The following is a 56,667-nucleotide window of genomic DNA, read 5'->3' as shown; positions in this document are numbered from 1 at the left end:
CAAGACTGTATCTTTTATCCCCGCTGTGAAATGCCCGGCACCCGTGCCTTGCAGCCATCCCACATAGGCAAGCGCTGGGATCAGCAGGATGAGAACCTCAAGCATGAACCCTTGGTTCGGTCCAATCGGCAGCTTTTTCTTGGCCAGCGCATACAGTCCCCAAGACAGGATCAATCCCACAGCCACCCAAGGCACCGAACCCGCCTGCCAAATCAGCACCGCCACAGCAATGGCCGCCAACCCAATCGCGACACCTTGCATGCGCGTCAAACGTTCGCCCAGAACCAAGGCCCCCAAAGCAACCGAAAACAACGGATTGATGTAATAACCAAGGGCGGCATCCACCGTATGCCCAGCCCCGATGGCCCAGACGTAGATCCCCCAGTTGATCGACACCAGTGCGGCTGTGATGCACCCCATTGCCAACATGCGCGGGCTGCGCAGCGCAGTCATCAGATCACCAGTGCGGCCCAAAGCGATCAACACAATAGCAGCAAGCGGCACCGACCAGATGACACGGTGCGCCACCACTTCGGCCGGGCCAATGTGACTAAGTAGTTTCATGTAAAGCGGCAGGAACCCCCACAGGATATAAGCCCCAAGCGCAAAGCCAAGGCCCGCAGGCGTATCACCAGAATCTTGCGTCATTTGGGGGATCCTCTCGGACCACCCCTAGCATTGGATCAGCGGGTCGTCACGCCTTTGTGCGTTCTGATTTAGGATCGTACATTGGGCGCAACGACACGTCGGCCTTGACCCGCGTGCCCGCCACATCGATCTCGTAAGTTGAGGCCAAGACATCCGCCGCAGCCTCGCCTTTACACGGCACATAACCAAGGCCCATCGCAGCGCCCAAATGGTGACCATAAGCGCCCGAACTTAGGTAGCCGACAATCTGCCCATCCCGCACAATCGGTTCGTTGTGATACAAAAGCGGCTCGGGGTCCGTCAGTTTGAACTGCACCATGCGCATGCTCAAACCTTCGTCCTGTTTGCGCAGCACCGCATCGCGCCCGATAAAGGATGGCTTGTCCTTTTTGACGGCAAAGCCAAGGCCCGCCTCTAGCACGTGATCTTCGCAGGTGATGTCGTGACCAAAGTGGCGAAAGCCCTTTTCGATACGGCACGTGTCCATCATGTGCATACCACACAGCTTAAGGGCCATGTCTTGCCCTGCATCGTGTAAGGTTTCAAACACATGGCCCGCCATATCGGCACTGATATAAACCTCCCACCCCAGTTCGCCCACGTAGGTGACGCGGTGAATGCGGGCGAGGCCCATACCAATCTCGATCTCTTGGGCAGTGCCGAACGGGTTGGTGTCGTTGGACAGGTCAGCCGGGCTGACAGCTTGCAGCAATTTGCGCGCATTGGGGCCCATGACAGCCAGCACGCCTTCACCGCTTGTGACGTCTGTGATCACCACGTTGAAATCACCAACATGGCGTTGCAACCAAGTCTGATCCGCCAATCGTGTGGCCGCAGGCGTCACGACAAGATAGGCGATTTCAGACAAGCGCGTGACGGTCACGTCTGCCTCGATCCCGCCACGGGTGTTCAGAAACTGAGTATAGACGATTTTACCAATGGGCACCGAATAGTTGCCGCCACCGACATGGTTCAAAAACGCTTCGGCATCGCGCCCTTCGACGCGGATCTTCCCAAAAGAAGACATGTCGTACATGCCGACATTGGTGCGCACGGCACGGTGTTCTTCAGCGACATTTTCAAAGAAGTTTTGCCGTTTCCACGAATATTCATAAGCCGGATCTTGCCCCGGGCGCGCAAACCAATTGGCGCGTTCCCAGCCGGCCATTTCACCCATCACCGCGCCATTTTGCATCAAATGGTTATGAAACGGTGTGCGCCGCACCCCACGTGCAGTGGCCTTTTGGCGATAAGGGAAATGGTCGGCATACAGCAGGCCCAGCGTTTCGGTTGAACGATCAGCAAGGTAAGTTTTGTTGCCCATAAAGGGCTGCATGCGACTGACGTCCACATCGCCCAAATCAAACGGCTTTGCGCCATCATCCATCCATTGCGCCAGCGCCATACCCGCGCCGCCTGCCGACTGAATGCCCACGGAATTAAAGCCGCACGCCACCCAAACATTGTCCATCTCAGGCGCAAGGCCAAGGTGATAGGCATCGTCGGGCGTAAAACTCTCGGGGCCGTTGAAGAATGTATGAATGCCGGCTTCGGCCAGCATCGGCATGCGGTTCACCGCCGCCTCAAGGATCGGTTCAAAGTGGTCGAAATCCTCGGGCAGTTGATCAAATTCAAAGTCGCGCGGAATGCCGTCAACGGCCCACGGCTTGGAAATCGGTTCAAATGCGCCCAGTAGAATTTTGCCTGCGTCTTCTTTGTAATACGCACATTCATCCGGCACGCGCAGCACGGGCAGTTGGGTCAGTCCGGGGATGGCTTCGGTCACGATATAGAAATGTTCGCAGGCTTGCAGCGGCACATTCACGCCTGCCATGCGCCCAACTTCATGCCCCCACATACCGGCGCAATTCACCACGTGATCGCACGCGATATGCCCGTTGGTTCCGTCTTCGCCTTGCCAATTCACGCCCGTGACGTTGCGCCCTTCGCGCAAGATATCTGTCACGGCAACACGTTCCTGCACCGTCGCGCCGCGTTGCCGCGCGCCTTTGGCCAGTGCCAACGCGATGTTGGCCGGATCACCTTGCCCATCAAGCGGCAGATAGACACCGCCTGTGACATCCTCGATGTTGAGGTGATCGTATTTTGCCTTAACCTCAGCAGGCGAAATTTCTTCTACATCCACCCCAAAGGCACGGGCCATCGCCGCTTGACGGTGCAGTTCTTCGAGCCGTTCACCTGTCAGAGCAGCCGTGATGGACCCGACGCGTTTAAACCCCGTGGCGACGCCGGTTTCAGCCTCAAGGTTGCCGTAAAGCTCTTGAGAATACTTGGCCAATTTCGTCATGTTTGCCGTCGCGCGCAGCTGTGCGATCAACCCGGCGGCATGCCACGTTGTGCCCGAGGTCAGTTGTTTGCGTTCCAACAGAACGACATCTTTCCAACCCAATTTGGTCAGGTGATAAGCAACAGAACAGCCGATAACACCGCCGCCAATGATAACAACGCGGGCTTGTGTTGGAAGGTCGGGCATGGGCGTGATCCTTAGACGATAGTGTGGCCGGCATCGCGCAGGCGGCGGGCAATTTCAGCGATATGGGCGGGGCCTACTTCGCAGCAGCCCCCGACGATGGTGGCCCCTGCGGCGACCCAACCCATCACGTGTTCCGCGTAGTGTTCCGGGGTAAAATCGTTGCGCATGGTCAGGGCATCGACGGTGGGTTTGTCGCTTAAAAAGCCGTCTGTGATCTGTTCGAACCCATTGGCATAAGCGCCAGTTGGCAACGACGTCGCTTGCAGGCAGGAAAGGGCGGGCGCGATGACTTCGGGTGTAGAACAGTTAATAAGAATAGCACCGGCCCCGCCCTGTTCGGCAATTGGCACGGCGTCTGCGACAGGTTCGCCCGAACGCAGTTTGGTTCCATCGGTATCATCCACCGTCAACGCCAGCCAAACTGGTATGCCTGTCGGCGTACTGGCGGCCAAAATATCGCGCGCATGGGCAAGCGATGCGACAGTTTCGCAGATCAGCAGATCACAAGCGGTGGCAAGTAGTTCGGCCACCTCTGCAAAAAGCGGTACAGCGATGTCCGAAGTTGGGTGCAAATCCGGGCGGTAACTGGCGATGAGAGGGCCGATCGCCCCCGCGACGCGGCCAGAACCATGAGCCCGCCGGGCCGCGCGTGCCTCAAACATCGCGCTTTGATGAAGGGCCGAAAAGGCCCCCTCGACCGGAGTGTCGACCAACCTGTCGTGGTGGATCGCATAGCTATTTGTGGTCGCGATCGTCGCACCAGCGGAAAAGAAATCCGCATGCACTTGCGTGACCATGCCGGGATGATCCAGCATGATTTGCGTTGACCACAGCGGCGTTGGTTTGTCCCCAGCGCGGTGCACCAGTTCCTGCCCCATTCCGCCATCCAGAAGAGTGATATCAGTCATGACTTTGAACCTTTCGATGCCGGAAACCGATACGGTTTCCGGGCCGTTTTCCGGACCGGAAAACGCTCACGCCCGCAACCGATCATTTGCGGGATCCCAAAGCGGTTGGTCTTCTTGCACCGTCGCGGGATAACGTTTTCCATAAATTTCGACCTCAAGCTGTGTTCCGGGTACAGACACAGATGTACGCACCACGCCAAGCGCAATGGATGCATCAATGCGGTATCCCCATGCGCCGGATGTCGTTTCACCGACAACCTCATCACCGTTCCAAATCGTCGACATATAAGGCGCGTCCTGATCCCCTGCATCGACAATCAATGTCACAAAACGTTTCTTAGACCCCTGCTGTTTTTCGTTCTGCAACGCTGCTTTGCCCGGGAAATCCTGTGGTTTGTCCAACTTGATGAACCGGTCCAAGCCACCCTCAAACATCGAATAGTCGGTGCTCAAATCACCTTTCCAAGCGCGATAGCCTTTTTCGATGCGCATGGAATTCAACGCATACATCCCAAACGGCATGGCACCGGCACCCGTAATGGCATCAAAAAGCGCAGGCACATCCGCCATTGGCGCGTGCACTTCCCAGCCCAGTTCGCCTGCAAAAGACACACGGACCAACCGACACGCGATACCCGCCACAACCGCGTCTTGGTGTGTCAACCAGCCCAGCGAAAGGTCGGCTTGCGCGTTCAATTCTTTGAACAGGTCACGCGATTTCGGACCGCTCACGATCAACGTCGAAAATTCATCGGTATGGTCCGTCAGATGTAGCCCCTTTGGCAGCGCGTTGTTCAGCACATCCCAATCATGCCATTGCGCGGTCGCGGCTGTAATCAGCGTAAAGTGATCCTCGCCGTGGCGGATCAACGACATCTCGGTCAGGATCCGCCCACGGCTGTCCGGGAAATAACCCAATGTCATGCGCCCAGCTTTGGGCAGCGCGCCAGCGATACGCCCACGCAACCATTCAGCGGCCCCATTCCCGCTTAATTCGAACCGCGAAAAACCGGGCAAGTCCAGCACGCCCACACCGTCGCGCACCGTTTCCACCTCGGCTTTGATCCGCGGCGCCCATGGTCCGCTACGATCCCACGTATGGGTCGCTGCATCAGAAGTATCGTCGCCGTCTTTGGCGAACCAATTCGCGCGTTCCCACCCATTGTAAGCGCCCATTTGGCCGCCAACCGCGCGAAGGTTCGCGTCAATCGGCGACAGCTTTTTGTTGCGCCCCGCAGGCCATTCGTGATGAGGGAAATGCATCGCATATTCATGACCATAGGTTTCCAGCGCCTTGGCCAAGGAATAATCGTGATCTGCATACCCGGTATAGCGACGCGGGTCGGTCGCCCACATGTCCCACTCGGTTTCACCGTGCATAATCCATTCTGACAGCACTTTCCCTGCCCCGCCCCCTTGGGCGATGCCGAACGTAAAGCAATGCCCCTCAAACGCGTTTTTGACGCCCGGCATGGGCCCAAGCAACGGCAGTCCGTCCGGCGCATATGGGATTGGGCCGTTAATATTGCGCCCTACGCCAGCTGTGCCCAATGCGGGAACCCGCGCCATGGCATCTTCGATATAGAACTCCAGCCGCTCCAGATCGTCGGGGTACAGTTGAAACGAAAAGTCTTCGGGCATTGGGTCTTCGGGTGTGATCCAATGGGCCTTACAATTACGTTCATACGGGCCAAGGTTCAGCCCGTTTTTGTCTTGGCGCAGGTAATAGCTGATGTCGACATCGCGGATGATCGGCAGCTTGTGACCTTTTTCCTTGGTCCATGCCGCCACTTCGGGAATTTCATCCGTCAGGAAATATTGGTGCGACATGGTCACCATCGGCACAGTGCGCCCGCCAAAGGGTTTAAACCATTCGCCCACGCGCTGCGCATAATATCCTGCGCAGTTGGCGACGTATTGGCAACGAATGTCACCCTTGTCGGTTTTGACGATCCACTCGTCACCGTCCCGCTCTACCCCATTTGCTGGGCAGAAACGTTCGATCCTTGCACCCAGATCGCGCGCGCCCTTGGCCATGGCTTGGGTCAATTGTGCAGGATCGATATCGCCGTCCAGCGGATCCCACATGCCGCCCGCAAGATCGTGTGTTTCCATGAAGGGATGATGTTCTTTCATCTCTTCGGGCGTCAGGATAGGCATCTCTAGCCCCTGATAACGCCCCATGCCCGACACGCGTTCAAATTCCTGCATCCGTTCTTTGGAATGGGCCAGCCGCAGAGATCCGGTGACATGGTAGTTCATCGGATAATCAACATCATCCGCCAACGTACGATACATTTCCAATCCGTAACGCTGCATGTTCATCACGGCCCACGAGCCCGAAAAGTTGGGGCAGTTGCCCGCGGCATGCCAAGTTGATCCAGCTGTCAGTTCGTTCTTTTCCAACAGCACACAATCGGTCCAGCCTGCTTTGGCCAAGTGATACAACGTTGATGTACCGACGACGCCACCACCGATGATCACCACGCGAGCAGTTGTTGGGAAGTCAGACATGGATGGCTCCTTGGGAAAAAAATCTTGGTTGACGTGCGTACGTGAAGCGGCACAATTCCCGCATTGCGAGTTAACTTGGGGATTTTGATGCAATGACATCTTCGATTTATTTGATCGGTACGCCGAATGAACCGGCGCAAGACATTGTCGATCAGCTTGCTGCCAGTTCGCTGAACACTCTGATCTTGGAAGCCGGAAACCTGACGGAAACGAGCGTTGACCTGAATGGAAATGGCGAAACGGACGATTTTGTAGTTGGCGACGCGCGCTATACAACCACACAGGTTGACGATTTGGTTAGTGGCCCTAACGGGGCAGATGAGCGCACTGTGCTGGCCTATGTCAACGCGGCTGTCACCGATCATAACAGGTTTTATTGGGACAATGCCTGGGTGCCGAACCCTGACGATGCGGGCAATCCCGATGCTGGCCCCGTGGACGTCAGCGTTGCTCCGCCGTGGTTGGCCATGCCATTGGGCACCGCAGGTGGCCCAGTGTTCGACGCGCAAGGTCAGGTCAGCGACGGGACTTTTGGCTATATCGTGGATTACAGAGACGACGCTTGGCAAAGGATCGTAATTAACCAGTCCATTGCCTATATAGAACATGGTTTTAACGGTATTTTTCTGGACGATGTGGGCCGCTATGACGAAACCACACTGGGCCAATCCGAGGCCGCTGAGGAAATGATGCGCTTGGTCGTTCGTGTGCAGAACGATGTTATGGCCGCAACGGGTCTGAGCCAAGACGACCTGCACATCACGATCAACTCGGATTCTTTCATCGTGAGTAACTACTTCTTCGGCGAAGATGCGCCTGACAGCTTTGATCTTGACCTGGTAAGGAGTTTTATAACCGCTGTGGATGGGCTGGTTATGGAAGGTATAACGGCAGATAATACGGATTTTTGGGGCACGGCGAACACGTTTTTCAATGGCACCGTAACCGACCCAAATGGCGCATTTATCGGCATTGATGAAACCGCCTTGACCGCCATCGAAACACCGACTGACTGGACCACAATGATGGCGATCATTGACGAGTTGCTCGCTCAAAATGTGACTTTGTTTTTGGCCCCCGATCAAGCTTATGACACTGTGTTGGATGCACCTATTTTTGGGAACGTTTCTGATGACACTCTTGTGGGGACTTCTCGGTCCGACGCAATCTTTGGGCGCGGAGGAGCAGACATCATTGACGGCGGCGACGGGGACGACATTATCTATGGTGGCGAAAGCGGCAGTACGATCCACGGCGGCGACGGGGACGACCTGATTTATGGCGGACCCGGTGATGATTTGATTTTTGCCGGAAACGGAAACGACACCATTTATGGCGGCGGAGGCAACGACACGATTATCGGCGGGTCGGGCAGCGACATGATCTACGGCGAAGCGGGGGACGATCTGATTTCGGGCGGCGCGAGCGGCGACCTTCTTTCGGGTGGCAACGGCAACGACATTATCTATGGCGGAGATTTGCCCGACACCTTTGTCTTTGACTTTTAGGTGCGCGCCCACCGCCACGGCTCAGAGCTCTTTCAACTGCGGCACGCCCGCTTCGATGTCGTAATAATCGCCTTTGAAGGCCGTAAAGATGTGTTTGCCGGTGCTTAACCCGGTATCGCCATCTAATGTTCCTGACATCACGGATGTCGCCCCGTTGTCGGCCTCGCACCGCCAAAACAGGGACGATCCACATTTGTTGCAAAACCCGCGTTCTGCTTCTGGAGACGAGCGATACCAAACGAGTGTGTCGTCTTTGGTTATGTTCAGATCCTCTGCGCTGACTTGCGTCGCTGACACATAATGCCCGCTGGTTTTGCGACACTGAAGACAGTGACACGCAACAGAAGGGCGCAAGGTCCCAGACAGTTCATAGGTGACGCCTCCGCACAGGCAGCTTCCTTTTTGCATTACGGCCTTCCCGGTGTTGCGACGGCGCCCAAAAGCACGCCGTAAATGATGAAACAGATCGCCATTGCGCGGCGCACCCAAGTGTTGAAAACCGCCCCAAGTGCCGCGCGCCCGATGCCCGCCCCAAGCGCGCTAAATCCCGTGTAACTCAGGGCCGTGATGGTCAGAGCGGTTGGCACAATCAGCCACATTTGATCCCAGACAGGCACATCGGGCTGCACGAACTGTGAAAAGGCAGCAAGGTATCCTGCAACGCTTTTGGGGTTGATCGTGGCAATGGCAAGTGCGCGCAAATAGACCGATTTTCCCGAATGCACAGTCACTTTGGGTGGCGTCGCCGCATTCAACCAGCCCCGCACGCCAAGAAAGATCAGAAAGCCTGCGCCGATCAGTTTGGCCACCCAAAAGGCCGTCGCGGACGCGGCAATCAGTGCGGTAATGCCCAAGGCCGACAACAACAGAAACAGGCTTGCTTGCGTCAAGATGGCCAGCACGCCCACCAAAGACCGCCTAAACCCGATCGTCATTCCATTGGTGATGCAATTGACCGCATTCGGTCCCGGCGTGGTCACGAATACTGCCCAGAACAGCGCGAATATGATCCACCCCTCAAACGACATCAGTAGACCGGGGGCGCGATGACCCAAATCGCGATCGCTGGGGTGTCATAGGGGTTCATCCAACGAAAGGCTTCGCCACGAATGCGGAAGCTGTCGCCGGGGGCGAGGGTAAAGGTGCGTCCGCCGATTTCTAGGTCAAGCCGTCCCGAGATCAGATAACCGACCTCTTGCGTGGGTCGCATCACGGGCGTGACGATTTCACTTTGGGCTTCAAACGTGGAATGCACCATTTCAAAGTCATCGGTGAGGTCGGGGGACAGCAATTCTTCGACCAAACCGGCTGTGCGCGACCCGATGGGCCGCCGCGCGCCTGCACGCACCACATACCCTTCTTCTTCGGCCGGCGCTGCACCGCGCCGGAACAGCGACGAAACGGCGATATCAAGCACCTTTGCGATCTCGCGCAGATCGGTGACCGAAGGCTCCGACAGGTCGCGTTCAACCTGACTAAGCCACCCGACAGAACGCCCAAGCGCATCCCCCATGTCCTGCAACGTCATGCCGCGCGCTTTGCGCAAGGCGCGTAGATCGGCACCAAGGCTAGGGCTGTTGTAGGGGTTGGTTTGCAGCATGACTCGTGAAATTCCTTCTTAGAATTTCACGTAAAGACAGTTCTTGTGAAAAATCAATCCAAAATTTCACGCCCGCCAAAAATAGCCCCAAGAACTGCCGTCAGTTGGTCTGCGTCTTCTTGAGTGAAGGCATCGGGCTGATCACTGTCGATATCAAACACGCCGATCAATGCACCCGCTTTGCCGTAGACGGGAATAACCAGCTCGGATTTGGTAGAGGACGCACAGGCAATGTGCCCCGGAAAGGCGTCCACATCCGCCACCAGCTGCACTGTGCCAGTGCGCGCCGCCGCGCCGCACACTCCGCGCGTAAAGGGGATTTGCAAGCAACCATGACCGCCCTGATATGGCCCGATCTTTAACATCTCAGGCCCTGTGACGCGATAAAAACCGGTCCAGTCAAAACGGTCATCGCAATGGTGCACTTCGCAGGCGACCGTGGCCATCAAAGCCACAGTATCGGTTTCGCCTTGGGTCAAGCTTTGCAGCGTTTTTGCCAACATGGTGTAGTCAGGCATCTGTCATTCCTTTTGGCGCATGTTTGATCAAGGTTTGGCCCCTGTCCCATTGATCGTTTGGATCAAGGACGTTCGATCGCAATGGCCGTACCTTCGCCGCCGCCAATGCAGATCGCAGCGATACCACGTTTGAGACTTCTGTGTTCGAGCGCGTGCAACAAGGTGACAATGATCCGCGCGCCGGATGCCCCAATCGGGTGTCCCAAAGCGCAGGCGCCGCCATTCACGTTGACGATGTCGTGGTCCAGCCCCATTTCGCGCATAAAGGCCAGCGGAACGACGGCAAAGGCTTCGTTTACCTCCCACAGATCGACGTCTTCTTTTTGCCAGCCGATGCGCGCCAATAGCTTTTCGGCAGCGGGAACGGGCGCCGTTGTGAACAAGCCGGGGGCTTGGGCGTGGCTGGCATGACCAAGAATGCGGGCACGGATTGGTAAATTTTGACTTTGGGCGGTATCTTCGGATGCCAGCACAAGGGCGGCCGCCCCGTCCGAGATCGACGACGCATTGGCCGCCGTCACTGTCCCACCTTCGCGAAACGCCGGTTTGAGGTTTGGAATTTTATCAGGGCGCGCGGTGCCGGGTTGCTCGTCTGCCGTTACCGACACAGTGCCTTTGCGCGTTTTAATTTCTACGGGCGTCACTTCGGCATCGAATGCGCCATTCGCAATTGCATCCTGCGCACGGGCAAGCGAGGCTAGCGCATATTCGTCCTGCACAGCGCGGGTGAACTGAAAAGTTTCCGCGCAATCTTCGGCAAATGTGCCCATCAAGCGCCCTTTGTCATAGGCGTCTTCCAGACCATCAAGAAACATATGGTCAACCACCTGAGAATGCCCCAAGCGCGCACCATCTCGCATTTTGGGCAGCATGTAGGGCGCATTTGACATGCTTTCCATACCGCCAGCGATCATCGTATCGGTCTGACCTAGTGCAATTTGGTCAAAGGCCATCATCACCGCTTTCATCCCCGATCCGCACATCTTGTTAAGCGTGGTGGCTGGGACGTTCTCGGCAAGGCCTGCGGCGAACCCTGCTTGACGCGCCGGCGCTTGACCTTGGCCTGCGGGCAAGACACACCCCATCAGCACTTCATCCACTGTGGGCAGTTTGGCACCCGCCAAAGCGGTTTTGATCGCGACGCCGCCCAATTCTGCCGCGGACATGTCAGACAGCGCACCCTGAAATCCACCCATGGGCGTGCGTGACGCCCCCGCAATGACGACTGATTTCATGAGGGTCGGTCCTTTTGGGTTGGTGGCAATACAATAGTAATGATTGCGATTTAGACACGCAATGCAACCAAAACAGAACATGAGGAACCATGATGGAACTTCGCAGCCGATCAGAAGACAACCTGCAAGTTGTCTCTGTTCTCGACAACAGAATTGATGCCGCTGTCGCCATCGAATTCAAAGATGCCATGCGTGCCTCCACTGATGAAGGCAACGATATCGTCATCTTAGACCTTAGCGAAGTACATTTCATTGATTCCAGTGGGTTAGGTGCAATTGTCGCCGCCATGAAAAACATGGGGAAATCGCGTAAATTAGCCTTGGCAGGCCTAACCCCGACCGTCGAAAAAGTATTCCGCCTTACGCGAATGGACAGTGTTTTCAGCGTTTTTCCAACGCTAGACGGTGCTCTTGAACAATTGAAGTCCTGATCAGTCCTTGCCTTTGAAAGACGACATCATGCCAACCGCCACCTTTCTCCCAGTTTTTCGGGTTTCCGTGCAAAGCAGCGAACTCGCCGTGCGGGAGGCGTTGAAAAGCTTGTTGAGTGGTTTGATGCCATTGTCGTTGGACCTAGAAGAGGCTGGCACCGTCGAAATCGTCATGGCCGAAGCGCTCAACAACATTGTCGAACATGCCTATCCCGACGGTGACCCTAAGGGATCGATCGACATCACTTGCGAGCATCAAACAGATGGCTTGCATTTGACAGTTATCGATCAAGGTCGCTGCATGCCCGACGGACGTATGCCGTTGGGAACAGCCGCCAATGTGGATGTAGCCTTAAACGACATGCCCGAAGGCGGCTTTGGCTGGTTCTTGATCAAAGATCTGGCCAAAGACGTAAGTTACGAACGCATTGGTTCAGAAAACTGGCTGACCCTGCGTCTGGCCGTAGCAGCAATCTAGAGCACAAAAAACCCGCGCCCTAACGGCGTGACCCGCAATCTAGCGACGGTGAAAAAACCACGATAGTGTTTTTGATGGTCATCCTACGTACATGGTCTGAACCTCAATCCTGCCATCAAGATGCCTGCACTTTAGCGGACCGCAGCATATGCCTTGTGGCGACCCTCACTGCGCAGCTCGTCTTCTTTGAAACGCATGTTCCTGCAAAAAGTGCTCTTAGCCCGTATTATCGCAAAACCGCCCCCCCTTGACCACATTCCCGCCTTGATCCGACGGCATACCTGTTCTTGTAGCTGCATATAGCTTCCCTCGATGCCGCGTTTTCTTGCCCCCACCCAGTGCGCGGCATCGAGGAATTTAAAAACCCCAACATTAAAGTGGACAACACCCGCAACGCAGTTACGTTGCGAGGAACATTGAATACTCAGGGGGCTTTCCATCATGCGTGACTTTCATCTTCCGGGCCGTTCGCCTGTTCTGGCGACCTCTGGCATGTGTGCGACCTCTCATCCGCTCGCCGCACAAACCGCTATCGAAATTTTGAAAGCGGGCGGCAACGCGATGGATGCCGCGATCGCCGGGGCGGTTCTGTTGGGCATTTGCGAACCCCAAATGACCGGCATCGGCGGGGATTGTTTCGTTCTGTGGTCCGACGCCAATGGTAAGATGAACGCGATGAATGGCTCTGGCCGCGCGCCATCTGCGCTGGATGCCGCTGATCTTCGCGCAAATGGCGACAGCGTGGTCCCGATCCACAGCCCGCATGCTGTCACAATCCCCGGCGCTGTTGATGCGTTTTGCACCCTGTCCGAACGCGTTGGCAAACTGGGCTTGGACCGCATCCTTGCCCCTGCAATCCACTATGCAGAAACGGGTGTGCCGGTGGCACCCCGCGTTGCGTTTGACTGGTCCAAGGATGCAGGGACGCTCCAAGGTAAAGCGCGTGACCATTTCCTGATCAATGGCGACGTGCCGCACACCGGTCAGATGTTTGCGGCACCCGGACAGGCAAAGGTCTTGCGCAAGATTGCTGAACATGGGCGCGACGGGTTCTATTCCGGTGAAGTGGCCGAAGATATCCTTGCGACGCTCACCGCTTTAGGCGGCAAACACACAGAACAAGATTTCGCCTCGACGGCTTGCACCGACACCACCCCAATCAGCAGCACATACAAGGGCGTCGATCTGTTTGAGCACCCGCCCAACGGTCACGGCGCAACTGCCAACCTTATGCTCAACATGTTGGCGCATTTTGACATTGCCGGCATGGACCCCCTCGGCGCCCAACGCGCGCATATCGAAGCCGAAGTCGCGAAGCTCGCTTATGATGCGCGCAACCGATTCTTGGCTGATTTCGATTTCACCACCCGCCTGGAACACATGTTGGCGCCGGAAACAGCGGCGCAGCTGGCCGCGTTGGTCGACCCGAACCGTGCTTCGGCGGACCCAAAAGCGTTGTCCGAACAAGTCCACAAAGACACGATTTATATCACCGTGGTCGATCGCGACGGCATGGCCGTTTCGTTGATATATTCGGTTTTCCATGGCTTCGGGTCGGGCATCGCGTCGGAAAAATACGGCGTTCTTTTGCAGAACCGAGGCGCAGGCTTTACACTCGAGGAAGGTCATCCCAACGAGTTAAAAGGCAGTAAACGCCCGATGCACACGATCATTCCCGGTTTGTTGGCAAAGGACGGCAAACCTTACATGCCTTTTGGGGTGATGGGGGGTGCTTATCAGCCTAACGGCCATGCGCGGTTTGTCAGCAACATGGTTGATTTTGGAATGGATCCGCAAAGCGCCATCGATGCGCCCCGCGCCTTTAGCGACAGTGGTGATATGAAGGTCGAGCGTGGATATAGCGATGCGGTGCGCGCAGAACTGTCAGAAATGGGGCACAAGGTTAGCATCCCAGATGTCGCAATTGGCGGCGCGCAGGCGATTGCGATGCGGGACGATGGCGTGTTGGAAGGCGCGAGTGATCCGCGCAAAGACGGTTGTGCCCTTGGGTACTGATGGACCGACGGGTGCGCAATCACTGCGCACCTTTTCTATCAATTCAACTGGAAGTGCAGCGGATACGTGCCATCCTGAAACGGGCCAAACAGGTCGGGAATGTCGGGGTGGTCCACTGGTTCGCCAGAATAATCGGCAACCAAGTTTTGTTCAGACACATAAGCCACGTAATAGCTTTGGTCGTTTTCAGCCAGCAGATGGTAAAACGGCTGTGCTTTTCTGGGGCGGCTGTCCTCAGGGATGGCTTCGTACCATTCATCCGTATTGGAAAACTCGGGATCCACATCAAAAACAACACCCCGAAAGGGGTGCTTTTTGTGCCGGACAACTTGGCCCAAGTGATATTTCGCGCGAGTTCTGAGCATTACATTGCGCCCCCTATCGACCGTGACTACACGGAGCAAGGGACATTTGTCCAACAATTGAACGCATTTTACCGGAAACAGTCTGTGAACCTGACAGTAACAGTCCTTCAAGTCGTTGCCCCAGTGTTTATTTTAGCCAGTATCGGCTTTGTCTGGGTGAAGATCGGGCTGGAATATCGCATCGAATTTGTCACCAAATTGGCGATGACTTTGTCGTTGCCGTGCCTCATTCTTGTGTCGCTGATGCAAACCCGAATCGATCCAGAGGCGTTGACGGCCTTATCGCTTGCCGCCGTAACAGCCTATGCCATCATCACCGCGGCATTTTTGATTTTGGTCAAACTGCTCCGCCTTGAGACCCGCACCTATACCGCGCCGCTGATCTTTGGGAACACTGGAAATTTAGGTTTGCCCTTGGCGCTTTTTGCATTTGGCGACATCGGTTTAAGCTATGCGATCATCGTTTTTGCCGTCATGGCGTTGTGGTCCTACACCTTTGGCATCTGGTTGGTGGCCGGGGCCGGATCACTGGGCAAAGTACTGCGCGAACCTTTGGTTTGGGGCACCGTATTGGGTGCCGTGTTTCTGTGGCGGGGTTGGGAAACGCCCGAATTTCTAACCAACACCCTTAGCTTGATTGGTCAAATTGCGATCCCAGTCATGTTGATCACTTTGGGCGTTGCTGTCGCACGGCTATCGGCACGTGGATTGGTGCAGGCGGCGCTGTTGTCTGCTGTCAAACTGGCGCTGTGTGTTGGTGTTGCGTGGGGCGTTGGGCAGATCTTTGAACTGAATCCAACAGCCTTTGGCGTGCTGGTTTTACAGGTCGCCACCCCAGTGGCCGTGACTTCGTATTTGCTGGCTGAAAAATATGGCGCCGATGCCCCGTCGGTCGCTGGTTTGGTTGTTGCATCCACTTTGATGTCGGTGGCCGCCTTGCCTTTGATCCTTGCCGCAGTCCTATAAGATTTCGTGATTTCCAACGCCGTCTTTTTTCGCTATGATGTGACAAAATAAAAAACAAAAAGCGAGTGAGGCAAATGAGCAGACTCTTTCGCGCGATGGCATTGGTTCTTTTGGCTGCCAGCTGTGGTGGCGGGTCGGGTACGGCCCCCCGTCAGCTGGATAACGCCTGTTCGATCCTGTCCGAGCGCCCGACATACCTATCGGCCTTTAAGGCCACTGAACGCAAATACGGCGTGCCTGTGCACGTGCAGATGGCGACGATCTATCAAGAAAGTAAATTTGTGTCCGACGCGCGCACGCCGTTCCGCTATGCGGCGGGTGTGGTGCCGCTGGGGCGGCAATCAAGCGCTTATGGCTACAGCCAAGCGTTGGATGGCACGTGGGACGAATACGTTGACGCCACAGGCAAACGCACTGCGCGGCGCGATCGTATCAGGGATGCCACAGACTTTATGGGCTGGTACATGGCGCAAACACAGTCGCGCCTAGGTGTGCCGCTGTCAGACGCGCGCAATCAATATCTTGCCTATCACGAGGGTCGCACGGGCTTTGCCCGCGGGTCCTACAACAGCAAGCCATGGTTGGTGCGTGTCGCTGGTGAAGTTGGTCAACGATCCAACTTGTATGCGTCGCAATTGCGGTCTTGCAGCTAAAATAACGGGCAAGGCGGCTTGTCCGCCCTGCCCCGCATTTCGAATCGCACCTTAGGGTCGATTAAACAAACGATTGGGCAGATTGCCCCCAACTTTGACTTCGCCCAGCACCACTGTAGTTTGACCACCTCCGTCATCGTTGATGACCCATTGGCGCAGCTGCACTGGATTTTCCGTGAATTTCATCTGGATATTGCCGTATTCTGGGTGCTCTGGATCTTGCGCCGTCACCACAGTCGCAGTGCCATCAAAATCATGCCCCACAACCATGTTCGCCGCCCCAAGGTTCACGTTGCGTGCCAAGATCAGCGACAGCGGTGTGCGCCGCAGCGGATAGGTTTCCGGCGGCTGGTTCGATTTGGAATCCGCAATATAAACCGCATTGGCAGACACCACGACAAGCGCGGTGTTGGGCGCATTGTACTCAAAACGCATCTTACCCGGCCGCTTGATATAGATGTTGCCTGTGTCGACAGACCCATCGTCGTTGATCTGGGTAAAGGTGCCATCGACCGTCTTTAGGTCATTCAGATAGTTCGAAATCGCGCCCAAAGGCAGCTTGTCCGCCCACGCGCCTTGTGCGGTCGTAACGGCCAGTGCAACTGCTGCGATACGTGAAACCAAAGTCATTTTTACAGTCCGTCCTTTCGGATCATTGTCGTTGATCCAAATATAGGACGGACCGCATTGATATGCGATAGCAAGCGGCGATCATGCGCCTATTGCGCGGGTTAACCCTGTTCTGGAACCAAAATTTCACGTTTGCCAACGTGGTTGGCCCCAGAAACAACGCCCTGATCTTCCATTTGTTCGACCAGACGCGCCGCCTTGTTATACCCAATGGCCAGTTTGCGCTGGATGTAAGAGGTCGAACACTTGCGATCCTTCAGAACGATGGCCACGGCGGTGTCATAAAGCGCGTCTTCGCCATCGGTGTTTCCACCCAAACCAAGCACCGCATCAATGCTGCTTTCTTTGTCTTCGTCCGGGCCGTCCAGCACGCCGCTGACATAATCCGGCACACCAAAGGCCTTGAGGTGATTGACCACCTCTTCGACTTCCTCATCCGACACAAACGGCCCGTGGCAACGGGTAATCTTGGCACCACCCGCCATATAAAGCATGTCACCCATGCCCAGCAGTTGTTCGGCCCCCATTTCACCCAAGATCGTGCGGCTGTCGATTTTAGACGTCACTTGGAAGGAAATCCGCGTGGGGAAGTTCGCCTTGATCGTACCAGTGATAACGTCAACCGATGGCCGCTGTGTCGCCATGATCAAGTGAATGCCAGAGGCACGCGCCATCTGCGCCAGACGCTGAATACAGGCCTCGATTTCTTTGCCCGCAACCATCATCAGGTCGGCCATTTCGTCGACGATAACAACGATATAGGGCAACGCCTCGGGTGCGAACTCTTCTGTTTCAAAGATCGGTTCGCCCGTGTCGTCGTCAAATCCGGTTTGCACAGTGCGGCTGAACATCTCGTCCTTGGCCAAGGCTTCGCGAACGCGTCCGTTATAGCCCTCGATGTTGCGCACGCCCATTTTGGACATCTTGCGATAGCGTTCTTCCATCTCGCCCACGGTCCATTTCAGGGCCACAACCGCCTTTTTCGGGTCCGTCACAACAGGCGACAAAAGATGCGGGATGCCATCATAAACCGACAGTTCCAGCATCTTGGGATCAATCATGATCAAACGGCATTCCTGCGGCGTTAGCTTGTAAAGCAGGCTTAGGATCATGGTGTTGATCGCCACCGATTTACCGGAACCCGTCGTACCCGCAATCAGCAAGTGCGGCATCTTAGCCAAGTTCGCGACCATGCTTTCGCCGCCGATATCCTTACCCAAAGCCAGCGGCAGACGCATATTGCTGTCACCAAAGTCGCGCGACGCAAGGATTTCACGCAGCACTACTTTTTCACGGTTTTCATTTGGCAGTTCGATACCAATGACCGAACGGCCAGGAACAGTCGACACACGCGCCGAAAGTGCGGCCATGGAACGCGCGATATCATCGGCAAGCCCGATCACGCGAGAGGCCTTAAGGCCCGGCGCCGGTTCGAGTTCGTACATTGTAACGACGGGACCGGGGCGCACAGCAACGATTTCGCCTTTGACGCCATAGTCGTCCAGAACCGTTTCCAACATGCGCGCATTTTCTTCGAGCGCTTCGTCGCTGAGATGACTGCGCGCCACGACAGTGGGCGTTTCGAGCAGGCTCAATGGCGGTAATTCAAAGCCGGGATGTGAATCTTCGAACGCCAGCTTGGGTTGCGCTTCGGCCTGTGCACGGACGCTGGGTTGGACGGGCTTACGCACCGGTTGTTGCACCACTTTACGCGGTTCCGCGACCGGGATCACCGGGGCGGGGGCAACCGGAGCGGGTGCCACAGGTTCGGGCACATCCAAGGTGACCATAGGTTCGATGACTTCGTCCATCACCTCTTCGGGTGCGGCATAGGTCGGGGTGGCAATACTTGCCGCAGCGAGGGCCGTCATCGGCGGTTCAGGCGGCAAACCATGTTGCGGCGTCGTGTTCAACACCAACGGAGAAGGGCCACGCCCGCGCCCTTTGGTCAATGGTGTGGTTGAGTTGGAACCACCAACCGGCCCACCACGCACACGCGATTTGATGACATCAGAAATCTTGTTCTTGATCCGCTCATCGCCCGGACCTTCGCCCACATCAGCAACGCTATGGCTTTCGACCAGTTCCATTTCCGGCATCTCTTGCGGTTCTGGATCAGCGCGTTTGATCAGTCCCGGCATGCGGGCCAACAGGCCTGGTTTGGGCGCGTCTTCTGCCACGTCATCTTGTTCGGACCAAGCAGAGACCGGTGGAACCGTTGCGGCATAAGCTTCCGCCTCGGCGGCTTCAACTTCGCGCTGCGTGCGCCGTTCGGCCTGTTTTTCTTGCATCACACGCGCGGCTTGGACAGCGCCACTTGCGCCCCGGCCCAGCAACGTCATCAATCCGGCATAGGCCACAACCAGCCCGACCAGAAAAAATCGCGAAAGGCGTGTCACTTCAGCGCGCGTAAAGCCCAAAACAAACGCGCCAAAGACAAGGATGCCAAGGCCCATCAGCAAAGACATCAACTTGACCGTAAAGGTCGACCCAATGGGCAGCGCCGTCAGTAAAAAGGCCATGACCGTATCGCCAAACAGACCGCCAAGGCCAAAACCATGGGTCGCGCTCCACTCTGCACCGGGTTGCAACGTTGCGGCATATACCGACCCCAAGGCCACGGCAATCGGCGCGAAAATCAAACGCCCCAAGGCCCGATCACGCCCCCAATGCAGCATAAACCGCACGCCCCAAACAATAAGAACGACAGCGATACCAAAAACGCCCCACCCGGCGATCATAAACATAGGTGCGGCCAAAGACGCGCCAGTGCGCCCCATCCAGTTTTGAACAGGCGCATCTGTCGAGGCCAGCCAATTCGGATCATGAGGCGTATAGCTTAGCATCATCGTTGCTGCCATCATGCCGACGACCAACAAGGCGATCCCGACAAGCTCGCGGCCGCGTTTTTCGATCGCCGCCTGCACATTCTGATCAAAAAGTGGATCACGCTGTGTTTGAAATGCCATGCCTCGTTCCTCGTTTTTTATGTGGCGAAAAGAGTGTCACGGATGGCATGAAGCCCCCGCTCGGTCTCTGCCATTGGGGCGACCATGGCCACCCGGATATATGTGTCACCGGGGTTGAACCCGTCGATTTCGCGCGCAAGATAGGCCCCGGGCAATACCCGCACGCCAGTTTCTTGCCAAAGTTTAAGCGACGCGGCCTCGCCATCCGGCACGGGAAGCCACAAAAAGAATCCCGCTTCGGGTGCCGCATAGCCTGGAACGTCGCCAAAGACGGCGTCGGCCAGCGCGTATTTCTCGTGATATTGACGACGATTGTCGATCACGTGTTCTTCGTCCGCCCAAACGGCGGCGGCAGCGTGCTGCAAAGGTGCAGGCAAAGGCGTGCCCGCATAGGTGCGCAACTGACGCACTTCGCGCATGGTTTCAGGCCCACCAACGATAAACCCCGAACGCAAGCCCGGAAGGTTCGACCGCTTAGACAGCGAATGAAAGGCCACAACCCGCTCGGGGTTCGCCCCTTCAAGGCATTCCAACACGCCCACCGGGGGCACATCGCGATAAATTTCAGAATAACATTCGTCGGCGAACAACTGGAAATCATACTGCTCGGCCAATGCAATCAAGTCACGCCAGTACCCCTTGTCGGCAACTGCACCTTGCGGATTGGCGGGCGAGCACATGTAGCAGGCCACCGCGCGGTTTAAAATCGCAGGATCAACAGCAGCAAAGTCAGGCAAATGCCCAGTTTCCGCCGTGGCAGGCACCAAATAAGGCTCCGCCCCCGCCGAAATCGCGGCCAACATATAGACCTGATAAAACGGGTTCGGCATCAACACGACAGGGCGCTGACCATTTTTGACCTCGGGACACAACGCCATCCCCGCATTATAAAGCCCTTCACGCGTGCCATTCAGCGGCATCACGTGCACATCCGGGTCCTTGGTCACACCATAGCGACGACCCAACCAATCACAGAACGCACCGCGCAATTCGGGAATACCTTCATTGGGCGGATAGCTGTTAAAGCCTATGGCATGCTCAGCGATGACATCCGTCACCCACGCAGGAAATGCATGCTTGGGGTCGCCAATGGTCATATGCACAACATCGCCGCCCGCCGGATGATGATCCAAAAGGGCGCGCAAACGTGGGAACGCATACGCCGGAAGGTTCGAAAACCGCTCGGGAAACTTCATAAAACTGCCTCAGACACGGGATCATGATCGCCCCGTTTGTCCTAAACTAACCCAACCAAGACTCCTTCGTCCAGAAAAACCACGCCAAAACTCGCAACACGTGGCAATTCGGCCAAAGAACCCTCCTTCATTGTTCTAAAAATATGCTTGGGGGAGTCCGCAGGACGGGGGCAAAGCCCCCTAAAAATGTCGTCGCGCAAGCGTCCTTTGGATCAGCCCAAGGCCGCCTCAGCCGCTGCACCAACGCGCAATAATGCCGCTTCACAGTCCCGCGCACCCATCATCATAATCCCACAGCTCGGTACACCGGTCGGTAAAGTCAGCGCACAGATCCCCAACAAATTGCCGATGCGTGTGTTGCGCAGCGCCAAAAGGTTCTCCGTTTTGTAATAGTCGCTGTCCGTATTCAAGCGTTCCAAATTAGGCGGCAAGTTCGGGGTCGTTGGCGCCAACACCGCATCAAAAGACACAGTCGCCGCATCCCACGCCCCGCGCGCAGCCTCAAGCTGCGCCCACGCGGCACTATAATCAGGCGCAGTGAAAGACGCACCAAGACGGAAACGTTCCAAAATCTCAGAATACATCGCATCCGGATTGGCCTCGATAATGTCACGCCACAACCCATAGACTTCGCCCGGCAGCAATGGCCCTGTAACCGCAAGTGCTTCGCTCACGGCAGGCACCTCCAACGGTTCGATGACCGCCCCCGCAGCGCGTAACTTGCCAAGTGACGCTTCATAAGCCGCCAAGGGGGCTTCGCGAATATCGTCCAGCACAGCGGTTTGCAGCGCCGCAAAGCGTCGTCCCTTTAACGATGCGCCGCGCAAATCAGGGGCCGGTGCCCCCTCCATGACAGCCATCAAAAGCGCCGCATCCTCGACGCTCCGGGTCAATGGCCCGACTGTGTCGAATTTCAAACTCAGTGGCACGCACCCTTCCAAAGACAACCGACCATGCGTCGTCTTCAACCCCACAAGATCGTTCCATGCCGAAGGCACGCGCACCGACCCGCCAGTATCTGACCCGATGGCCGCAGGGGCCAACCCAAACGCAACTGACGCCGCCGCGCCAGAAGATGATCCCCCCGGCACGGCATCCGCGTCATTCACACAAGGCGGGGTGTCGGTAGAAGGATTGTAGCCCAATCCTGAAAAGGCCAGCTCGCTCATGTGCGTTTTGCCCAGACACACCAATCCCATGGCCGTCGCATTGGCCAGCACCCTCGCGTCTGCGTCCGGAACACGCCCGGCCAGCAGCTTCGATCCGGCTTCGGTGCCCTCCCCTGCCGTGTCAAATAGGTCTTTCCAACTGATGGGCACACCGTCCAACGGCGATAAGCGTTGACCAGCCTTGGCGCGCTCAGACGCGGCGCGCGCCTCGGACATGGCCCGATCTTCGGTCAGGCGGGCATAGATCCGGTCCTTGAGTGGATGCGCATGGATACGCTCGAAAAACGCATGGGCCAGATTGACGGGATCAACCTTGCCTTCACCAATAGCACGCCCCAAATCGCTTGCGCTTTTGCTTAACCAGTCTTGCATCGTCCATCTCCTGCCGCGTTTGATTTGACGGTAGCGACGTCCGGGCGCATGGACAATCCCAACTGCGCCGCCATAGTGCGGGACATGAAAAACGACAGCGATATCCTGATCACCGGCGGCGGATTGTCTGGCCCGATCCTTGCCCTTGCTCTTGCCCAAAGCGGGCACCGGGTCATTGTAATCGATGCCTTGTCCGAAAAGGTGCGCAAGAATGCAGCCTTTGATGGGCGCAGCTATGCAGTGGCGTTGACATCGCGACGACTTCTTGCGGGCATTGGTGTGTGGGATGCCGTCGCGGATCACAGCCAACCTATGCTTGAGATCAAAGTATCAGACGGGCGCGCGGGGGAAGGGCCATCGCCGTTTTTCATGCATTTCGACCATGCTGAAATCGAAGAAGGCCCGATGGGTCACATGGTACAAGATCGCCATCTGCGCCGCGCACTTTTGGACGCAATGGCAGCCACGGATGGGGTCACACATCTGGCGGGGGAAACCGTTGTCGCGCAAAACGTGGCACCTAGCGGCGTGTCGGTCACATTGGCCTCAGGCAAAGTGTTAAATGGGTCGGTGCTGGTCGGCGCAGATGGGCGCAGCAGCGGCACGGCCCAGCGCGCAGGCATCAAACGCAACGGTTGGACCTATGACCAGACGGCTTTGGTCTGCGCGATCGCCCACGAAAAGCCGCACAACGGCATCGCGCACCAGTTCTTTATGCCTGCAGGTCCGTTGGCGATCTTACCCTTGCCGGGCAATGTCAGTTCCATCGTCTGGAGCGAAGCCGAGCAAGTGGCGTCGGCCTTCAACGCCCTGCCGGACGAAGAGTATTTGGAAATGCTGCGCCCTCGCTTTGGAAATTTCTTGGGCGAAATCACCCTTACGGGTGCGCGCTATACCTATCCACTGTCTTTGTCGCTTGCGGCGCATTTGGTGGCAGAACGAACAGCACTTATTGGGGATGCGGCCCACGGGGTGCACCCGATTGCAGGTCAGGGTTTGAACGCTGGGATGCGCGATATTGCAGCATTGGCCGAAGTCATTACGGATGCAACGCGGCGCGGTGAAGACCCCGGCAGCGTGGCTGTTCTTGCCCGTTATGAAGAATGGCGTCGCTTTGACAACACAGCGCTTGCATTGGCGACCGACAGCTTTAACCGGCTGTTTTCAAATGATAATGCGCTAATTCGTGGCTTGCGGGATATCGGCATGGGGTTGGTGGGCAACATGCCCACCTTACGGCGCGGATTTATCCGCGAGGCCGCAGGGCTGACGGGCGACTTGCCGCGACTGATGCGCGGCGCGCCGCTTTAGTCCAGCTTGCGCGCTTCATCCACCAACATCACGGGAATGCCGTTGCGGATCGGGTAAGCAAGGTTTGCATTGACCGAAACCAATTCCTGCGCGTCCGCATCATAGCGCAATGTGGCGTGCGTTTGGGGGCAAATCAGGGCCTCCAACATGCGGCGGTCCGCGTTTATGCTCATTGGATCATGTCCCCTTCTCCACTGCGTAGATCAAATTCGATCAAGGTCACCAATGTCTCGCGCCGCGTGCTAAGCGATGGCGCTTCGAGCAGGGCCTGTTTGTCTTCAGGATCGAAATCCAACATCATCGACAACGAATTAACCAACAGTTCATCTTCGGCGTCTTTCAGCGTATCCCAATCCGCCGACAAGTCGCGCGCATCAAAGTAGCGCCCCAAAAGGTCTAGAAAAGCCGGGCGATTGAAATGAACGTCTTCTTCGGTGTCGCCTTGGTCGCGGTCGAACCCTTCCCAACTCACGTCGCAACGGCGATAGGGCGTGAACCCTTCAACCTCAGACATCACGCGAAACCGTGACACACCAGCAAGCGTGATCATGTATCGGTTGTCTTCGGTTTCCGAAAATTGCGAGATGCGTCCCGCGCACCCGATCGTGTGCAACCCAATTCCGTCGCGCCCGGCGACTTCGTTTGGTTGCACCATGCCGATCAGTCGCCCGGGTGTTTTCAGCGTGTCATCAAACATTTGCAGATAGCGCGGTTCAAACAGATGTAACGGCAAACGGGCGCGCGGCAACAGCAACGCACCCGGCAGCGGAAACACGGGAATTGTATTTGGAAGGTCGGTAATTTTGATCATACCAAATCAACTAGCCCGCCAACGCCATCAAGCAAATATCATTGAGCTCAAACGGCGGCGTCCGTTCAAAACAATTGGGTCATCGGCTTTGAGTGCGTCGAAAATTGTGAACAGCTGCGCCTTGGCGGCACCGTCGTTCCACTCACGGTCGCGCCCGAACAGGGTTAGCAATTCATCCACGGCTGCTTCGGTGTCATCGTTTGCATGCAACGCCTTGGCCAATTCCAGACGGGCCTCGTTGTTGTTTGCGTCAGCATCGACGGCAGCGCGCAATTCGGCGACAGGGCCAGCATCGGCGGCTTGTTTGGCCAATTCCAATTGCGCATGTGCTGCGTCAAGCTCTGGACTGTTTGAGATTTCAGCGGGCGCGCCGTTTAGGATCGCCTCCGCCTGTTCAAGATCATCAAGTGCGATGTGGGACCGCACAAGACCACCATAGGCAGGCGCATTTTCTGGGTCTTCTTCGAGGATGGCGGCAAAAGTTTGCGCGGCGTCTTCTACCGCACCTTCGGTGAGCATTTCTTCGGCAGCTGCGACGGCTTCATTCAGGCCATCCTCGGGGGATTCCCCGCCGGATGCCTTGATGACCCGCTCAACAAAAGCGATGATTTCAGAGCCGGGTTGAGCGCCTTGAAAGCCGTCCACGGGCTGGCCCTGCCAGAACGCATAGACGGTCGGGATCGACTGGATTTGCAACTGACCGGCCAACATTTGGGCCTCGTCCACGTTGATTTTGACCATTTTGACAGCGCCCTTGGCGGCTGTCACGGCGTCTTCAAGCATTGGGCCGAGGGTCTTGCAAGGGCCACACCACGGGGCCCAAAAATCGACGATCACGGGCGTCGTTTGGCTGGTTTCGATCACATCGACCATAAAGGTCGCTTCGGTGCTGTCTTTGATCAAATCGGCGGGAGCCGGGGTGGCGGGCGAGAGTCCGAGATCCATTGTCATGATCCTTCCATCAAATGTCCCGCGTTATATGGAGCGGAATGGGCGGGCTGCCAAGGGGGTCTGGATATGCCGCAGGCCGGAACAGGGCGTGGGGTGTGGGGAAACAATGGGTTACAGAGGTCGATTTGGGGGCCTTAGGGAATTCGAGTGGTGGGTCAAAAGCTCCCGAAAGGTAGGTGATCGATGGATATCCAAAGTTTGCTAAAAATCTGGATGAACTTTCCTCACGCGAAACATCAATGCGCTGCGCAGCAAAGGGCGGGAACGAATCCGTAACGTCCTATTTTTTACTGCAGTGGAGATCAGCGTTGGCGCGGTTTAAGTTTAGTATATTTCAGTGTCGAGTAATGTTCTGCATCCGGAATCTCATGCAAAACAGCATTTGAACCTAACAAATCCTTCAGTCGCTGCGACATCTCAGGTGGAGACCACGTGTCCTTCGAGCCATGCCAAAGATCGACCGGACATTGCACCAATGGCAATACATTGCTCCAATCAGCAACATATGAAGATACATAAGTGAGGTAGGTGCCGGGTTCACTAGCAAAACTTCTGTAAAGCGCCCGCGCCATATCTTCTTTGAAACTTGGATCCTTCAAAAGCTGTCTTTCGAGAGGACCACTCTTTGCAAACAAGGCATTAATCAAGATGCTAGGTGCAAGCCTTGCGGTAAGCCCCTGAACCCACGTGATGGCTCTCAGCATTTTTGGGCGTTTCATCGCCAAATCAAAAACAATCTTCCCAGCCATATCAGGCAGAAAATCCCCCGTCGAAAGTGGCGCAGCCGGCGAAACCAATGTTAGGTTTGACACCAATTCAGGGCATGAAGCAGCTATCTTGATGGCGACCATCGCGCCAATCGAAAAACCGACTAAATGAATTTTTTGACCATCGCTCAATTTTCGGATGGATTTGAGTAGATTGACCTCTTCAGGGCCTAGGCGCAACAAATCTAGCGCAATTACGTTGACCTCTGGGTTCGCGCCTTGCAACAGACTCGCATCTCGAACACTCCCCGGCATTCCGTGGCAGAAAACGACTGTTGGCATTGGCGACTCCTGTGCGCGTACTAGCGTTCGAGTACACTAATATAGGCTAACCAAAGCAGTACGGAAATTTGGATTGTCGTCATCCAGTTTGCGATGGTGAAGGTCAGTTTTGTCCCGCAAAACGGACCTGTGAACATTGATAACTCAGGTGCTGAGTCCAGTCTTCGTCGACGTATTCTCCGCCCCGCCGTTGGGCGGTGGTGGGCAGATTGCCCACCCCATAGTTACACGTCGAACGTCGCAAAGACCGGCGCGTGGTCGCTGGGTTTTTCCCAGCCGCGCGCGTCGCGCAGCACGCGGCTGCCGGATGCCGATCCGGATATGTCAGAGGTGGCCCAGATGTGGTCAAGGCGGCGGCCTTTGTCGGCGGCGTCCCAATCCTTGGCGCGGTAGGACCACCATGAATACAGCAAGCCATCAGGGATATCTTGGCGTGTGACGTCCACCCAGTCGCCAGAGGCTTGGACAGCGGCCAAGTGATCCACCTCAATCGGTGTGTGGCTTACGATTTTTAGCAGTTTCTTGTGATCCCATACGTCATCTTCACGCGGGGCGATGTTGAGGTCGCCCACGAGGATCGATTTTTGAGGAGGGTTGGCCGCGAAATGGTCGCGCATGTCGGTCAGGTAGTCGAGTTTCTGGCCGAACTTTTCGTTTTTATCGCGGTCGGGGGTGTCGCCGCCTGCGGGCACATAGAAGTTGTGGATGGTCACGCCGTTTTCCAGCGTGCCCGCAATGTGGCGGGCGTGGCCGAGGTCTGCAAAATCAAACGCACCCGCTTCGACAATCGGGGTTTTGGACAGAATGGCGACGCCATTATATCCTTTGTCACCCCGCGCCACCATGTGCGGATACCCAAGGGCCGTGAACTGTTCGCGTGGGATTTTGTCGACCGGGCTTTTGCATTCTTGCAGGCACAGCACATCGGGCCCCTGTTCTTGCAGCAATTTACACACGATCGGTTCGCGCAGGCGGACTGAGTTGATGTTCCAAGTGGCGAGAGTAAAAGGCATGAGCGTTGCTTTCGATAAGGGGTGCGCGGACCCTATCTTTGTGCTGCACGCGCGGCCAGCCCCAATAGGCGAGAGACCGCTGTATCGCGGCAAACCCCTTGCAATTTAAACGAGTCGCTCTTAGATGGTCGGTGCGACGTTACCACTATCGGCCCACTGCTCCTCACGGCACAGTCTCTCGATCTTGCAATGACTTAGCCGACCTGCCGCATCCCGTGGGCAGATTATTAGGAGAAAATGACATGGCCACTGGTACAGTCAAATGGTTCAACACTACTAAAGGTTTCGGTTTTATCGCCCCCGATGGCGGCAGCAAAGACGTGTTCGTACACATCTCTGCCGTTGAGCGCGCAGGCCTTACAGGTCTGGCCGACAACCAAAAAGTGACTTTCGACATCGAAGCAGGTCGCGACGGCCGCGAAAGCGCCGCCAACATCGCACTGGCGTAAGCGCCTGCGCCCTTTTTAGGGTGTGCTTTGAGATTGATTTGAAAGGCCCATCGGTGACGATGGGCCTTTTGCTTGCAAAGAGCTTGACCAAGCTAAGGTCAACATTCAGGTCGTCCGGGGTTATCCGCCGCCTCGTCGCAGGCCACGCACATTCCCCCCACGCTTTACCCCGTTTTACGTGTTTCGTTGGCTGTGTGCTTTGATTGCCTTTCATGCGAAATGGCGTTCAGCGGTGTTGAAATCGATTTAGGCACCGGTTCGTCACTGTTTGCGTCTAGACCGTTTGGCGTGCCTTGCATCTGAACTGTCGACGGATTGATATCATCCGAGAATGCGATGATTTCATCCGCCACGAGGCTAAGCTGCGATGCGTCGTGGCTCGCGGTGATCGGTAAAAGGCTGCACGGTTTGGAAGGGATAGGGCCATCAAGCAAAAACGCTGTACGCCCCCAATGCCCACCAGAATTCAGGCCATTTGATAGGCTGATGCCCGGCGAAAGTTCCATTTCAAAGAAGACAAAAACGGCATGGATGGTGCCCGTGACAGAGCAGATAAGATGCTGCCTTGTTTGTGCAGCTCGTATATCCGGGCGCATAAAATTGAACTGAAACAGCTTCTTAGCGGGACCTAATGGCCGCAACTGGCAAGCCGACAGGTCATTTGGTGTCATTTGCGCGACTCTCGCCAGGCTATGAAATGCATCCAGATCGAACCCTTCGGCTTTCTGCGGGCGCCATTGGTTCAAAAGCTGGTCGCTTTCCACCAACTGTGCCTTGAGCGCGCCCCGTTCTGGAATGGCACGGGCGCCGGGTTTGGCAAGTCGATGCATCGCATGGGCAAGCGTCGCAAGCGCACCTTCCCCCAGCAAGACTGTATCGACGATCTCGGAAATGACGATATCTGCCGGTTCGGGGATATCCACACCAACAACAAGGTTGTGCGACATTTTTGGAATAACCGTGATGCGATCTGCAAAGCCATTTTGCTCGATAACCCGCTCTGCGGCTTGGGCAACCAGGGGTTGTTGTTCGCAGGTGTATACATGTTTCGCACCTGCACGCGCGGCCAGCATCGCGGTCAGACCAGCACCACAACCGATGTCGAGAACAACGTCACCGGGTTTGACCTTTGCGGCAATGGCCTTTGCATAGGCGCAATTACGGACCTCATCCGCAAGCATTGGGAAATGCCAACGAGGGACAAACGTCTGATTAAGCCGCTCAAGCAAAATCTGCGCTTCGTGATGGTAAGGATCTTTGACCAAAGCCTGTGAAAGGAGCTGTGACGTTCGCAATCCGCCGTCTGTCAGAGGTTCAACCTTCGCGAGATCGACAAGGTGCGCGACCTCTTGTGGAGACTGGCATTCGTGATTTTGCCAATCTTGATGTTTGTTCCCAAAGGCGACCGCCTGGTCATTTGGCATTATTCATTCGTCCTCATTCTAAGGCATTACAACGGACGAACTTATGGGCGCGCGTGGATAACATATGGTGAATGCGTGTTCAGTTTGGGCAAGAATTTTGACCTCATCCCGCATTGTCTGCCGCCTGTTTACTTCTGATATCTGGGCGGCAGCAAAGTTTGTAGAATTGCGCGCTAAATTGCGTCACCAAAAAAACGGCCAAAAAAAAACCCGGGCACGAAGCCCGGGCAAGTCCAACAGGGAGGTGCATGTTTTGCCGCTGCGCGACCCCGACATGCGCGGGTGTATGACTAACTTATGTGCGGTTAGAATTTAACCAACCCCAGCCGCGAAAAAACTTATGAAACCAGCCGATATCCGCCGGATTCAGTCACCAACAAACGTGCGTTCGAAGGATCAGGTTCGATTTTCTGACGCAAACGATAGATATGTGTTTCCAGCGTGTGCGTGGTCACACCCGCGTTATAGCCCCAGACCTCGTGCAACAGCACATCGCGCGGCACAACGCCTTCGGTCGAGCGATAAAGAAACTTGAGGATGTTTGTTTCTTTTTCGGTCAGGCGGATTTTCTTGTCTTCTTCGGTGATCAACATCTTGACGCTGGGCTTGAACGTATATGGCCCAAGGGTAAAGACGGCGTCCTCGGACTGCTCGTGTTGACGCAATTGCGCGCGGATACGGGCCAAAAGAACAGGGAATTTGAAGGGCTTACTGACGTAGTCATTCGCGCCTGCATCTAGCCCAAGGATAGTGTCTGCGTCCGTGTCGTGGCCCGTCAACATCAGAATCGGGGATTTCACGCCTTGCTTACGCATCACACGGCATAGTTCGCGCCCGTCGGTGTCAGGCAAGCCCACATCCAAGATCACAAGATCATAAATCGCTTCCTTGGCTTTGACGAGTGCGTCACCGCCATTCCCGGCTTCGAACACATCGAAGTCTTCGGTCATAATCAGTTGCTCGCTGAGAGCTTCGCGCAAGTCTTCGTCATCATCTACCAGCAGAATTTTCTTAAGCTGTGCCATGGGTCTACTCCATTTTCTGTCTAGTATAGATGCAAGTCATTCTTGGCATGAGCAAGTTTTCAAAATTTTTCCTCACGCCCATGTGTGAGGAGCACGGGAATTGTTTCAATTACGTAGCGTTTTGCGTATGTCAGGCGGAAAGCAGTGAGGATCTTGTAACATGGGCCTGGCCCCGGACATCGTTGAAACACTCGCACGGGCACGCAGCGACCTGCGGATGGGAGTGCCTATTGTCCTAATCGGTAAAACCACCGTTGTAGCGGCGGCGATCGAAACTTTGTCACCCGAACGTTTGGCCGCCATTCGCGGCCTTGGGGCCACGCCGGTTCTTGCATTGACCGCGCGGCGCGCCGAAACCTTAAAAGCGCGGGCGTATGATGGCGACATCGCGCGCATTGCGCTGCCAGACAGTTCTGCATTGGGATGGGTTCAGGCGGTGGCTGATCCTGCCGACGATCTAGCCGCACCGATGAAAGGACCTTTGAATTCGGTACGTGGTGGAGACGCTGGTGCACATCGCGCCGCACTTGCTTTGTGCAAGTCAGCCCGGCTTTTGCCAGCTACGATTTGTGTGGAAGTGGAGGATGGTGCCGCCGTTGCTGAGCAGAATGGCCTGACGGCCGTCGCTTTGAATCACGCCAACCCATTGCTGGATTTGCGCAGCCTCTTGCACCCTGTGGTTTCGGCGCATCTGCCTTTAGAAGTATCCGAGGCTGGGCGGTTGCATGTTTTCCGGCCCGAAGATGGCCGCGAGGAACATTACGCCATCGTCATTGGTCGACCGAACCCTGCGGCACCGGTTCTTACTCGGTTGCATTCAGCCTGTTTCACAGGCGACCTTATGGGGTCTCTCAAGTGCGATTGTGGTCCGCAATTGCGCGGTGCATTGGCACAGATGGGCGCTGAAGGAGCGGGTGTTTTATTATACTTGAACCAAGAAGGGCGCGGCATTGGTTTGGCCAACAAGATGCGTGCCTATAGTTTGCAGGATCAGGGGTTCGATACTGTGGAAGCCAATCACCGATTGGGGTTTGAGGATGACGAACGAGATTTTCGGCTGGGTTCCGACATTCTTAAATCGCTTGGGTTTGGAGCCGTGCGCTTACTGACAAACAACCCGGCCAAGGTTGCCATGATGGAGGCAAGCGGGATCGCAGTGCTTGAACGTGTTGAGTTAAAGGTCGGAGAGAACCACTTTAACCGCGATTATCTAGCGACGAAGGCCGCAAAGTCGGGGCATTTACTGTGAAATCTGAACCATTAGGGGGGCTTTGCCCCCGCCCTGCGGGCTCCCCCAGAGTTTATTTAGCAAGATGAAGATATCGTCGGCGGATATGGTGGTGCATCCAATGGGTCTGCGGTTTATGGGGCGCATGTTTCCTTGCACCGTTGGTCGCGGCGGTATTTCTGCCGATAAACGCGAAGGGGACGGAGCAACACCGACCGGTGTTCATAGCATCGTTGGGATGCTTTATCGACCGGATCGGATTGCGCCGCCGACGGATTGGGCGATGCCGATTTTACCCCGTGATCTGTGGTCAGATGATTCAACATCGGATGATTACAACACGATGGTCCGTGCCCCATATCCGTTCAGCCACGAAGTGTTGCGCCGTGCTGATCCTCTTTATGATCTGGTCATTTTGACCGATTGGAACTGGCCCAACGCGGTGTTGGGCCGTGGATCGGCAATCTTTATGCATCGTTGGCGGCGGCCCGGGTTCCCGACCGAAGGGTGCATTGGGTTGCGCCCTGATGATTTGGCATGGATTGCCCCAAGAATTCAGCGCTCAACACGGTTGATTGTGAGCGGTTAATGCCCGTGTGCTGCGGCGTCAGCCTGTCACCCGCTCACCAAAGATGGCTGACCCTACCCGCACATGGGTCGCCCCGAGGGCGATCGCGGAGGCGAAATCGCTGCTCATCCCCATGGACAGATCATTCAGGCCATTACGATTCGCCAGTTTCCTCAGAAGCGCAAAATGCAGCGAAGGTTCTTCGTTTGCGGGTGGTATGCACATGAGCCCAGTAATGGGCAGGTCTAGCGCCCGGCATTCGGCGACAAATGTATCGGTTTCTGCAGGAAGTATGCCCGCCTTTTGCGGTTCTTCGCCTGTATTCACTTGGATAAACAAGTCAGGGCAGTGCCCCATCTCTTGGGCGAGACGGGCAATGGTGTTTGCCAATTTCGGGCGATCAAGGGCATGAATGGCTTGGCACAGTTCCATTGCCTGACGGGCTTTGTTGGTTTGCAGCGGCCCAATCAAGTGCACATCGACCTTGCCATAGGTGTCACGGAAAGTCGGCCATTTGTCTGCCGCTTCTTGCACACGATTTTCCCCGAAAAGGCGGTGACCTTCTGCAAGGACGGTGTCGACACGCTCATTAGGTTGCACTTTGCTAACCGCAATCAACTTGACCGATCCAAGGGCACGACCGGCATTGGCTTCGGCCGAAGCAATTTGTTGAGTGATCTCAGTCAAGGACATGGGCGGCACCTGCTTTCATAAACATCGAAAGCGACACTTGGCATAGGGATTGGGTAAAAGAAAAGGGGCGGACCATAAGGCCCGCCCCAAATTCATCAGATGTTATTCAGCTTAGAAGCCGAAAGTTACACCCAAGTCAGCAACTGTGTTGCCGGAAGAGTTCGAGCCAATACCGCCGGCCAGAGTAACACCGCCACCAAGGCTGTGTGTCGCGCCGATACCGTAGGATGTATCGCTATCATCATCACCACCGGTCGATGCCGCGAAGCGGATCGAAGTCACGGCGCTTACGTCATAGTCCAGCGAGAAGCCAAACGTTGCGTCGTCTGCGTCATCGGAGTCTGTGATGACAGCCGCGAAGTCTACTGCGCCAACTGAACCGTCAAAGCCGATAGCCCAGAAGTCGTTGTCGACCGCTTCAACAGACGTTACAGCACCTGTTGCGGCGTCCCGAGTAACAGTATCCCCGTCTTCGCTACCAAAAGCAGCACCAATACGGTAGTCGCCGAACGAGTAACCAACACCGATTTGGTATTCGTCAATGTCGTTGGCTTCGCCATTGACGGCAACAACAGAAGCGTCATTGGGATCAGGCTCAACTAGAGTTGTGATCACGCTTGTGTTGTTCGAGAACGATGCAGAGATGGTGAAATCACCCACGTTGTAACGCAGTTTGATGTTTGTCTGATCCGCGTCGCCGGCACCGAAACCGTTCGATGGGATGCCAACAGAGTTCGAGTTTTGCTCGATGAACGATGTGAAGCCAACGCCGAAGCCGAACAAGTTCAGCGTATCGCCAGAGTCGAGAACGTCGGAAACGTTACCAACGTCCAAGCGCAGGCCGCCTGTGGACACAGCAAAACCAGCTGCACCAAAGCCGCCGTCGTTACCGCCGATGGAGTTGTCCGAAGATTCGCCAGATTCGGCACGGATACGTGCTTCGAATTCCAGGCCGTTGTCGGAAGTTGCTTGGCCTGTAACTGTGAAGCGCAAGCGCTGTTCGATAACAGTTTCAGCGTCCAAGCCAGCATCATCTGTACGGTCTTCTACGTATGTCAGACCAAAACGTGCAGCGCCTGCAAAGCTGATTTCAGCTGCGGCCATGCCTGCGGAGCCAACCAGAGCGGTGGTCGCAATGAGAACCTTTTTCATGAATTTTCCCTCGGTTTTTTTTCACATGCCCTAGCCGGGGAATCCGGCGAGGGGATGGTGTCTATCTCTTACATCTCGGATGGCTACTCAAGAACGCGGACAATCCCGCCGGAATTACTCGAAAATATGGTGCAGCTTTGCCACAGTGGGCGTCGGCACGGCTTTGCCAAAGGCGACTATCTATATGCACACTATTTTCACGCGGATTTTGGTTACGCTTGCGGCGTCTGGGCAAGTTCAGTATTAACGCCCAGCAGGCTGGACTTATCCAAGGCAAGAAGAATGAAAAAAATGCGTATAGTACTTATTGCGCCCCTTTTGCTGGCACTCGCAGCCTGCGGTAGCAATTTACTTAAGGTGACCCCTTCAGACCCAGAGGAACGGGCGAATGACCGCTTTCTGAACGACACACAGACTCGCACCACTCTTGGCGAAGCACTGCGGGCGCGGCGCAATCAAGAGCAGATTGTGCAAGTGAACCGCTACATTTGGGCCGCGTCGTTGCAGGTGTTGGATTTCTTACCCATCCAATCCGTTGATCCGTTTACCGGCGTCATCGTGACAGGCTTTGGCACCCCCCCGGGTGGCGGGCGTGCATATCGCGCCACTGTACTTATACAGGATCCGTCGCTTGATGCCCGTTCACTGAATGTTGCGCTGCAAACCCGCAATGGTGCTGCGGGTGCCGCCACGGTTCGCGCCATTGAGGATGCTATTCTAACGCGTGCACGTCAGCTGCGTGTGGCTGACAACCGTCTTTAATAGCCATTGTCGCCTTGGCCCTTTCAGGCCGCAGCATTCCAGATTATGACATGCGCCGGGCCACGTGCCCGGCGTTTTCATGTCCAAACACCAGGATCAATTGCCCATGGCCACCTATTCACCATCCGACATCGAAGCCCGCTGGCAGGCCGCTTGGGACAAAGAAGACGTATTCCACGCCAAGCGGTCCGGCGACAAACCCAAGTATTATGTGTTGGAAATGTTCCCCTACCCATCTGGGCGCATCCACATGGGACACGTGCGCAACTACACCATGGGTGATGTGATCGCGCGTTATAAGATGTCGACGGGACATAACGTATTGCACCCGATGGGATGGGACGCATTCGGCATGCCGGCCGAAAATGCTGCTATGGCCATCGGCGGTCACCCCAAAACATGGACCTACGACAATATCGCTGACATGCGTGGCCAGATGAAGCCTTTGGGCCTGTCTATTGACTGGTCCCGCGAATTTGCCACCTGTGATCCTGAATATTACGGCCAACAGCAGGCGCTGTTTTTGGATATGCTTGCGGCGGGCCTCGTCTATCGCAAGAACGCGCAGGTGAATTGGGATCCTGTCGATATGACCGTGCTTGCCAACGAGCAGGTGATTGACGGCAAAGGCTGGCGTTCAGGGGCCGAAGTTGAAAAGCGTGAACTAACGCAGTGGTTCTTTAAGATCAGCGATATGGCCGGTGAATTAAAATCCGCCCTTGATGGTTTGGAAAACTGGCCTGCCAAGGTCCGCCTGATGCAGGAAAACTGGATCGGCGAATCTCGCGGCATCGACATTCCCTTTGTGCGCACCGATGGCGCAGGCACAATCCACTGCTATTCCACCCGCCCCGATACCATGCGCGGCGCATCCTTTATTGCCGTGTCGCCCGACCACCCTGTCGCCAAGGCGCTTGAGGCCGACAACCCCGACCTTGCGGCCTTTATCGCCGAATGCCGCAAGATGGACACAACCGAAGCCGCCATGGAAAAGGCCGAGAAAAAGGGCGTGGACACTGGCCTGCGTGTCAAGCACCCGGTCTATGCAGATCAGGAATTGCCTGTTTGGATCGGCAACTTTGTTCTGATGGATTACGGCACAGGCGCTGTGTTTGGTTGCCCCGCCCACGATCAACGCGATCTGGATTTTGCCCGCAAATACGATCTGCCCGTTCAAAACGCATTCTATATGCCTGGCGAAGAGGTCGAAGTCGGTGGCGAGGCCCTTGTGCCGGCAAAGACCGAAAAGGTCGTGTTCATAGACCACTTTGCAGGCGTCTCAGACGTCACCAGCCAAGAGGCCATCGACGCCACGATCGACTATTTCGAGGCCAACGAGCTTGGCAAAGGTCAAATACAGTACCGCCTGCGCGATTGGGGCCTGTCACGCCAACGCTATTGGGGCTGCCCGATCCCTGTTGTGCATTGCGACGACTGCGGCGTGGTGCCCGAAAAGAAAGAAAACCTGCCCATCGAGCTGCCCTTTGACGAAGACGGCACGCCGATTGACTTCAACATCCCGGGCAACCCGCTAGATCGCCACCCGACGTGGCGCGATGTGCCCTGCCCGTCTTGTGGCAAAGCGGCCAAGCGTGAAACTGACACGATGGATACCTTTGTCGATTCGTCATGGTATTTCGCCCGGTTCACTGCCCCGCGCGCTGATACACCGACAGTGGCCGAGGACGCCGCCTATTGGATGAACGTCGATCAGTACATCGGCGGGATTGAACATGCGATTCTTCACCTGCTGTATTCACGCTTCTTTGCACGTGCGATGCAGATCACAGGGCACTTACCTGCTGGTGCAATCGAACCGTTCGACGCCTTGTTCACGCAGGGCATGGTGACACATGAGATTTACCAGACTCGCGATGACAACAATCGCCCCGTCTATCACCTGCCCGAAGACATCAAAGACGGCAAACTGGCTGATGGCACCGCGGTCGAAATCATTCCTTCCGCCAAAATGTCGAAGTCCAAGAAAAACGTCGTGGACCCGCTGGGTATCATTGCATCCTACGGGGCCGATACCGCACGCTGGTTTGTACTCAGCGACTCTCCTCCCGAACGCGATGTTGAATGGACGGCGTCTGGTGCCGAAGCCACATTCAAACACCTTAACCGCGTGCACAGCATCAGCGAACGCATCGCGGCAATGGACGAAGGCGCGACTGGCACAGGCGATGATGACCTGCTGCGCGCCATGCACAAGGCCATTCATGATGTGACCCTTGGCGTCGAATCCTTTGGGTTTAATGCAGCGATTGCAAAGCTTTATGGCTTTACCGCCACCCTGCACAAATCCAAGGCGGGACAAGCGGCACAGCACGAAGCGATCATGACACTGGCCCAACTGATGGCCCCCATGACACCGCACCTGTCCGAAGACATCTGGGCACAACATGGCGGCCAAGGATTGGTCACCACAGCCCCTTGGCCCAAAGCTAACGACAAAATGTTGGTGTCCGATACCGCCACTTTGCCCATCCAAATCAACGGCAAACGACGTGGCGAATTAACCGTACCTGCCGACATGGACAAGGCAGAGGTTGAAAAACTGGCGCTGGCGACCGATGCTGTGCAAAAGGCCCTGAATGGCGGAACCCCGAAAAAGGTGATCGTTGTCCCCGGGCGCATCATCAACGTGGTGGTATAATCCTATGGCCCGCATCGGCGCGCTGCTTCTGACCTTACTGCTCGCATCCTGCGGCTTTCAGCCGGTCCATGGGCCGAATGGCGCAGGCAGCACGTTACAAAACCGTGTGCTTGTGGATGAACCCGACGACCGGCTTGGGTTTCAGCTGGTGCAACGGCTCGAAGAACGGCTAGGACGCGGAAATGATCCTGCGTTTCGCCTTGCCGTAGATTTGAACGTCGCTGAAGAGGCCCGCGCCATCGACCCCGAAGGCGACATTCGCCGCTTTCACCTTATCGGGACTGCGGCGTTTACGCTCAGCGAAACGGGGTCCGGCACGGTTATACGCGCCGACAACATCGAAAATTTCGTCGGCTATTCCGCCACAGGCACCACTGTTGCGACGCTTGCGGCACGCCGCGATGCGCAAGAACGGCTGATGTCCATTCTGGCGGATCAGATCGTACTGCGCCTACAGGCAAGCGCGCTGTGAAACTGACCGCAGGGCAGGTCGGCAGCTATTTTGCCAAACCCGACCCTGATGCAGCAGGCGTTTTAATCTTTGGCAAAGACGCGATGCGAATCGCATTGAAACGCCAGCAAGCCGTTGCCGCGTTGATCGGCCCCAATGGGGACGAGGAAATGCGGCTAACCCGGATGGCAAGCGCCGATTTGCGCAAAACTCCGGCGATGCTGTTGGACGCGATCAAGGCCATCGGCTTCTTTCCAGGACCGCGTGTTGCATTGGTCGAGGATGCCAATGAAACGATGGCTAAAATCTTGCTCGAAGGCCTTGCCGCTTGGGCGCCGGGCGACGCACAAATCGTTGTTACGGCAGGTGACCTAAAAACGACCTCGAAGCTGCGCAAAGCGTTCGAAAGCCACACCAAAGCCTACGCCGCCGCCATCTACGACAACCCGCCCACACGGGATGAAATCGAACGCGACCTCAAAGCCGCCGGGATCAATCAACCGCCACAAGAGGCGATGAACCTACTCAGCGATCTTGCCCGTGATTTGGAACCGGGTGATTTCCGCCAAACCCTGACCAAAGTGGGCCTGTATAAACTGAACGACCCCGAACCGCTCAGCGCGGAAGACATCGCCGCCTGCGCCCCCGCCACGATCGAGGCCGCAGTAGATGACGTACTCATTGTCGTGGCCGACGGTAACACAGGCGAAATCGGCCCGGTCATGCAACGCCTGTCCGCCCAAGGCGTGAACGCAGTCACCTTGTGCATCATGGCTTTGCGCCATTTTCGCACGTTGCACCGCGCCGCTTTGGACACCACCGGCAGACCGCAAATCTGGGGGCCCAACCGCGACAAAATGATCGCACAAGCTCGCGCTTGGGGGGCCGCAAAACTAGAACAAGCTCTCACAGAACTGACAGACACAGACCTAAAACTGCGCTCCGCTGGTCAACATGCCCCGGCGCTAGCACTGGTTGAACGCACGTTTATCCGACTGGCGATGCTTGCAAGACGCTAATTCTAACGTGCTTCATTGTTCCCCAAAATGTTGGGGGAGTCCGCAAGGGCGGGGGCAAAGCCCCCTAACCAATGTCGTCACGCCAGTGTCCTTCGGATTACCCTGCGCCTGAAAACAATTCCATCACTTGTGCCTCAGTATAAACTTGGCGACTCGACTCGGCAAAACTGTAGGCTTTAGGTTTGAGATCAATAAAGTACTCCGCCTCAATTTCGATGCCATCCGCATTATCCAAACTGCCCATGCCAATATGATATTGCCCCTGCATCGGCCCTTCCGCCGTGACACGATAAAACACGCTGCTGCCACACGTGCTGCAAAAGGCACGCTCGGCCCAAGGCGACGACGTGTAAATCGTCAAATGCTCTTCGCCGTTCAGCACCAGTTCGTCTGGCTTTACGACCATTCCCATAAACACGCCGCCCGACCATTTGCGACACATGCTGCAATGACACAGGTTCGCTTGGGTCGGCGGCGTGGTTGTGGTGAAGGTCACCGCCCCACACATGCATGATCCGGTATGCGACATCGACAAGTTCCTTTTTTCAAACACTGATAACGCCTCTACATTGCAGACAGCCCTGACAAAAAGTGTCAGCAATGCAGTTGCGCACAGACCTTTAGACTGCAATCCTGCATCCAACCCCAAAGGATAGGAAACGCCATGTACCGCGTCATCGGAACCGTCAAAAGCCGCGCCCTTCGTGTGTTGTGGATGCTCGAAGAACTCGACCAAAGCTACGAACTGATCGAGGCCGCCCCCCGTTCTGACGAAGCCCGCGCATACAACCCACTTGGGAAAATACCTGCGCTTCAGGATGGTCAAGACGTGTTAACCGACAGCGTCGCAATCATGACCTATCTCGCGGACAAGCACGGCGCGTTGACAGCTCCAGCTGGAACGTTGGCGCGCGCGCGCCAAGACGCTGTAACTCTTTGGCTTATTGACGAAATCGAAGCACCGCTTTGGATCAACGCAAAGCACAGCTTCGTTCTGCCAGAAAACCTGCGTGTCGATGGTCTGAAACCAACCTTACACAAGGAATTCAGCCGCAACGCGGAAACATTTGCAGGGATGCTTGAAGCCGCAGGCGGGGATTTTATCATGGGCGATCAAATCACGGTGCCAGACCTGCTCGCGGTACACTGTTTCGGATGGGCCTTCGGGGCCGAATTTCCAGCCCTGCCCGATCCGCTCAAAGCCTATGCCAATCGGCTGCGCGCACGCCCTCAATTTCGCGCCGCGCAAGATCAGTGATCGTAAGGCGGGGTTTTACCCCGCCTCGCGCGCCAACCAATCCACAACACCGCGCCCGGCGTGCCGCCCTGTCGCAAGACAAGCCGTCAAAAGATAACCACCCGTCGGCGCTTCCCAATCCAACATTTCGCCCGCGCAAAATACACCGGGACGTGCGCGCAGCATCAATTGCGCATCCAGCGCCGCTGCCGACACGCCCCCCGCGGTCGAGATCGCCTCGTCCATAGGGCGCAGGCCATCATGGCGCACCGCCAGCTTTTTCAAGCGTCGCGCAATTGCGACCGCATCGTCAGGCCAAGGCCGCCCCCATTCCTGCGCCAAGGCAAGGCGCAATGGATCCAACTTCAGGCTTTTGCGCAAATGATTGGCAAAACTCATCTTACCACGGGGGCGCGCCAACCGTTTGGCCACCTCATCCACGCTTAGGTCAGGCAATAGATCGACATACAATGCCGCCCCCTCACGCACGCCACGCGACACCGAATAAATTCCCCCGCCCTCAAGTCCACGTTTGGATAGAACCGCCTCGCCACGCGAACGATAATCGCCTGCCTTCCAAGCCACACCTTTCAGCGGTTGCCCCAAAAGACGGAACATATGTTCAGACCACGCCACCGATAGCCCCGCGTTCGCAGGTGCAAAGGCGGCCAAATCGACACCAGCCTCCGATAATGTCTTACCCCAAGCCCCGTCCGACCCCAGCCGCGCCCAACTGGCACCACCAAGACCTAGAACGACGGCATCGCACGTCACGGCTTGCGGCCCGTCGGCTGTGTCAAAGGACAGTGCGTCACCGTCCCACCCGGTCCAGCGCCAGCGCGTGCGGCGTTCCACCCCAAGCCCTTCCAGCCGCGCCAACCATGCGCGCAAAAGGGGCGAGGCCTTCATCGCGCGTGGGAAAACACGGTGCGTGGTGCCCACGAACATGTCCTGCCCCAGCCCCGTCGCCCAGTCGACAATCGCCTGATTGTCAAAACCCTCAATGATAGGTGCAAGCCAAGGTGCCGCATCGCTATAGGCCGCCAAAACATCCGGCATTGCGTCTGCGTTGGTCAGGTTCAACCCCGACTTGCCCGCCATCAGAAACTTGCGCCCCAAGGACGGTTTGGCGTCATAAACGGTGACAGAAAGCCCCGCCTGCGCCATCATTTCGGCTGCGGCCAACCCTGCCGGACCGCCACCAATAACTGCAACCTGGCTCATGAGGCAGAGGTCGTGCGCAGCTCGCCCGACACCTCGATGGTGCGGTGCGGATAGGGGATGGTGATGTTGTTGTCGCGCAGTGCATTCCAGATCAAGAACAGCACATCGGACGTATATTTGTTAGGTCCATCATCGATGCCGTTGACCCAAAACTCGACGGCAAAATCGATACCGCTTTCACCAAAACCGCGCAATTCGCAATCCGGCGGATAGGGCGCGTCTAACACCTCGGGGTGTTTGGCCACTGCGGCTTCGATGATGGCAGGGACTGTGTTGATGTCAGTGTCATAGCTGACGGAAAACGGCGCTTCATACCGATTGGCGGAACCGGAATCGGAATAATTGACCACACGGGTGGTGATGAAATCTTCGTTTGGAACAACAATCCAGCGTCCATCGTAGGTTTCAAGGATCGCAGCACGCGCGGTCATTTTGACGATCGTGCCCGCCTCGCCGCCATCGAGTTCAACATAGTCACCAACGGTGGCTTGCCCTTCGACCAGCAGGATCACACCCGAGATAAAGTTCGACGCGATCTTTTGCAGGCCAAACCCAAGACCAACACCGATGGCACCCCCAAGGACCGCAAGGGCCGACAGGTTAATGCCCATGATGTTCATCAGCACAAGGAACGCGACGGCGAAAATCGTGAACTCGATCAGTTTGGCAACCAGTTGGCGCAGGGACGGGCGCATTTCTTCCTGCTTTTGGATGAAACTACTGGACTGGCTGTTGGACCACTGCCCAAGCCAGAAAATCACACCGCCGACGACAACAAATTGCAACAGCCACAACAGGTTGAACGACAGATTGCCCAGCGGCACAACTGTGGCCTCAAGCTGTGTCGCGGCCAGCCCCAACAGGTTCAGCGTGTAAAGGGCTGCCAACGGAACCAGAACGTAACGCCCCAGCAGCTTCAGGAACGGATCATTAACAATATCACGCACCAGCGCCCGCACAGCGAGGAACAAGAACACGCGCTTGCCAAAGGCAATCACCGCACCGCTGTCAAAGATCGACCGCACAACACCTTCGCCGATGCCTGTCAGCGCATAGGCCAACAGCGGTAACATCAAAGGCAAGAATTGCGCCACAAACCGCCGCGCTTTGGCGATGATGTTGTCATTTTCACCCGGATCCAGCAGGCGCGCCAATAACGGTTGAAGACGACGATTGATCAGCACCGCCGCCACATAGGCAACGATCAGCAATCCAAATTGCGACCATGCCGCCGGGCTTAACAGCCACGTCAGCGCCAGTTCCCACCCTTGTAAGGCGTAGCCTGCGATTGTTTGAACAATCTCGGGTTGGCTTTCTAGATCAAATTCCACGTCGCGCCCCTTGCCTCGTGTCCTATCCGGGCCAATTGTCATGCACAGCGCCCCTTGTGCAAGAGACGACGCCCATGTCTGACCCGTTATGCCCTTTATGTCTGCGCCCAATCCCGCCGGATGCACCGCAAAGCGTACATCACCTTATCCCAAAGCTGAAAGGCGGCAAGGGTGGTCCAACTGTGTTGATGCATCATATTTGCCACCGCGAAGTCCACGCTGCCCTGACCGAAGCCGAATTGGCGCGCAACTTTAACACAGCCGAGCAATTGCGCAGCCATCCCCAGCTTGCCAAATTTGCAGCGTGGGTCGCCAAGCGCCCAGCGTCCTTTGCATCAAAAGTACCGCGCAACCGGCGCAAACGATAAGGGCCTTTGGCTTAGCGCCTTTGGTTCGGGCAAAGCCGCTTGATCGCATGCGCCGTCGCTTCATCTGCCGCGATGCAATCCGCGCACAACTCATGCGCCCGTGCCATCAAATCGTCCTGTGGCAGAACCTCATCAATAAGGCCAAAGGAAAGCGCCTGTTCCGACGTAGCTTTTTGGCCCGCCAACAGCATCCACTTGGTCCGCGCGGGACCAATCAGCGCGGTCATGCGCACAGGGTCACTGGGTTGCGGCAAAAAGCCGTGCTTCATCACTGGATAGAAAAACTTGGCCTCCGGCACTGCGATACGCAGGTCACAGGCCAGCGCCATCCCCGTGGCGCCACCTGCGACCGTACCGTTCAAAGCCGCGATACAGAGGCCAGGCAAGGCGGCGATGGCGCTCGATAATTCCTCCCATAGGGGTGAAACCGCAAGGCCCGCACGCGCCGCATCCAGATCAGCACCGGCACTAAATACGCGCCCCTCATCCGTTAAAATGACGGCCGCGGCATCCTTTGCGCCATCAACAGCGGCGATCAAATCACGCAACATCTGTTCCGTCAGCGCGTTGGCTTTGTCGGGGCGGTTCAGGGTGATCTGCTTGATCCCCCCAAACGCCGCGACATCGATCATGTCAGGCCCAAACGCGTTCGCAGATCAGGATCGCGCAAGGACAATTCCTGCCCCACATAGGAATCGGCATCGCTGGAACACATCCACAACAACGCACGCGCAGGCCAATCGGCGGGGATGTGATCGGACCACTCAAGCTGACTAACCGGATTGATGCCGCTGGCCTTGATCTCGCGCTGCATTTGGGTGGCGACGGTGCCGGGGCTTAAGCCCATTGCGCGGATTCCCGCCGCCCCATTTTCTTTGTGGACGCAGGCCGTCAACATCGCCGCTGCCGCCTTTGAGGCGCAGTAATGCGACCACGCCTCAACCGGGCCATGGGCCGCGCCAGAACTGATCGTCAGGATGGTGCCTTTGCCTGCCGCCAACATTACTGGCAGGGCAGCCCGCATACCGTAAAACACGCCCTTGAGGTTGATATCGATCACCTGCCCCCATGCCCCGGGGTCGGCTTCTGACAGGTGGGCGATCGGTTCGATCACACCTGCGTTTCCGATCAACACATCCAATGTACCAAAGGTATCAACGGTCTGTTGAACCGCGCCTTCGACCGCGCCGTAATCACTAACATCGCAAGGAATCGCGATGGCTTGCGCGCCAATTTCTCGTGCGAGGGTTTCGATCGCCGGCGCACTGCGCGCCAACAAAGCAACGTTGGCACCTGCGCTTGCAAACGCGCGCGCGGTGTCGGCCCCGATGCCCCGGCTCGCGCCCGTAATCAGTACCGTTTTTCCTGTCATATTTTGCATGCGCTGATCCTTTGCTTAAAATCTGTACTTTGCACCGTGGTAAATCGCAGGTAGCCGCAGGTCCAGTCTATCGCCTTGACGTGCCCTGTTCTCTGCCGGACGATGCACGCGATTTTTGACCTTAAGGAATATCATATGCCCCGCGTTTCCCTACTGGCTCGCAGCACGGCCATTGCCCTTTGCATGACTGCGACGGCCGCCTTTGCCGACCTAAGCGGAGCCGACGTCTGGGCAGATTGGAAATCTTATATGGAGTCCAATGGCTATGACGTCACGGCCTCTGAAATCACGCAAGGCAACACGCTGACGGTCAATGACATGACCTTGGAATTCGACTTAAGCAAAGACGTCGGCGACGGCACTGTCGCAGTCACCATGGATACCGTGCGCTTCGTTGAACAAGGCGACGGTTCCGTAGCGATGGAACTGCCCGCCCTGACATCCATCGATATCGAAACAACCACAGTCGACGGCGACACTTTCGCGGCGACCGTCACCTATGAGCAAACCGACCCGGTCATGACCGCCACCGGTGATCCGGATGCACTGACTTATGACTACAAATCGCCCAAACTGAGCATGGAATTGGCTGACCTCACGGTGAATGGCACGCCTATTTCATCCGACGTGGCCCGCATCGGCGTCAACATGACCGACATCGCCTATACATTGAAAACCTCGGTCGCCGAATTGCGTAATATCGAACAGGCGATGACGTTGGGCGCGCTCGGCTATGATTTGGCTTTTGCTGATCCTGAGGGCGACGGCAACGTCAAACTGGCGGGCGAAATTACTGGCATCACCGTTTCAGGATCCGGAGATTTGCCAACGGATTCGAACCCAAATGACCTGAATGCCATGCTGAATGATGGGTTGGGCTTTCAAGCCAACCTTGCCTCGGTCGGGGGTAATTTTTCCCTTTCTTTCAGCAGTCCCGATGGCAGCGGCACCGCCAATTCGGCCTCGGAAGGTGGCGAAATTAACTTAGCCATCGACACGGACGGCCTGCTTTACAACGCCATGCAGCGCAACGTTGACTTTAACATGCTGGTCACAGAATTCCCCCTGCCTTTGTCGTTTTCCGCAAACGAAGTCGGCACCGGAATTGTGATGCCATTGCAAAAAGCGCCCGAAGAACAAGGGTTTGGATTCAACCTATCGCTTGGCGATTTCACCATGTCGGACGTGATCTGGAGCTTGTTTGACCCTTCAAACCAACTACCCCGCGATCCGGCATCTTTGCTTGTTGATCTGTCAGGCAAGGCCAAAGTGTTGTTTGATTTCCTAGACCCCACGCAGGCGCTTGTGCTGGAACAAACAGGTGCTGCCCCCGGTGAATTGAACGCCCTGACGTTGAACAAGCTGGAACTCGACGCGGCCGGGGCCAAACTGACAGGATCGGGTGATTTCACCTTTGACAACAGCGACTTGACTACCTTTGATGGCGTGCCACGTCCTTTGGGCGGGCTTGATCTTTCGTTGGTGGGTGGCAACGGGTTGCTCGACAAACTGGTCGCCATGGGTCTGGTTCCCGAACAGCAAGCAATGGGCGCGCGTCTGATGATGGGCCTTTTTGCCGTGCCGGGTGACGCCCCAGACACGCTGGATTCGCGGATTGAAATAAACCCCGAAGGTCATGTGCTTGCCAACGGTCAACGCATCCGCTGAGACCCCGATCACATCCTGCCAAGCCAAGCTTTTAACCGATGCGTTCCCCGAACTTCGGTTAAAAGCGGGGCACTTTAAAGGGCGGCGCGCCTTGGCGCGCCCTTGCACCCCGACGCCTGCGCCGCTACCTCATACCCAACCGAGCGAGGCACCTCTTTATGACCCCATCTGATCTTTCCAACCTGACGGCCCGACTGATCGACGCCGCCAAGGCGGCTGGTGCTGATGCGGCTGATTCAATTGCGATCCAAGGCACCTCTGTTTCTGTGGATGTGCGCGCAGGTGCATTGGAACATGCTGAACGGTCCGAAGGCATCGATCTGGGGCTGCGCGTCATGGTTGGTCAGAAGCAGGCCAATGTGTCGTCGTCTGATGTGTCAGACCGCACCATCAGCGAAATGGCCACACGCGCCGTCGCCATGGCCCACGAAGCACCCGAAGACCCCCATGCAGGCCTTGCCGACCCGGACCAACTGGCACGCACATGGGATATGGACGCGTTGCAGATGTATGACGCGACGCCCGAACCCAACCCCGCCGAATTAGAGGCCTCGGCCCTTGAGGCCGAAGCCGCAGCACATGCCGTTTCAGGTGTAGAGCAGGTACAACAAGCCTCTGCCGCTTATGGCGAGCGCAGCATTTGGTTGGCAGGGTCAAACGGGTTTTCCGGCGGCTATCGGCGCAGCGACCGTGGCCTAAGCTGCGTGGCGATCGCCGGAAGCGGCGCGGATATGGAACGAGATTACGACGGCGATAGCCGCATTTTCCAGGCTGATCTGCGCAGCGCCACTGACATTGGGCACGCCGCCGGTGAACGCGCCGTCGCACGCATCGGCGCACGCAAACCGCCGACGGGCGCATATCCCGTGCTGTTTGACGAACGCGTCGCGGCAACTTTGATTGGACATCTTTTGGCGGCAGTCAATGGCGCAAGCGTTGCGCGCGGATCATCTTGGTTGCGCGACAGCCTTGGTCAGCACGTGCTGCCCGACGGCTTGAACCTGATCGAAGACCCGCTGCGCCCCCGCACCAGCGGCAGCCGTCCCTTTGACGCAGAAGGCCTGCCAACACAGGCCCGCACCATTGTCGAAAACGGCGTACTGACAGGCTGGACGCTTGATCTAGCGACCGGGCGTAAGCTTGGCATGGCCTCAACCGGGAACGCGGCGCGCGGCACGTCTTCGCCGCCAAGCCCGTCGAGCTGGAACGTCAGCCTTGATCAAGGCACTGCCAGCCGCGCGGACCTGATCCGCGACATGGGGACCGGCCTTTTGGTCACATCGATGATCGGTTCGACCATCAACCCGAATACGGGCGACTATTCGCGCGGCGCCGCAGGGCTTTGGATCGAAAACGGAGAAATCACCCACACGGTGAACGAATGCACCATCGCAGGGAACCTGGCGGACATGTTGCGCAACATCGTGCCCGCCAATGACGCGCGCACGCATTTGTCGCGTGTGGTTCCATCGCTGCTTGTGCCGGGGATGACCCTTGCCGGAAACTGATCTGCCATTGTTGATAGACGCCGCGCGGATCGCGGGCCGGGTCGCGACCAGCTATACCGGACCGGCTGCGCAATGCTGGGATAAACCCGACGGTGCTGGCCCCGTGACCGAGGCCGATCTTGCCGTCAACGCTGTCCTTTTGTCGACCTTGCGCACCGCGCGCCCAAGCTATGGTTGGTTGTCAGAAGAAACCGAAGACGATGACGCCCGCCTGTCCCATGACACCGTGTTCATCATCGACCCCATTGATGGCACCCGCAGTTTTGTTGAGGGCGGCAAGACGTGGGCGATTTCAATCGCTGTGGCCCATCAAGGGCAAATCACCGCAGCCGCTGTGTTGCTGCCAATGCGCGATATGCTTTATACGGCCAGCATCGGCGGCGGTGCAGCGCTGAACGGCACAGCGCTGCGCGCGTGCGATAACGCCTTTTCCTCGACCACGACAGTGCTGGCAGCGCGCCCCAATCTGGACGCAGCCAACTGGAAAGGCGTACCGCCTCAGTTCGACCTCCATTACCGACCCTCGTTGGCTTACCGGTTGGCGCTTGTGGGGGCGGGGCAGTTCGATGCGATGCTAACCCTACGCCCCAGCTGGGAATGGGACATTGCAGCAGGGGCGCTGATTATCACCGAAGCAGGCGGCACCATAACTGACCGCACCGGCGCGCCTTTGCGCTTTAACAACACACACCCAACGCTGAACGGCGTCGTCGCAGGTGGACGCACAGTGCAAAACGCCCTTGTCGACCGTCTTGAGCCTGCGCCATCTTGACCCCTCGTGCCAGATGCGCAAACTGCGCTTAATTGGCTTCAACCCCTGCCTTCAAAGGAATATCCTATGACCCAACGCCTGCATCTTGTCTTTGGTGGCGAATTGGTGGACCCGTCCAAAAACGTGTTCAAAGATGTGGACGCGCTGCATGTCGTCGGCATTTTCCCCGATTATGCGACCGCCTTCAACGCTTGGAAAAGCGAAGCCCAGCGCACTGTCGATAATGCTCATATGCGCTATTTCATTGCACACTTGCACCGCCTGCGGGACGAAGAAAACGCCGCCACGCCAACCGAAGAACTGGGTTAAGGCCTTCCATGCGCGGCTCCATCGGGCTGGCCGCGTACCGCAGCCTTTCGGCAAGGCGCACGGCACCGGATTACACACCAAAGCGCGACCGACCGACCGGGGAAGTCGTTTGGTTGCATGCTGCTCAAGACGGCAACAACCGCGCGCTTTTGGATTTGGCTTTGCGGCTGGTTCAAATGCGTCATGGCACCCATGTGGTGCTGACGGCGGCGCAAGGCGACTTTGATACAGGCGGATCAACATTTCTGCATGTCGAAAACATCGTCGGCGATCACCCCAATCTGGCCAAGGCTTTCGTGCAGCATTGGAAGCCCGATGTCGTGATCTGGGCCTGGGGTGGGTTGCGGCCTAACCTGATCCTCGCAGCCGCAGACAGTGGCGCTTACATGATTTTGATCGATGCGGCGCACAATGGCTTTGATGGGCGGCGCGACCGCTGGCTGCCCGAGGTTCCCAAGCGACTGATCGCCCGCTTTGACCACGTTATCGCGCAAGACGCCGACGCACATTTGCGCGTGGCCCAGCTGGGTCGTCCATTGTCGCGTATTGAACTGTCGCCGCCCTTGCACCCGTTTGGGCAAATGCTTCCGGCGGCAGACACTGACATTGATGACGTCATGCTTGCACTTTCGGGACGCCCTTCTTGGCTTGCCGCCCGAACATCCCGCGACGAGGGGCGCATCGTCCTTGGTGCGCACCGTCTGGCTGTCCGAACCTCGCACCGCTTGTTGCTGATTTTGCATGCGACATCTGTCGCGGATGGGGCGCATTTGTTGGACTTGGCGCAGGCGGCAGGCTTGCGCGCGGCCAATTGGGGAATTGGACAGTTGCCGGACGACAATTGCCAAGTCTTGATCGCGGACGCGGATGATGAACTGGGCCTTTGGCTGCGCATCGCACCTGTGACGTTTCTGGGCGGATCTTTGCATCCTGACCATGCGGTCTGCGATCCTTACACGGCCGCCGCCCATGGCACTGCGATCATTTATGGCCCACACGTAGGCGACAAGGCCGACGACTTTACCCGATTAACCAACGCCCACGCCGCCAGAATCGTGAACGACAAACAAACGCTTGGGCGTGCAGTGACCCAAATGATAGCGCCTGATCAGGCGGCTCAGATGGCGATGGCCGGGTGGGATATCGTGACCCAAGGCGCACATAGCCTTGATCGCATCATCGACCTCGTTCAGACACAGCTTGATACTCGCGATCGCGGAAAGACCTGATGCGCACACCTAATTTCTGGACATCCCCCAAAGGGGCCGCTGACTGGCGTGCGCGCCTGCTGTCCCCCATCGGCGCGCTTTATGCGCAAGCCACAGCGCGAAGGTTGGCGCAAGGCGAGCGCCAAAAACTGGATGTTCCAGTGATCTGTGTGGGCAACATCAACGCTGGCGGCACAGGTAAAACACCGACAGTCATGGCGTTGGTCGAAAGGTTGCGTGACGCGTTTCACACCCCGCACATCGTAAGCCGCGGTTACGGAGGCACATTGACCGCCCCAACCGAAGTCGACCCCGCCATGCACAACGCCGGGCACGTCGGTGACGAACCATTGCTGCTGTCAGCCTTTGCGCGCACATGGGTTGCACGCGATCGCGCAGCAGGGGCAAAGGCCGCGATGCAGGCTGGTGCAAGCGTCATCGTATTGGATGACGGGTTTCAAAACCCATCGCTAGTCCATGACATTTCTATCGTGGTGGTGGATGCACATACGGGGTTTGGCAACGGCTTGTGTTTGCCCGCAGGCCCGTTGCGCGAACCTGCGCACATTGGCCTTGCGCGCGCAGATCTATTGTTGTCGATCGGACCTGACAGCGTACAAACCCAGTTTGAAACCATGCCCTTGCCCGCTGGCCTGCCCCACATCCGCGCCGAGCTCGCCGCGTTGCAAACCGGCATGGATTGGACGAACACACCGCTTATCGCCTTTGCTGGGATCGGGCGCCCTGAAAAGTTCTTTGACACGCTACGCGACCTTGGCGCGACCCTGCTAAGGGACGAAGCCTTGGCAGACCATCAGCCTCTTTCCTCTGCATTCCTGACACGGCTCGAAACCGAAGCCAAAGCACGCGGTGCGCAACTGGTCACAACAGAAAAAGACGCCGTTCGCCTGCCCCCCGCCTTCCGGTCCAAAGTCATTACGTTGCCTGTTCGGCTTGCATTCAAAGACAGTGCAGAACTCGATGCGGTCCTAAAAGCGTTGCCAAAGCACTAGGCTTCGCTGCCCCATCGCAATGATGGCGTGGCCTGATAGGTATCTACCAGCCCATCAAATTTCCCACGCCTGCCATCCCAAAAATCGGAACGGCGTAAATTGGTTCGCTGAAGACTAGGTCAGCGATCCGCACCAGATTGTCGAAATCTCTGACCAGATAGAAATTGATCGGCAGAGGCATCCGTTTCAACGCCAATGCGGGTCATTCCCCGACCATCCTCATACCCCGCAACAAGTGTGCCAATGCCTTTGCATTGCCTGACGGTTCGAAGTTAACAAAGCTTGAACGAAAACCGTAGCGCACGAAACGAGAAAAACCGCCGCAGTTTCACGTGCGACGGCTTCATAACTTAATCTCTGTACGCGCGTTTAGTTGGCTGCGTCAGGATTGGTCGCGATCGACGCGAGGTAAGCGTAAAGGTTCAGCGCGTCCTCTTCCTTGCGGACTTTGAACGTCATTTTGCTGCGTCCCTTGTCACCTGTTGCTTCGCGCAAATATGCGGTTGGGTCCTGAACGTAGGCAACGAAAACTTCTTCGTTCACGATCACAGAATCATCTGCTGCGGCGATTTGGTTGATGTCAGAATAACGGAAACCGTCAATCTGACCGAATTTGTTGCCGATGATTCCAAACAGGTTGGGACCAGATTTACCACTTTTGCCGGCCAGTTTTTCGCCTTCGTCATCTACCACAACGTGGCATGACACACATTGGCGGAACGCTTTTTCGCCAGCAGCCGCATCGCCTGTTGCAGTCAGATCAGCAGCGACGGCAGGCAATGCCAGAGTTGTGGCAGCCACGACAGCTAGAGTACGGAACATAGGGGTCTCCTTCAAAATAGGTTATTGGCTAAGAACGTAACGAGTTCACGATCAAGTCAACAGTAACTTTGACTTGATCGTGAACGGAACCTTAACTTGCAGACGCATTTGCAGTCCGGTTTGCCGAACTACGCTATATACAGATGGAGGCTTTGACCGGCTGTTTCGCGGGTCACGCGAACATGTCGTCCAACGCAATATTTCGCAAGCCGTGGCGTTAAGGTCACGGAATTCCATGACAGGGTGATCCTCGTTTTGACGGCATTGCCTATATCCCTGTTCAAAAACTGGCCCGCGAGGTCTATACCAATAAAACGCTGGTCAAGGCGCGCCCAAAGCACCAGCTGGCGAATTATGGACCATCCGACCTGATTGGTGAAAGCAAACCAGATATGAGCATTATGATCCCCGCTTGGGTTGATGGCACATTAACGCCTGTCGAAAAGCTGGAGGCACACAAACGCGGGCTCAAGCACAAGGCAGTGTCGGTGTTTGTCCTGCGTGGGCAGGATGTGTTGATCCAACAGCGCGCAATGGGCAAATATCATACGCCCGGGCTTTGGGCGAACACCTGCTGCACACACCCCGATTGGGATGAACCACCCATGGCCTGTGCCACCCGGCGACTGCAAGAAGAGGTCGGGTTAACAGGCCTGTCCCTTGAACACCGCCATCAACTTGAATATCGCGCCGATGTGGGGGGCGGGTTGATCGAACACGAGGTGGTCGAGGTTTATCTAGGCCACGCACCTGACGGCCTGACGGCCCTTCCCAACCCCGAAGAAGTCATGGCCGTCGAGTGGGTCGCATTTCCCGACCTGATGAGCATGGTGCAACGTCATCCCGAACGTTTCACGCCGTGGCTGCGAATCTATCTGGCGGATCATGCCGATACGATTTTTGGCACCAATCTTTCAAAGACCGCATTCGAATGAACAGCGAAATTTACCTTCTGTATCTGGCAGCCGTGGCCGTTTTCTTTGCCACTCCGCCGGACACCAGCCAGTTACTGATCATCTCGAACGCAATGAAACACGGGCTACGGCGCAGCCTTTGGGTGATCGCAGGCGACCTAAGCGCGAATGTAATCCAAATGACAGCGGCCGCGTTTGGGTTGGCCACTGTCATCGCAACCTCTTCGCAGGCATTTGGGTTAATCAAATGGTTTGGCGTTGCCTACCTCGTTTGGATCGGTTTGCGGCTCGTTCTGTCGAACAAAGGGCAAGGGGCTGCCCAAGCAGCGCATTCGGCCCATCCAGCGCGCCTGTTTCGCATGGGTTTTGTGACGTCGATGACAAACCCTTACGCGGTGGTGTTCTTTGCGGCTTTGTTTCCGCAATTTATCGACCCCACGGTCGCGGTTTTGCCGCAACTTCTAATTCTCGGGGCCACTTACCTTGCCCTAGATGGGATCACGTTAATGGCGTGGGGCTGGGCGGGGAACCGCGTTGCTGCGCGACTTGGACGTACATCTTTTGCGTTGATCAATCGCGTCAGCGGTGGGTTGATGATTGGCGCCGCAGTCCTGCTGGGCCTAAGGGACGTCGCTCCGACGCGCTGATCGTGGTGATTGAAGCGGTGCCCTTCATGGCCTAGACCTGTGTGTAACCTAAGGCACAACATCAAGGATCCTTCTTATGCCGCATATTCTGGCAATCGATCAGGGCACAACGTCCTCGCGCGCGATCCTGTTTGATGGCGACATGAAACCCATCGCCAGCGCGCAAGAAGAATTCACGCAGCATTTCCCTCAAAGCGGATGGGTCGAACACACGCCCGGCGACCTGTGGGCCACGGTGCAATCCACCTGCAAAACAGTGATGGAAAAGACCGGTGTGACGGCGGGTGACATTGCAGCGATCGGCATCACGAACCAGCGCGAAACGACAGTGATCTGGGATGCAGAAACCGGCGAACCCTTGCACAACGCCATTGTCTGGCAAGACCGACGCACCGCGCATATCTGCGAAGGGCTGCGCGCGGATGGGCACGCAGACACTGTGACCGCGATCACCGGTTTGCTGATCGATCCCTATTTTTCGGCCACCAAAGTGAAATGGATTCTCGATCAGCATGACGGTGCCCGCGCGCGCGCCGCCGAAGGCAAGCTGTTGTTCGGCACCGTCGACAGCTTCTTGATCTGGCACATGACGCAGGGGCGTGCCCATGTCACAGACGCCACCAACGCCGCGCGCACGATGCTTTATGATATCCACAAAGGCGCATGGAGCACCGAAATGTGCGCGATGCTTGATATCCCGATGCAGATGCTGCCCGAGGTCCACGACTGCGCCTCGGATTTCGGCGTGACCGATCTGTTGGGCGGAGAGACCCCTATTTACGGCGTTGCAGGCGATCAGCAGGCCGCGACGATCGGGCAGGCCTGCTTTGCGCCGGGCATGTTGAAATCGACTTATGGTACGGGCTGTTTTGCGCTGCTGAACACAGGCGACACCCCGGTCACGTCAAAAAACCGGATGCTGACAACTGTGGCCTATCAGCTGGACGGCAAACCGACTTACGCGCTCGAAGGGTCGATCTTTATCGCCGGTGCCGTTGTGCAATGGCTGCGTGATGGGTTGGGGATTATCGGCTCGGCCTCGGAAACCGAGGCGCTGGCCAAAAATGGGCGTGGGGATGTGACCCTTGTGCCTGCCTTCACAGGTCTTGGCGCGCCCTATTGGAACCCGGATTGTCGTGGCGCAGTTTATGGGCTGACACGCGATACCAACCCTTCGGATATGGCACGTGCCGCCTTGGAAAGCATTGGGTTTCAAACACGAGACCTGTTTGACGCTATGCGCGCGGATTGGCCTGATGCGGGTGACGCAGTGCTGCGCGTCGATGGCGGTCTTAGCGCCAATGATTGGGCCATGCAGTTCCTGTCTGACATGCTGGGCGCACCTGTGGATCGACCTGCGGGGGTTGAAACCACCGCACTGGGCGCTGCGTGGCTGGCTGGCATGCGCGCAGGCGTTTACCCGGATATGGACGGTTTTGCCGCCAAATGGGCGCGCGCCGCCCGGTTTGACCCTGCTATGGAACCTGCCACCCGCGACACCGCCTATGCCCGCTGGCAACGTGCAATCGCCGCGACGCAGACCGTTTTGTAGCCAAAGCGCCTGACGTTGAGTTCGTTACCAGTGCTCACTTTTTTGACGGGCTATCTTAACAACGGCGTCGATGGGGCGTGGCGAATTGCCTGACCGCGTTGCGCGCGCCCAAAGGCGGTCCACCTTCCTAATTAACAGTCATAAAAAAGAAGTCTGTTCATTTACCGCCATCCATAAGGCCATCTCATATGCGCATCTTGCCCCGCGCGAACCGTGCTGGCACAGTTCAGCGAAATGAACGGAGACACCCTCATGCCCCTCAAGACAACCGCTGCCGACATGGTCTCGACCGCCCGCGCCCGTATCCGCGAGGTCGAGACAAAAGACGCGATTGCCATGGTGGACGACCCGGATGTGGTGATCGTAGACATCCGCGATATCCGCGAACGGCAGCGCAGCGGTTACATCCCCGGCTCGGTGCATGCTCCGCGTGGTATGATCGAATTCTGGGTGGACCCGGACAGCCCTTATTTCAAAGAAGTGTTTGGCCAAGCCGATAAAACCTATCTGTTTCACTGCGCGTCGGGCTGGCGTTCGGCCTTAACCGTCGCAACCTTGCAGGACATGGGATTTGATGCTGCACATTTACGCGAAGGGTTTTCAACGTGGGAAACTCAGGGCGGACCTGTGGAAAAGAGCGACCTGTGAGTCTATCGGACCGCACCTGTCAAGGCGTGATAATCTCGGTGCCCTGACACAAGAGTTGATCCGATCCCCACGCCGACCCAACCGGGGCGGCACGACTATGGCATCTGTGCGGGTTTAGAGGCACGCGCTGAAAGCGCGTGGCCTTGAAGCTCAGATGACCCGCCCCTGTGGCACGCCGGGAAAAAATACAGGCGGCTGCGTGCATTTCAACAGCCATCACAACGTGGTTGAGGTTGATACAGGATGGGCACGCGACCCATTTTGTGCCGAGGTCGAAGACGGTAAAATCTACGGTCCTGGATCCTGCTACATGAAGGGGGACCTTGCTGCGTCACTCATCGCGGCGGAAGCCCTTATCGAAGAACACCCTGACTTTGCGGGTGCCACAGAAATAAGCGCCACAGCGGATGAAAAATCGAGAGGATACGGCGGTGTCGCTTACCTCGCGGAACAGGCCGACGATTACACTGGCCTGCGAACGCATTGTGTTCCCGATAGCTGCCGCATCGTCATCGACCGCCGTTTTCTGGTTGAAGAAGATGTCAAAGATGTGCGCAACGAGGTCGTTGCCCTGCTTGATAACCTCAAGGCGACACGCGATCGGTTCGATGATGATCTGCGCGAAATGAACCTGGTTCTCCCGTCGATGACCGACAAGTCAGCACCCGTAGTAGAGACCATCCACGCAGTTATTTCCGACGTGCTTGGGATTGAGCCAACCTATGTTGCTTCGCCCGGGTCGTATGATCAAAAGCACATCGGTCGGATCAGCAAATTACGCAACTGCATCGCCTATTGGTCCGGAGAGTTGGAATTGGCGCATAAGCCAG

At 56.6% G+C, this 56,667-nt stretch carries 55 protein-coding genes and 1 pseudogene (1 of these 56 only partly in view); 27 read left to right on the top strand and 29 right to left on the bottom strand.

Annotated features, from left to right (window positions below; translation table 11 throughout):
* From rarD to ABJF76_RS18940, 4 genes are all read right to left on the bottom strand, one after another.
* A protein-coding gene (gene rarD, locus ABJF76_RS18955) for an EamA family transporter RarD (protein ID WP_413820264.1) crosses the window boundary here: on the bottom strand, positions 1-648 show its 5' portion. Its footprint begins 255 nt before the window's first position; only the first 648 of its 903 coding nucleotides appear in the window; the start codon lies at positions 646-648; its stop codon lies beyond the left edge, outside the window.
* 46 nt (positions 649-694) lie between these two features.
* On the bottom strand, positions 695-3,142 hold the full coding sequence (locus tag ABJF76_RS18950; RefSeq protein WP_413820263.1) for a GcvT family protein: 2,448 nt from the start codon (positions 3,140-3,142) through the stop codon (positions 695-697).
* A gap of 11 nt (positions 3,143-3,153) precedes the next feature.
* Positions 3,154-4,050 (bottom strand): homocysteine S-methyltransferase family protein, encoded by an 897-nt coding sequence (locus tag ABJF76_RS18945; protein WP_413820262.1) that lies wholly within the window; start codon positions 4,048-4,050, stop codon positions 3,154-3,156.
* A gap of 66 nt (positions 4,051-4,116) precedes the next feature.
* Positions 4,117-6,564, bottom strand: coding sequence for a GcvT family protein (locus ABJF76_RS18940; protein ID WP_413820261.1), 2,448 nt, complete (start codon positions 6,562-6,564; stop codon positions 4,117-4,119).
* A 92-nt stretch (positions 6,565-6,656) separates the two neighbouring features.
* On the opposite strand from ABJF76_RS18940, the gene ABJF76_RS18935 reads away from it, so the two are divergent.
* A complete protein-coding gene (locus ABJF76_RS18935) occupies positions 6,657-8,072 on the top strand; it encodes a hypothetical protein (RefSeq protein WP_413820260.1) in 1,416 nt (471 codons plus the stop codon).
* 21 nt (positions 8,073-8,093) lie between these two features.
* On the opposite strand, the gene ABJF76_RS18930 is transcribed toward ABJF76_RS18935, so the two are convergent.
* The 5 genes from ABJF76_RS18930 to ABJF76_RS18910 all read right to left on the bottom strand — a co-directional run bounded on the left by ABJF76_RS18930 (position 8,094) and on the right by ABJF76_RS18910 (position 11,425).
* Positions 8,094-8,480 (bottom strand): GFA family protein, encoded by a 387-nt coding sequence (locus ABJF76_RS18930; RefSeq protein WP_413820259.1) that lies wholly within the window; start codon positions 8,478-8,480, stop codon positions 8,094-8,096.
* Positions 8,480-9,100 carry a LysE family translocator gene (locus ABJF76_RS18925; protein ID WP_413820258.1) on the bottom strand — a complete coding sequence of 207 codons (621 nt, stop codon included), beginning with the start codon at positions 9,098-9,100 and terminating at the stop codon, positions 8,480-8,482. The genes ABJF76_RS18930 and ABJF76_RS18925 overlap by 1 nt, the downstream gene beginning before the upstream one ends.
* Positions 9,100-9,672, bottom strand: a complete 573-nt coding sequence (locus ABJF76_RS18920) for a helix-turn-helix domain-containing protein (RefSeq protein WP_413820257.1) — start codon at positions 9,670-9,672, stop codon at positions 9,100-9,102. The genes ABJF76_RS18925 and ABJF76_RS18920 overlap by 1 nt, the downstream gene beginning before the upstream one ends.
* Positions 9,673-9,725: 53 nt before the next feature.
* Positions 9,726-10,190, bottom strand: a complete 465-nt coding sequence (locus tag ABJF76_RS18915; protein ID WP_413820256.1) for a GAF domain-containing protein — start codon at positions 10,188-10,190, stop codon at positions 9,726-9,728.
* Positions 10,191-10,252: 62 nt separating this feature from the next.
* A complete protein-coding gene (locus tag ABJF76_RS18910; protein ID WP_413820255.1) occupies positions 10,253-11,425 on the bottom strand; it encodes a thiolase family protein in 1,173 nt (390 codons plus the stop codon).
* 92 nt (positions 11,426-11,517) lie between these two features.
* Between ABJF76_RS18910 and ABJF76_RS18905 the strand changes: the two genes are divergently transcribed.
* From ABJF76_RS18905 to ABJF76_RS18895, 3 genes are all read left to right on the top strand, one after another.
* Positions 11,518-11,856 (top strand): STAS domain-containing protein, encoded by a 339-nt coding sequence (locus ABJF76_RS18905; protein WP_413820484.1) that lies wholly within the window; start codon positions 11,518-11,520, stop codon positions 11,854-11,856.
* A 28-nt stretch (positions 11,857-11,884) separates the two neighbouring features.
* Positions 11,885-12,334, top strand: a complete 450-nt coding sequence (locus tag ABJF76_RS18900) for an ATP-binding protein (RefSeq protein WP_413820254.1) — start codon at positions 11,885-11,887, stop codon at positions 12,332-12,334.
* Between the two features lie 441 nt (positions 12,335-12,775).
* The gene (locus ABJF76_RS18895; RefSeq protein ID WP_413820253.1) at positions 12,776-14,350 is read left to right on the top strand and encodes a gamma-glutamyltransferase family protein; all 1,575 of its coding nucleotides are present in this window, start codon (positions 12,776-12,778) and stop codon (positions 14,348-14,350) included.
* Between the two features lie 38 nt (positions 14,351-14,388).
* Here ABJF76_RS18895 and hspQ read toward each other — a convergent pair whose 3' ends face one another.
* Positions 14,389-14,715 carry a heat shock protein HspQ gene (gene hspQ / locus ABJF76_RS18890; protein ID WP_413820252.1) on the bottom strand — a complete coding sequence of 109 codons (327 nt, stop codon included), beginning with the start codon at positions 14,713-14,715 and terminating at the stop codon, positions 14,389-14,391.
* Positions 14,716-14,799: 84 nt separating this feature from the next.
* Here hspQ and ABJF76_RS18885 point away from each other — a divergent pair, with 84 nt between their 5' ends.
* Positions 14,800-15,681: an AEC family transporter gene (locus tag ABJF76_RS18885; RefSeq protein WP_413820251.1), complete on the top strand. Its 882-nt coding sequence runs from the start codon at positions 14,800-14,802 to the stop codon at positions 15,679-15,681.
* A 74-nt stretch (positions 15,682-15,755) separates the two neighbouring features.
* Positions 15,756-16,334 (top strand): lytic transglycosylase, encoded by a 579-nt coding sequence (locus ABJF76_RS18880; protein WP_413820250.1) that lies wholly within the window; start codon positions 15,756-15,758, stop codon positions 16,332-16,334.
* Between the two features lie 51 nt (positions 16,335-16,385).
* Here ABJF76_RS18880 and ABJF76_RS18875 read toward each other — a convergent pair whose 3' ends face one another.
* The 4 genes from ABJF76_RS18875 to ABJF76_RS18860 form a co-directional block, all read right to left on the bottom strand.
* Complete coding sequence (locus ABJF76_RS18875) at positions 16,386-16,964, bottom strand: LolA family protein (RefSeq protein ID WP_413820249.1); 579 nt, start codon at positions 16,962-16,964, stop codon at positions 16,386-16,388.
* Positions 16,965-17,065: 101 nt separating this feature from the next.
* Complete coding sequence (locus ABJF76_RS18870) at positions 17,066-19,933, bottom strand: DNA translocase FtsK (protein ID WP_413820248.1); 2,868 nt, start codon at positions 19,931-19,933, stop codon at positions 17,066-17,068.
* Positions 19,934-19,950: 17 nt separating this feature from the next.
* Positions 19,951-21,129, bottom strand: coding sequence for an aminotransferase class I/II-fold pyridoxal phosphate-dependent enzyme (locus ABJF76_RS18865; RefSeq protein WP_413820247.1), 1,179 nt, complete (start codon positions 21,127-21,129; stop codon positions 19,951-19,953).
* 212 nt (positions 21,130-21,341) lie between these two features.
* The gene (locus tag ABJF76_RS18860) at positions 21,342-22,670 is read right to left on the bottom strand and encodes an amidase (protein WP_413820246.1); all 1,329 of its coding nucleotides are present in this window, start codon (positions 22,668-22,670) and stop codon (positions 21,342-21,344) included.
* Between the two features lie 48 nt (positions 22,671-22,718).
* On the opposite strand from ABJF76_RS18860, the gene ABJF76_RS18855 reads away from it, so the two are divergent.
* Positions 22,719-23,981, top strand: coding sequence for an FAD-dependent monooxygenase (locus ABJF76_RS18855; RefSeq protein ID WP_413820245.1), 1,263 nt, complete (start codon positions 22,719-22,721; stop codon positions 23,979-23,981).
* Here ABJF76_RS18855 and ABJF76_RS18850 read toward each other — a convergent pair.
* The 5 genes from ABJF76_RS18850 to ABJF76_RS18830 all read right to left on the bottom strand — a co-directional run bounded on the left by ABJF76_RS18850 (position 23,978) and on the right by ABJF76_RS18830 (position 27,805).
* Positions 23,978-24,154, bottom strand: coding sequence for a Trm112 family protein (locus ABJF76_RS18850; RefSeq protein ID WP_413820244.1), 177 nt, complete (start codon positions 24,152-24,154; stop codon positions 23,978-23,980). The two genes, ABJF76_RS18855 and ABJF76_RS18850, sit on opposite strands and share 4 nt — an antisense overlap.
* Entirely contained in the window at positions 24,151-24,792 is a 642-nt protein-coding gene (locus ABJF76_RS18845; protein WP_413820243.1) for an LON peptidase substrate-binding domain-containing protein, read from the bottom strand. The genes ABJF76_RS18850 and ABJF76_RS18845 overlap by 4 nt, the downstream gene beginning before the upstream one ends.
* Before the next feature lie 27 nt (positions 24,793-24,819).
* Entirely contained in the window at positions 24,820-25,737 is a 918-nt protein-coding gene (locus ABJF76_RS18840) for a tetratricopeptide repeat protein (protein WP_413820242.1), read from the bottom strand.
* A gap of 308 nt (positions 25,738-26,045) precedes the next feature.
* Positions 26,046-26,792, bottom strand: a complete 747-nt coding sequence (locus tag ABJF76_RS18835; RefSeq protein ID WP_413820241.1) for an alpha/beta fold hydrolase — start codon at positions 26,790-26,792, stop codon at positions 26,046-26,048.
* Positions 26,793-27,016: 224 nt separating this feature from the next.
* Positions 27,017-27,805 carry an exodeoxyribonuclease III gene (locus ABJF76_RS18830; protein ID WP_413820240.1) on the bottom strand — a complete coding sequence of 263 codons (789 nt, stop codon included), beginning with the start codon at positions 27,803-27,805 and terminating at the stop codon, positions 27,017-27,019.
* Positions 27,806-28,047: 242 nt separating this feature from the next.
* On the opposite strand from ABJF76_RS18830, the gene ABJF76_RS18825 reads away from it, so the two are divergent.
* Complete coding sequence (locus ABJF76_RS18825) at positions 28,048-28,254, top strand: cold-shock protein (protein WP_108836582.1); 207 nt, start codon at positions 28,048-28,050, stop codon at positions 28,252-28,254.
* 164 nt (positions 28,255-28,418) lie between these two features.
* Here the strand turns inward: ABJF76_RS18825 and ABJF76_RS18820 are convergent, their stop codons facing one another.
* Positions 28,419-29,678, bottom strand: a complete 1,260-nt coding sequence (locus ABJF76_RS18820) for a 50S ribosomal protein L11 methyltransferase (RefSeq protein ID WP_413820239.1) — start codon at positions 29,676-29,678, stop codon at positions 28,419-28,421.
* A 338-nt stretch (positions 29,679-30,016) separates the two neighbouring features.
* The gene (locus ABJF76_RS18815) at positions 30,017-30,703 is read right to left on the bottom strand and encodes a response regulator transcription factor (protein ID WP_413820238.1); all 687 of its coding nucleotides are present in this window, start codon (positions 30,701-30,703) and stop codon (positions 30,017-30,019) included.
* Positions 30,704-30,863: 160 nt separating this feature from the next.
* On the opposite strand from ABJF76_RS18815, the gene ribA reads away from it, so the two are divergent.
* Positions 30,864-31,952, top strand: coding sequence for a GTP cyclohydrolase II (gene ribA, locus ABJF76_RS18810; protein ID WP_413820237.1), 1,089 nt, complete (start codon positions 30,864-30,866; stop codon positions 31,950-31,952).
* Positions 31,953-32,022: 70 nt separating this feature from the next.
* Positions 32,023-32,520 carry a L,D-transpeptidase family protein gene (locus ABJF76_RS18805; RefSeq protein WP_413820483.1) on the top strand — a complete coding sequence of 166 codons (498 nt, stop codon included), beginning with the start codon at positions 32,023-32,025 and terminating at the stop codon, positions 32,518-32,520.
* 18 nt (positions 32,521-32,538) lie between these two features.
* Here the strand turns inward: ABJF76_RS18805 and ABJF76_RS18800 are convergent, their stop codons facing one another.
* Together ABJF76_RS18800 and ABJF76_RS18795 are read right to left on the bottom strand one after the other, a co-directional pair.
* Entirely contained in the window at positions 32,539-33,192 is a 654-nt protein-coding gene (locus tag ABJF76_RS18800) for a YggS family pyridoxal phosphate-dependent enzyme (RefSeq protein WP_413820236.1), read from the bottom strand.
* Between the two features lie 111 nt (positions 33,193-33,303).
* Positions 33,304-34,344, bottom strand: a complete 1,041-nt coding sequence (locus tag ABJF76_RS18795) for a porin (protein WP_413820235.1) — start codon at positions 34,342-34,344, stop codon at positions 33,304-33,306.
* Between the two features lie 291 nt (positions 34,345-34,635).
* On the opposite strand from ABJF76_RS18795, the gene ABJF76_RS18790 reads away from it, so the two are divergent.
* From ABJF76_RS18790 to holA, 4 genes are all read left to right on the top strand, one after another.
* Entirely contained in the window at positions 34,636-35,106 is a 471-nt protein-coding gene (locus ABJF76_RS18790) for a DUF3576 domain-containing protein (protein ID WP_413820234.1), read from the top strand.
* A 106-nt stretch (positions 35,107-35,212) separates the two neighbouring features.
* On the top strand, positions 35,213-37,765 hold the full coding sequence (gene leuS / locus ABJF76_RS18785; RefSeq protein ID WP_413820233.1) for a leucine--tRNA ligase: 2,553 nt from the start codon (positions 35,213-35,215) through the stop codon (positions 37,763-37,765).
* A gap of 4 nt (positions 37,766-37,769) precedes the next feature.
* A complete protein-coding gene (gene lptE, locus ABJF76_RS18780) occupies positions 37,770-38,237 on the top strand; it encodes an LPS assembly lipoprotein LptE (protein WP_413820232.1) in 468 nt (155 codons plus the stop codon).
* Positions 38,234-39,235: a DNA polymerase III subunit delta gene (holA, locus tag ABJF76_RS18775; protein WP_413820231.1), complete on the top strand. Its 1,002-nt coding sequence runs from the start codon at positions 38,234-38,236 to the stop codon at positions 39,233-39,235. Before lptE ends, holA begins: the two co-directional genes overlap by 4 nt.
* A 97-nt stretch (positions 39,236-39,332) precedes the next feature.
* On the opposite strand, the gene ABJF76_RS18770 is transcribed toward holA, so the two are convergent.
* Positions 39,333-39,764, bottom strand: a complete 432-nt coding sequence (locus ABJF76_RS18770; protein ID WP_413820230.1) for a GFA family protein — start codon at positions 39,762-39,764, stop codon at positions 39,333-39,335.
* A gap of 135 nt (positions 39,765-39,899) precedes the next feature.
* Here ABJF76_RS18770 and ABJF76_RS18765 point away from each other — a divergent pair, with 135 nt between their 5' ends.
* Positions 39,900-40,493, top strand: coding sequence for a glutathione S-transferase family protein (locus ABJF76_RS18765; protein WP_413820229.1), 594 nt, complete (start codon positions 39,900-39,902; stop codon positions 40,491-40,493).
* A gap of 15 nt (positions 40,494-40,508) precedes the next feature.
* Here the strand turns inward: ABJF76_RS18765 and ABJF76_RS18760 are convergent, their stop codons facing one another.
* Both ABJF76_RS18760 and ABJF76_RS18755 read right to left on the bottom strand, forming a co-directional pair.
* Complete coding sequence (locus tag ABJF76_RS18760) at positions 40,509-41,696, bottom strand: TIGR03862 family flavoprotein (protein WP_413820228.1); 1,188 nt, start codon at positions 41,694-41,696, stop codon at positions 40,509-40,511.
* On the bottom strand, positions 41,693-43,069 hold the full coding sequence (locus tag ABJF76_RS18755; protein WP_413820227.1) for a mechanosensitive ion channel family protein: 1,377 nt from the start codon (positions 43,067-43,069) through the stop codon (positions 41,693-41,695). Before ABJF76_RS18755 ends, ABJF76_RS18760 begins: the two co-directional genes overlap by 4 nt.
* Positions 43,070-43,101: 32 nt before the next feature.
* Here ABJF76_RS18755 and ABJF76_RS18750 point away from each other — a divergent pair, with 32 nt between their 5' ends.
* Positions 43,102-43,395 (top strand): HNH endonuclease, encoded by a 294-nt coding sequence (locus ABJF76_RS18750; protein ID WP_413820226.1) that lies wholly within the window; start codon positions 43,102-43,104, stop codon positions 43,393-43,395.
* A gap of 11 nt (positions 43,396-43,406) precedes the next feature.
* Here ABJF76_RS18750 and ABJF76_RS18745 read toward each other — a convergent pair whose 3' ends face one another.
* Together ABJF76_RS18745 and ABJF76_RS18740 are read right to left on the bottom strand one after the other, a co-directional pair.
* A complete protein-coding gene (locus ABJF76_RS18745; protein ID WP_413820225.1) occupies positions 43,407-44,027 on the bottom strand; it encodes an enoyl-CoA hydratase/isomerase family protein in 621 nt (206 codons plus the stop codon).
* Positions 44,024-44,776, bottom strand: coding sequence for an SDR family oxidoreductase (locus ABJF76_RS18740; RefSeq protein WP_413820224.1), 753 nt, complete (start codon positions 44,774-44,776; stop codon positions 44,024-44,026). Before ABJF76_RS18740 ends, ABJF76_RS18745 begins: the two co-directional genes overlap by 4 nt.
* Before the next feature lie 135 nt (positions 44,777-44,911).
* Between ABJF76_RS18740 and ABJF76_RS18735 the strand changes: the two genes are divergently transcribed.
* From ABJF76_RS18735 to lpxK, 6 genes are all read left to right on the top strand, one after another.
* Positions 44,912-46,444 carry a DUF2125 domain-containing protein gene (locus ABJF76_RS18735; RefSeq protein ID WP_413820223.1) on the top strand — a complete coding sequence of 511 codons (1,533 nt, stop codon included), beginning with the start codon at positions 44,912-44,914 and terminating at the stop codon, positions 46,442-46,444.
* Between the two features lie 158 nt (positions 46,445-46,602).
* The gene (locus ABJF76_RS18730) at positions 46,603-47,952 is read left to right on the top strand and encodes a TldD/PmbA family protein (RefSeq protein WP_413820222.1); all 1,350 of its coding nucleotides are present in this window, start codon (positions 46,603-46,605) and stop codon (positions 47,950-47,952) included.
* Positions 47,939-48,724, top strand: a complete 786-nt coding sequence (locus ABJF76_RS18725) for a 3'(2'),5'-bisphosphate nucleotidase CysQ (RefSeq protein ID WP_413820221.1) — start codon at positions 47,939-47,941, stop codon at positions 48,722-48,724. The genes ABJF76_RS18730 and ABJF76_RS18725 overlap by 14 nt, the downstream gene beginning before the upstream one ends.
* Positions 48,725-48,790: 66 nt before the next feature.
* Positions 48,791-49,033 (top strand): DUF4170 domain-containing protein, encoded by a 243-nt coding sequence (locus ABJF76_RS18720; protein ID WP_413820220.1) that lies wholly within the window; start codon positions 48,791-48,793, stop codon positions 49,031-49,033.
* Positions 49,034-49,041: 8 nt separating this feature from the next.
* Positions 49,042-50,262: a 3-deoxy-D-manno-octulosonic acid transferase gene (locus ABJF76_RS18715; protein WP_413820219.1), complete on the top strand. Its 1,221-nt coding sequence runs from the start codon at positions 49,042-49,044 to the stop codon at positions 50,260-50,262.
* Complete coding sequence (gene lpxK, locus ABJF76_RS18710) at positions 50,262-51,254, top strand: tetraacyldisaccharide 4'-kinase (protein WP_413820218.1); 993 nt, start codon at positions 50,262-50,264, stop codon at positions 51,252-51,254. Before ABJF76_RS18715 ends, lpxK begins: the two co-directional genes overlap by 1 nt.
* Positions 51,255-51,623: 369 nt before the next feature.
* Here lpxK and ABJF76_RS18705 read toward each other — a convergent pair whose 3' ends face one another.
* A complete protein-coding gene (locus ABJF76_RS18705; RefSeq protein ID WP_413820217.1) occupies positions 51,624-52,076 on the bottom strand; it encodes a c-type cytochrome in 453 nt (150 codons plus the stop codon).
* 392 nt (positions 52,077-52,468) lie between these two features.
* Here ABJF76_RS18705 and ABJF76_RS18700 point away from each other — a divergent pair, with 392 nt between their 5' ends.
* The 5 genes and pseudogenes from ABJF76_RS18700 to ABJF76_RS18680 all read left to right on the top strand — a co-directional run.
* Positions 52,469-53,011 (top strand): isopentenyl-diphosphate Delta-isomerase, encoded by a 543-nt coding sequence (locus tag ABJF76_RS18700; RefSeq protein WP_413820216.1) that lies wholly within the window; start codon positions 52,469-52,471, stop codon positions 53,009-53,011.
* On the top strand, positions 53,008-53,637 hold the full coding sequence (locus ABJF76_RS18695; protein WP_413820215.1) for a LysE family translocator: 630 nt from the start codon (positions 53,008-53,010) through the stop codon (positions 53,635-53,637). Before ABJF76_RS18700 ends, ABJF76_RS18695 begins: the two co-directional genes overlap by 4 nt.
* A gap of 76 nt (positions 53,638-53,713) precedes the next feature.
* A complete protein-coding gene (glpK, locus tag ABJF76_RS18690; protein ID WP_413820214.1) occupies positions 53,714-55,189 on the top strand; it encodes a glycerol kinase GlpK in 1,476 nt (491 codons plus the stop codon).
* A gap of 252 nt (positions 55,190-55,441) precedes the next feature.
* A complete protein-coding gene (locus ABJF76_RS18685) occupies positions 55,442-55,837 on the top strand; it encodes a rhodanese-like domain-containing protein (protein WP_413820213.1) in 396 nt (131 codons plus the stop codon).
* A 4-nt stretch (positions 55,838-55,841) separates the two neighbouring features.
* Positions 55,842-56,667: pseudogene (locus ABJF76_RS18680) on the top strand (M20/M25/M40 family metallo-hydrolase); the annotation flags it as partial.

Origin of the sequence: Tateyamaria sp., assembly GCF_039940735.1 — a bacterium.
GTDB lineage: Bacteria > Pseudomonadota > Alphaproteobacteria > Rhodobacterales > Rhodobacteraceae > Tateyamaria.
Note: the sequence above shows the minus strand (reverse complement) of the source record. Positions and strands in the feature narration are given on the sequence as shown.

What these genes read in the sequence shown, in the direction of transcription:
- ABJF76_RS18950 (WP_413820263.1), bottom strand. Translation starts at nt 3,142, where the DNA reads ATGCCCGACCTTCCAACACAAGCCCGCGTTGTTATCATTGGCGGCGGT.
- ABJF76_RS18945 (WP_413820262.1), bottom strand. Translation starts at nt 4,050, where the DNA reads ATGACTGATATCACTCTTCTGGATGGCGGAATGGGGCAGGAACTGGTG.
- ABJF76_RS18940 (WP_413820261.1), bottom strand. Translation starts at nt 6,564, where the DNA reads ATGTCTGACTTCCCAACAACTGCTCGCGTGGTGATCATCGGTGGTGGC.
- ABJF76_RS18935 (WP_413820260.1), top strand. Translation starts at nt 6,657, where the DNA reads ATGACATCTTCGATTTATTTGATCGGTACGCCGAATGAACCGGCGCAA.
- ABJF76_RS18930 (WP_413820259.1), bottom strand. Translation starts at nt 8,480, where the DNA reads ATGCAAAAAGGAAGCTGCCTGTGCGGAGGCGTCACCTATGAACTGTCT.
- ABJF76_RS18925 (WP_413820258.1), bottom strand. Translation starts at nt 9,100, where the DNA reads ATGTCGTTTGAGGGGTGGATCATATTCGCGCTGTTCTGGGCAGTATTC.
- ABJF76_RS18920 (WP_413820257.1), bottom strand. Translation starts at nt 9,672, where the DNA reads ATGCTGCAAACCAACCCCTACAACAGCCCTAGCCTTGGTGCCGATCTA.
- ABJF76_RS18915 (WP_413820256.1), bottom strand. Translation starts at nt 10,190, where the DNA reads ATGCCTGACTACACCATGTTGGCAAAAACGCTGCAAAGCTTGACCCAA.
- ABJF76_RS18910 (WP_413820255.1), bottom strand. Translation starts at nt 11,425, where the DNA reads ATGAAATCAGTCGTCATTGCGGGGGCGTCACGCACGCCCATGGGTGGA.
- ABJF76_RS18905 (WP_413820484.1), top strand. Translation starts at nt 11,518, where the DNA reads ATGGAACTTCGCAGCCGATCAGAAGACAACCTGCAAGTTGTCTCTGTT.
- ABJF76_RS18900 (WP_413820254.1), top strand. Translation starts at nt 11,885, where the DNA reads ATGCCAACCGCCACCTTTCTCCCAGTTTTTCGGGTTTCCGTGCAAAGC.
- ABJF76_RS18895 (WP_413820253.1), top strand. Translation starts at nt 12,776, where the DNA reads ATGCGTGACTTTCATCTTCCGGGCCGTTCGCCTGTTCTGGCGACCTCT.
- hspQ (WP_413820252.1), bottom strand. Translation starts at nt 14,715, where the DNA reads ATGCTCAGAACTCGCGCGAAATATCACTTGGGCCAAGTTGTCCGGCAC.
- ABJF76_RS18880 (WP_413820250.1), top strand. Translation starts at nt 15,756, where the DNA reads ATGAGCAGACTCTTTCGCGCGATGGCATTGGTTCTTTTGGCTGCCAGC.
- ABJF76_RS18875 (WP_413820249.1), bottom strand. Translation starts at nt 16,964, where the DNA reads ATGACTTTGGTTTCACGTATCGCAGCAGTTGCACTGGCCGTTACGACC.
- ABJF76_RS18870 (WP_413820248.1), bottom strand. Translation starts at nt 19,933, where the DNA reads ATGGCATTTCAAACACAGCGTGATCCACTTTTTGATCAGAATGTGCAG.
- ABJF76_RS18865 (WP_413820247.1), bottom strand. Translation starts at nt 21,129, where the DNA reads ATGAAGTTTCCCGAGCGGTTTTCGAACCTTCCGGCGTATGCGTTCCCA.
- ABJF76_RS18860 (WP_413820246.1), bottom strand. Translation starts at nt 22,670, where the DNA reads ATGCAAGACTGGTTAAGCAAAAGCGCAAGCGATTTGGGGCGTGCTATT.
- ABJF76_RS18855 (WP_413820245.1), top strand. Translation starts at nt 22,719, where the DNA reads ATGGACAATCCCAACTGCGCCGCCATAGTGCGGGACATGAAAAACGAC.
- ABJF76_RS18850 (WP_413820244.1), bottom strand. Translation starts at nt 24,154, where the DNA reads ATGAGCATAAACGCGGACCGCCGCATGTTGGAGGCCCTGATTTGCCCC.
- ABJF76_RS18845 (WP_413820243.1), bottom strand. Translation starts at nt 24,792, where the DNA reads ATGATCAAAATTACCGACCTTCCAAATACAATTCCCGTGTTTCCGCTG.
- ABJF76_RS18840 (WP_413820242.1), bottom strand. Translation starts at nt 25,737, where the DNA reads ATGGATCTCGGACTCTCGCCCGCCACCCCGGCTCCCGCCGATTTGATC.
- ABJF76_RS18835 (WP_413820241.1), bottom strand. Translation starts at nt 26,792, where the DNA reads ATGCCAACAGTCGTTTTCTGCCACGGAATGCCGGGGAGTGTTCGAGAT.
- ABJF76_RS18830 (WP_413820240.1), bottom strand. Translation starts at nt 27,805, where the DNA reads ATGCCTTTTACTCTCGCCACTTGGAACATCAACTCAGTCCGCCTGCGC.
- ABJF76_RS18825 (WP_108836582.1), top strand. Translation starts at nt 28,048, where the DNA reads ATGGCCACTGGTACAGTCAAATGGTTCAACACTACTAAAGGTTTCGGT.
- ABJF76_RS18820 (WP_413820239.1), bottom strand. Translation starts at nt 29,678, where the DNA reads ATGCCAAATGACCAGGCGGTCGCCTTTGGGAACAAACATCAAGATTGG.
- ABJF76_RS18815 (WP_413820238.1), bottom strand. Translation starts at nt 30,703, where the DNA reads ATGGCACAGCTTAAGAAAATTCTGCTGGTAGATGATGACGAAGACTTG.
- ribA (WP_413820237.1), top strand. Translation starts at nt 30,864, where the DNA reads ATGGGCCTGGCCCCGGACATCGTTGAAACACTCGCACGGGCACGCAGC.
- ABJF76_RS18800 (WP_413820236.1), bottom strand. Translation starts at nt 33,192, where the DNA reads ATGTCCTTGACTGAGATCACTCAACAAATTGCTTCGGCCGAAGCCAAT.
- ABJF76_RS18795 (WP_413820235.1), bottom strand. Translation starts at nt 34,344, where the DNA reads ATGAAAAAGGTTCTCATTGCGACCACCGCTCTGGTTGGCTCCGCAGGC.
- ABJF76_RS18790 (WP_413820234.1), top strand. Translation starts at nt 34,636, where the DNA reads ATGCGTATAGTACTTATTGCGCCCCTTTTGCTGGCACTCGCAGCCTGC.
- leuS (WP_413820233.1), top strand. Translation starts at nt 35,213, where the DNA reads ATGGCCACCTATTCACCATCCGACATCGAAGCCCGCTGGCAGGCCGCT.
- lptE (WP_413820232.1), top strand. Translation starts at nt 37,770, where the DNA reads ATGGCCCGCATCGGCGCGCTGCTTCTGACCTTACTGCTCGCATCCTGC.
- ABJF76_RS18770 (WP_413820230.1), bottom strand. Translation starts at nt 39,764, where the DNA reads ATGTCGCATACCGGATCATGCATGTGTGGGGCGGTGACCTTCACCACA.
- ABJF76_RS18765 (WP_413820229.1), top strand. Translation starts at nt 39,900, where the DNA reads ATGTACCGCGTCATCGGAACCGTCAAAAGCCGCGCCCTTCGTGTGTTG.
- ABJF76_RS18760 (WP_413820228.1), bottom strand. Translation starts at nt 41,696, where the DNA reads ATGAGCCAGGTTGCAGTTATTGGTGGCGGTCCGGCAGGGTTGGCCGCA.
- ABJF76_RS18755 (WP_413820227.1), bottom strand. Translation starts at nt 43,069, where the DNA reads ATGACAATTGGCCCGGATAGGACACGAGGCAAGGGGCGCGACGTGGAA.
- ABJF76_RS18750 (WP_413820226.1), top strand. Translation starts at nt 43,102, where the DNA reads ATGTCTGACCCGTTATGCCCTTTATGTCTGCGCCCAATCCCGCCGGAT.
- ABJF76_RS18745 (WP_413820225.1), bottom strand. Translation starts at nt 44,027, where the DNA reads ATGATCGATGTCGCGGCGTTTGGGGGGATCAAGCAGATCACCCTGAAC.
- ABJF76_RS18740 (WP_413820224.1), bottom strand. Translation starts at nt 44,776, where the DNA reads ATGCAAAATATGACAGGAAAAACGGTACTGATTACGGGCGCGAGCCGG.
- ABJF76_RS18735 (WP_413820223.1), top strand. Translation starts at nt 44,912, where the DNA reads ATGCCCCGCGTTTCCCTACTGGCTCGCAGCACGGCCATTGCCCTTTGC.
- ABJF76_RS18730 (WP_413820222.1), top strand. Translation starts at nt 46,603, where the DNA reads ATGACCCCATCTGATCTTTCCAACCTGACGGCCCGACTGATCGACGCC.
- ABJF76_RS18720 (WP_413820220.1), top strand. Translation starts at nt 48,791, where the DNA reads ATGACCCAACGCCTGCATCTTGTCTTTGGTGGCGAATTGGTGGACCCG.
- ABJF76_RS18715 (WP_413820219.1), top strand. Translation starts at nt 49,042, where the DNA reads ATGCGCGGCTCCATCGGGCTGGCCGCGTACCGCAGCCTTTCGGCAAGG.
- lpxK (WP_413820218.1), top strand. Translation starts at nt 50,262, where the DNA reads ATGCGCACACCTAATTTCTGGACATCCCCCAAAGGGGCCGCTGACTGG.
- ABJF76_RS18705 (WP_413820217.1), bottom strand. Translation starts at nt 52,076, where the DNA reads ATGTTCCGTACTCTAGCTGTCGTGGCTGCCACAACTCTGGCATTGCCT.
- ABJF76_RS18700 (WP_413820216.1), top strand. Translation starts at nt 52,469, where the DNA reads ATGAGCATTATGATCCCCGCTTGGGTTGATGGCACATTAACGCCTGTC.
- ABJF76_RS18695 (WP_413820215.1), top strand. Translation starts at nt 53,008, where the DNA reads ATGAACAGCGAAATTTACCTTCTGTATCTGGCAGCCGTGGCCGTTTTC.
- glpK (WP_413820214.1), top strand. Translation starts at nt 53,714, where the DNA reads ATGCCGCATATTCTGGCAATCGATCAGGGCACAACGTCCTCGCGCGCG.
- ABJF76_RS18685 (WP_413820213.1), top strand. Translation starts at nt 55,442, where the DNA reads ATGCCCCTCAAGACAACCGCTGCCGACATGGTCTCGACCGCCCGCGCC.